54 protein-coding genes, 1 tRNA gene and 1 pseudogene (1 of these 56 cut by a window edge) are annotated in these 55,779 nt (G+C 70.7%); 15 read left to right on the top strand and 41 right to left on the bottom strand.

The features are described from left to right. From D3272_RS09705 to D3272_RS09720, 4 genes and pseudogenes are all read left to right on the top strand, one after another. A protein-coding gene (locus D3272_RS09705; protein ID WP_129218969.1) for a LysE family translocator crosses the window boundary here: on the top strand, positions 1-112 show its 3' end. 512 nt of this gene lie to the left of the window's left edge; 112 of the gene's 624 nt are visible here — the last part of the coding sequence; the start codon falls outside the window, past its left edge; the stop codon is at positions 110-112. A 389-nt stretch (positions 113-501) separates the two neighbouring features. After that, positions 502-867, top strand: a pseudogene (locus D3272_RS09710) (ATP-binding cassette domain-containing protein); the annotation flags it as partial. Positions 868-993: 126 nt separating this feature from the next. Next, on the top strand, positions 994-1,998 hold the full coding sequence (locus D3272_RS09715) for a Gfo/Idh/MocA family protein (protein WP_129218970.1): 1,005 nt from the start codon (positions 994-996) through the stop codon (positions 1,996-1,998). Positions 1,999-2,037: 39 nt separating this feature from the next. After that, on the top strand, positions 2,038-3,177 hold the full coding sequence (locus D3272_RS09720; protein WP_129218971.1) for an NAD(P)/FAD-dependent oxidoreductase: 1,140 nt from the start codon (positions 2,038-2,040) through the stop codon (positions 3,175-3,177). A 466-nt stretch (positions 3,178-3,643) separates the two neighbouring features. On the opposite strand, the gene def is transcribed toward D3272_RS09720, so the two are convergent. From def to D3272_RS09820, 20 genes are all read right to left on the bottom strand, one after another. Beyond that, the gene (gene def / locus D3272_RS09725) at positions 3,644-4,096 is read right to left on the bottom strand and encodes a peptide deformylase (protein WP_129218972.1); all 453 of its coding nucleotides are present in this window, start codon (positions 4,094-4,096) and stop codon (positions 3,644-3,646) included. A gap of 70 nt (positions 4,097-4,166) precedes the next feature. Further along, the gene (locus D3272_RS09730; RefSeq protein ID WP_129218973.1) at positions 4,167-4,964 is read right to left on the bottom strand and encodes an ATP-binding cassette domain-containing protein; all 798 of its coding nucleotides are present in this window, start codon (positions 4,962-4,964) and stop codon (positions 4,167-4,169) included. Further along, on the bottom strand, positions 4,961-6,901 hold the full coding sequence (locus D3272_RS09735) for a dipeptide/oligopeptide/nickel ABC transporter permease/ATP-binding protein (protein ID WP_129218974.1): 1,941 nt from the start codon (positions 6,899-6,901) through the stop codon (positions 4,961-4,963). Before D3272_RS09735 ends, D3272_RS09730 begins: the two co-directional genes overlap by 4 nt. Before the next feature lie 24 nt (positions 6,902-6,925). Then, positions 6,926-7,876: an ABC transporter permease gene (locus tag D3272_RS09740; RefSeq protein ID WP_129218975.1), complete on the bottom strand. Its 951-nt coding sequence runs from the start codon at positions 7,874-7,876 to the stop codon at positions 6,926-6,928. A gap of 4 nt (positions 7,877-7,880) precedes the next feature. Further along, entirely contained in the window at positions 7,881-9,464 is a 1,584-nt protein-coding gene (locus tag D3272_RS09745; protein WP_129218976.1) for an ABC transporter substrate-binding protein, read from the bottom strand. 26 nt (positions 9,465-9,490) lie between these two features. Beyond that, positions 9,491-11,146, bottom strand: a complete 1,656-nt coding sequence (locus tag D3272_RS09750; protein ID WP_129218977.1) for an amidase — start codon at positions 11,144-11,146, stop codon at positions 9,491-9,493. 172 nt (positions 11,147-11,318) lie between these two features. Next, the gene (locus D3272_RS09755) at positions 11,319-12,050 is read right to left on the bottom strand and encodes an ABC transporter ATP-binding protein (RefSeq protein ID WP_129218978.1); all 732 of its coding nucleotides are present in this window, start codon (positions 12,048-12,050) and stop codon (positions 11,319-11,321) included. Continuing rightward, positions 12,043-13,722 carry a branched-chain amino acid ABC transporter ATP-binding protein/permease gene (locus D3272_RS09760; RefSeq protein WP_129219117.1) on the bottom strand — a complete coding sequence of 560 codons (1,680 nt, stop codon included), beginning with the start codon at positions 13,720-13,722 and terminating at the stop codon, positions 12,043-12,045. Before D3272_RS09760 ends, D3272_RS09755 begins: the two co-directional genes overlap by 8 nt. A gap of 97 nt (positions 13,723-13,819) precedes the next feature. After that, the gene (locus tag D3272_RS09765; RefSeq protein WP_129218979.1) at positions 13,820-14,653 is read right to left on the bottom strand and encodes a branched-chain amino acid ABC transporter permease; all 834 of its coding nucleotides are present in this window, start codon (positions 14,651-14,653) and stop codon (positions 13,820-13,822) included. Between the two features lie 22 nt (positions 14,654-14,675). Further along, the gene (locus D3272_RS09770; RefSeq protein WP_428977978.1) at positions 14,676-15,836 is read right to left on the bottom strand and encodes a substrate-binding protein; all 1,161 of its coding nucleotides are present in this window, start codon (positions 15,834-15,836) and stop codon (positions 14,676-14,678) included. 89 nt (positions 15,837-15,925) lie between these two features. After that, positions 15,926-16,774, bottom strand: coding sequence for a nitrilase family protein (locus tag D3272_RS09775; RefSeq protein WP_207210181.1), 849 nt, complete (start codon positions 16,772-16,774; stop codon positions 15,926-15,928). A gap of 172 nt (positions 16,775-16,946) precedes the next feature. Continuing rightward, positions 16,947-17,576: an ANTAR domain-containing response regulator gene (locus tag D3272_RS09780; protein WP_129218980.1), complete on the bottom strand. Its 630-nt coding sequence runs from the start codon at positions 17,574-17,576 to the stop codon at positions 16,947-16,949. Continuing rightward, complete coding sequence (locus D3272_RS09785; protein ID WP_129218981.1) at positions 17,573-18,739, bottom strand: transporter substrate-binding domain-containing protein; 1,167 nt, start codon at positions 18,737-18,739, stop codon at positions 17,573-17,575. The genes D3272_RS09780 and D3272_RS09785 overlap by 4 nt, the downstream gene beginning before the upstream one ends. A gap of 586 nt (positions 18,740-19,325) precedes the next feature. Then, the gene (locus D3272_RS09790; protein ID WP_129218982.1) at positions 19,326-20,156 is read right to left on the bottom strand and encodes a carbohydrate ABC transporter permease; all 831 of its coding nucleotides are present in this window, start codon (positions 20,154-20,156) and stop codon (positions 19,326-19,328) included. Further along, positions 20,153-21,007: a carbohydrate ABC transporter permease gene (locus D3272_RS09795; protein ID WP_129218983.1), complete on the bottom strand. Its 855-nt coding sequence runs from the start codon at positions 21,005-21,007 to the stop codon at positions 20,153-20,155. Before D3272_RS09795 ends, D3272_RS09790 begins: the two co-directional genes overlap by 4 nt. Positions 21,008-21,078: 71 nt before the next feature. After that, positions 21,079-22,353, bottom strand: coding sequence for an ABC transporter substrate-binding protein (locus tag D3272_RS09800; RefSeq protein WP_207210182.1), 1,275 nt, complete (start codon positions 22,351-22,353; stop codon positions 21,079-21,081). Positions 22,354-22,468: 115 nt separating this feature from the next. After that, a complete protein-coding gene (locus D3272_RS09805) occupies positions 22,469-24,400 on the bottom strand; it encodes a beta-galactosidase (protein WP_129218984.1) in 1,932 nt (643 codons plus the stop codon). A gap of 28 nt (positions 24,401-24,428) precedes the next feature. Then, positions 24,429-25,490: an ABC transporter ATP-binding protein gene (locus tag D3272_RS09810; protein ID WP_129218985.1), complete on the bottom strand. Its 1,062-nt coding sequence runs from the start codon at positions 25,488-25,490 to the stop codon at positions 24,429-24,431. 87 nt (positions 25,491-25,577) lie between these two features. Continuing rightward, positions 25,578-26,591 carry a LacI family DNA-binding transcriptional regulator gene (locus D3272_RS09815; protein ID WP_129218986.1) on the bottom strand — a complete coding sequence of 338 codons (1,014 nt, stop codon included), beginning with the start codon at positions 26,589-26,591 and terminating at the stop codon, positions 25,578-25,580. A 532-nt stretch (positions 26,592-27,123) separates the two neighbouring features. Further along, the gene (locus D3272_RS09820) at positions 27,124-28,029 is read right to left on the bottom strand and encodes an NAD(P)-dependent oxidoreductase (RefSeq protein WP_129218987.1); all 906 of its coding nucleotides are present in this window, start codon (positions 28,027-28,029) and stop codon (positions 27,124-27,126) included. Positions 28,030-28,273: 244 nt separating this feature from the next. Between D3272_RS09820 and D3272_RS09825 the strand changes: the two genes are divergently transcribed. Further along, entirely contained in the window at positions 28,274-29,344 is a 1,071-nt protein-coding gene (locus tag D3272_RS09825) for a zinc-binding dehydrogenase (protein ID WP_129218988.1), read from the top strand. Between the two features lie 47 nt (positions 29,345-29,391). Continuing rightward, on the top strand, positions 29,392-29,676 hold the full coding sequence (locus D3272_RS09830) for a YciI family protein (RefSeq protein ID WP_129218989.1): 285 nt from the start codon (positions 29,392-29,394) through the stop codon (positions 29,674-29,676). A gap of 51 nt (positions 29,677-29,727) precedes the next feature. On the opposite strand, the gene D3272_RS09835 is transcribed toward D3272_RS09830, so the two are convergent. The 12 genes from D3272_RS09835 to D3272_RS09890 form a co-directional block, all read right to left on the bottom strand. Beyond that, complete coding sequence (locus D3272_RS09835) at positions 29,728-30,027, bottom strand: YciI family protein (protein ID WP_129218990.1); 300 nt, start codon at positions 30,025-30,027, stop codon at positions 29,728-29,730. A gap of 90 nt (positions 30,028-30,117) precedes the next feature. Beyond that, positions 30,118-31,191 (bottom strand): SDR family oxidoreductase, encoded by a 1,074-nt coding sequence (locus D3272_RS09840; RefSeq protein ID WP_245496471.1) that lies wholly within the window; start codon positions 31,189-31,191, stop codon positions 30,118-30,120. A 10-nt stretch (positions 31,192-31,201) separates the two neighbouring features. Then, entirely contained in the window at positions 31,202-32,095 is an 894-nt protein-coding gene (locus D3272_RS09845) for an NAD(P)-dependent oxidoreductase (RefSeq protein ID WP_165361293.1), read from the bottom strand. A 20-nt stretch (positions 32,096-32,115) separates the two neighbouring features. Continuing rightward, positions 32,116-33,099: a zinc-dependent alcohol dehydrogenase gene (locus tag D3272_RS09850; protein WP_129218993.1), complete on the bottom strand. Its 984-nt coding sequence runs from the start codon at positions 33,097-33,099 to the stop codon at positions 32,116-32,118. A 21-nt stretch (positions 33,100-33,120) separates the two neighbouring features. Then, positions 33,121-34,119: a Gfo/Idh/MocA family protein gene (locus D3272_RS09855; RefSeq protein ID WP_165361294.1), complete on the bottom strand. Its 999-nt coding sequence runs from the start codon at positions 34,117-34,119 to the stop codon at positions 33,121-33,123. A gap of 17 nt (positions 34,120-34,136) precedes the next feature. Further along, positions 34,137-34,904, bottom strand: coding sequence for an SDR family NAD(P)-dependent oxidoreductase (locus tag D3272_RS09860; RefSeq protein ID WP_129218995.1), 768 nt, complete (start codon positions 34,902-34,904; stop codon positions 34,137-34,139). 28 nt (positions 34,905-34,932) lie between these two features. Then, on the bottom strand, positions 34,933-35,712 hold the full coding sequence (locus D3272_RS09865) for a glucose 1-dehydrogenase (RefSeq protein ID WP_129218996.1): 780 nt from the start codon (positions 35,710-35,712) through the stop codon (positions 34,933-34,935). A gap of 41 nt (positions 35,713-35,753) precedes the next feature. Beyond that, positions 35,754-36,731, bottom strand: coding sequence for an ABC transporter permease (locus tag D3272_RS09870; protein WP_129218997.1), 978 nt, complete (start codon positions 36,729-36,731; stop codon positions 35,754-35,756). Further along, complete coding sequence (locus D3272_RS09875; protein WP_129218998.1) at positions 36,728-37,708, bottom strand: ABC transporter permease; 981 nt, start codon at positions 37,706-37,708, stop codon at positions 36,728-36,730. The genes D3272_RS09870 and D3272_RS09875 overlap by 4 nt, the downstream gene beginning before the upstream one ends. Before the next feature lie 13 nt (positions 37,709-37,721). Next, positions 37,722-39,212, bottom strand: coding sequence for a sugar ABC transporter ATP-binding protein (locus tag D3272_RS09880; RefSeq protein WP_129218999.1), 1,491 nt, complete (start codon positions 39,210-39,212; stop codon positions 37,722-37,724). 136 nt (positions 39,213-39,348) lie between these two features. Then, a complete protein-coding gene (locus D3272_RS09885) occupies positions 39,349-40,485 on the bottom strand; it encodes an ABC transporter substrate-binding protein (protein ID WP_129219000.1) in 1,137 nt (378 codons plus the stop codon). Positions 40,486-40,985: 500 nt separating this feature from the next. Continuing rightward, complete coding sequence (locus tag D3272_RS09890; RefSeq protein ID WP_245496472.1) at positions 40,986-41,468, bottom strand: MaoC family dehydratase; 483 nt, start codon at positions 41,466-41,468, stop codon at positions 40,986-40,988. 123 nt (positions 41,469-41,591) lie between these two features. Here D3272_RS09890 and D3272_RS09895 point away from each other — a divergent pair, with 123 nt between their 5' ends. Together D3272_RS09895 and D3272_RS09900 are read left to right on the top strand one after the other, a co-directional pair. Continuing rightward, entirely contained in the window at positions 41,592-42,188 is a 597-nt protein-coding gene (locus D3272_RS09895) for a nitroreductase family protein (RefSeq protein WP_129219001.1), read from the top strand. A gap of 189 nt (positions 42,189-42,377) precedes the next feature. Next, complete coding sequence (locus tag D3272_RS09900) at positions 42,378-42,578, top strand: hypothetical protein (protein ID WP_129219002.1); 201 nt, start codon at positions 42,378-42,380, stop codon at positions 42,576-42,578. Positions 42,579-42,613: 35 nt separating this feature from the next. Here the strand turns inward: D3272_RS09900 and dapE are convergent, their stop codons facing one another. From dapE to dapD, 3 genes are read right to left on the bottom strand one after another with little or no spacing between them, the layout of a single operon-like run. Further along, positions 42,614-43,804: a succinyl-diaminopimelate desuccinylase gene (gene dapE, locus D3272_RS09905; protein ID WP_129219003.1), complete on the bottom strand. Its 1,191-nt coding sequence runs from the start codon at positions 43,802-43,804 to the stop codon at positions 42,614-42,616. Further along, on the bottom strand, positions 43,801-44,286 hold the full coding sequence (locus D3272_RS09910) for a DUF805 domain-containing protein (protein WP_165361295.1): 486 nt from the start codon (positions 44,284-44,286) through the stop codon (positions 43,801-43,803). The genes dapE and D3272_RS09910 overlap by 4 nt, the downstream gene beginning before the upstream one ends. Positions 44,287-44,293: 7 nt before the next feature. Continuing rightward, on the bottom strand, positions 44,294-45,154 hold the full coding sequence (dapD, locus tag D3272_RS09915; protein ID WP_129219005.1) for a 2,3,4,5-tetrahydropyridine-2,6-dicarboxylate N-succinyltransferase: 861 nt from the start codon (positions 45,152-45,154) through the stop codon (positions 44,294-44,296). Positions 45,155-45,298: 144 nt separating this feature from the next. Here dapD and D3272_RS09920 point away from each other — a divergent pair, with 144 nt between their 5' ends. The 5 genes from D3272_RS09920 to D3272_RS09940 all read left to right on the top strand — a co-directional run bounded on the left by D3272_RS09920 (position 45,299) and on the right by D3272_RS09940 (position 49,537). After that, positions 45,299-46,291, top strand: a complete 993-nt coding sequence (locus D3272_RS09920; protein WP_129219006.1) for an asparaginase — start codon at positions 45,299-45,301, stop codon at positions 46,289-46,291. A 98-nt stretch (positions 46,292-46,389) separates the two neighbouring features. Continuing rightward, a complete protein-coding gene (locus D3272_RS09925; RefSeq protein ID WP_129219007.1) occupies positions 46,390-47,337 on the top strand; it encodes a choline ABC transporter substrate-binding protein in 948 nt (315 codons plus the stop codon). Between the two features lie 22 nt (positions 47,338-47,359). Further along, a complete protein-coding gene (locus D3272_RS09930; protein ID WP_129219008.1) occupies positions 47,360-48,220 on the top strand; it encodes an ABC transporter permease subunit in 861 nt (286 codons plus the stop codon). Further along, complete coding sequence (gene choV, locus D3272_RS09935; RefSeq protein ID WP_129219009.1) at positions 48,217-49,395, top strand: choline ABC transporter ATP-binding protein; 1,179 nt, start codon at positions 48,217-48,219, stop codon at positions 49,393-49,395. The genes D3272_RS09930 and choV overlap by 4 nt, the downstream gene beginning before the upstream one ends. Before the next feature lie 67 nt (positions 49,396-49,462). Beyond that, a tRNA-Val gene (locus D3272_RS09940) sits at positions 49,463-49,537 on the top strand. Positions 49,538-49,647: 110 nt separating this feature from the next. On the opposite strand, the gene D3272_RS09945 is transcribed toward D3272_RS09940, so the two are convergent. Both D3272_RS09945 and D3272_RS09950 read right to left on the bottom strand, forming a co-directional pair. Next, positions 49,648-50,520, bottom strand: coding sequence for an MBL fold metallo-hydrolase (locus D3272_RS09945; RefSeq protein ID WP_129219010.1), 873 nt, complete (start codon positions 50,518-50,520; stop codon positions 49,648-49,650). 82 nt (positions 50,521-50,602) lie between these two features. After that, positions 50,603-50,830 carry a hypothetical protein gene (locus tag D3272_RS09950; protein ID WP_129219011.1) on the bottom strand — a complete coding sequence of 76 codons (228 nt, stop codon included), beginning with the start codon at positions 50,828-50,830 and terminating at the stop codon, positions 50,603-50,605. Between the two features lie 118 nt (positions 50,831-50,948). Here D3272_RS09950 and D3272_RS09955 point away from each other — a divergent pair, with 118 nt between their 5' ends. Then, a complete protein-coding gene (locus tag D3272_RS09955; protein ID WP_129219012.1) occupies positions 50,949-51,257 on the top strand; it encodes a hypothetical protein in 309 nt (102 codons plus the stop codon). Further along, the gene (locus tag D3272_RS09960; RefSeq protein ID WP_129219013.1) at positions 51,254-51,799 is read left to right on the top strand and encodes a hypothetical protein; all 546 of its coding nucleotides are present in this window, start codon (positions 51,254-51,256) and stop codon (positions 51,797-51,799) included. The genes D3272_RS09955 and D3272_RS09960 overlap by 4 nt, the downstream gene beginning before the upstream one ends. A gap of 47 nt (positions 51,800-51,846) precedes the next feature. On the opposite strand, the gene D3272_RS09965 is transcribed toward D3272_RS09960, so the two are convergent. The 4 genes from D3272_RS09965 to D3272_RS09980 are packed head-to-tail and all read right to left on the bottom strand — an operon-like array spanning position 51,847 to position 55,730. Continuing rightward, on the bottom strand, positions 51,847-52,848 hold the full coding sequence (locus tag D3272_RS09965) for an ABC transporter ATP-binding protein (protein ID WP_129219014.1): 1,002 nt from the start codon (positions 52,846-52,848) through the stop codon (positions 51,847-51,849). Positions 52,849-52,859: 11 nt separating this feature from the next. Beyond that, positions 52,860-53,909: a Gfo/Idh/MocA family protein gene (locus tag D3272_RS09970; protein WP_129219015.1), complete on the bottom strand. Its 1,050-nt coding sequence runs from the start codon at positions 53,907-53,909 to the stop codon at positions 52,860-52,862. Next, positions 53,906-54,745: a carbohydrate ABC transporter permease gene (locus D3272_RS09975; protein WP_129219016.1), complete on the bottom strand. Its 840-nt coding sequence runs from the start codon at positions 54,743-54,745 to the stop codon at positions 53,906-53,908. Before D3272_RS09975 ends, D3272_RS09970 begins: the two co-directional genes overlap by 4 nt. A 7-nt stretch (positions 54,746-54,752) precedes the next feature. Further along, positions 54,753-55,730 (bottom strand): carbohydrate ABC transporter permease, encoded by a 978-nt coding sequence (locus D3272_RS09980; protein WP_129219017.1) that lies wholly within the window; start codon positions 55,728-55,730, stop codon positions 54,753-54,755. Positions 55,731-55,779 lie beyond the last annotated feature (49 nt).

Consider the following 55,779-nt stretch of genomic DNA (forward strand, 5'->3'; position numbering starts at 1 on the left):
ACGGTTGAGCGGCGATGTCTCAACCTTCAACAAGATAATGGCGGGGGTATTAACGTTCTCGGTTTTTATGATCCTGATCGAGGAATTCTACAAATCAAATATTAGGATATGAATTCAACGAGGGTGGGGCAAGGGTATTACCTACGCTGCGGACTCGCTCTGTGCCGATGTTTTTTGCTGCCCGAACGTTAGGATTCTAACTCAAATAAGTGATGCTTTTGCTGGTAGGATCTCGGTTGGAGAACTGCTCGTGCTGCCTTGTGGTCGACACCACAAAAAACCGCCAGAGCTGAATTAAGAGCAGTGATCGTTCGTTCGATCGTGTCGGGATACGGGCCGGTCGCGATTTTCAACGTGCATCCGATACACCGTATGCAGCGCAAGCCGGTTGAAATCCTGGGCGAACTGGGCTGGTACGGCAACTCGACCTCCTGTCCGATTCCTGCGAGCACCTGGCTGGCGGTCTCCGGGAGCGCACATTCGGCAATCTACGGTGCCGACCGCCTCGCCGAGGTCGGTCTGGGTCCCCGCATGGCCCACCGTCCCATCGACCTGTCCGGCGGGCAGCAGCAGCGCGTCGCCATCGCCCGCGCGCTCGCGCTCGATCCCGAATTGATGCTGTTCGACGAGGTGACCAGCGCACTCGATCCGGAACTGGTGAAGGGTGTGCTCAATCTCATGGCGAGCCTCGGGAGCAGCGACATGACCATGGTGGTGGTCACCCACGAGATGAACTTCGCCCGGCGGGTCGCCACTCAGGTCGTGTTCATGGACGAGGGGCGCGTGGTCGAGGTCGGTCCACCGGAGCGGATCTTCGGCGATCCGCAGAGCCCGCGACTGCAACGATTCCTCTCGGAAGTGCTTTGATGGGCCTGGGTGCCGGACGACCGAAAGCTGTCCCAGAGGGGCGCGGCGCCGAACACGCAGGTCATCGACAGGGCCGAGCGGAGTTAGGCTCTGGGAACGGCCCGATGGGATTGGAGGAGGCTTGAGATGGACAAGGTGAAGTGGGGCGTGCTCAGCACGGCCAAGATCGGCCTGAGTCAGGTCGTTCCCGCGCTGCAGGCGTCGGAGCACGCCACGGTCGCCGCGATAGCGTCGCGGGGGCAAGGCGCCGCCCAGGCCGCGGCAGTGTCGCTCGGCATCCCGAAAGCCTACGGCAGCTACGAGGAGCTGCTGGCCGATCCCGAGATCGAGGTGGTCTACAATCCCCTGCCCAACCATCTGCACCTGACTTGGAGCCTCAAGGCGCTCGAAGCCGGCAAACACGTCCTGTGCGAGAAGCCGCTCACGCTCGATGCCGGCGAAGCCGCGAAGCTGGCCGAAGCTTCGTCTCGCGCCGGCCGCCTCGTCGCCGAAGCCTTCATGGTGCGCCACCATCCCCAGTGGCGCCTGGTGAAGGAGATCGCCGGCAGCGGACGCATCGGCGAGGTGCGTGCCGTGCAGACCGTCTTCTCCTACTTCAACAGCGACCCCTCGAACATCCGCAATCGGGCCGACATGGGTGGTGGCGGCCTCTACGATATCGGCTGCTATGCCATCAATACCGCGCGCTACCTGCTCGACGGCGAGCCCGAGCGCGTGATGGGACTGTTCGACACCGATCCTGCACTGGGTGTCGATCGGCTGATAAGCGGCATCGCGGCTTTCCCGGGCCATCGTCACCTGTCCTTCACCTGTGCGACCCAGTTGAGTCCCTGCCAGCACGTCCGCGTGCTCGGCACGCGCGGCCGGATCGAAGTCGCCGTGCCGTTCAACGCTCCTTCCGGGGCCCCGACGCATATCGCGGTCGATGACGGTCGCGATCTCGTCGGCGGTGGCCGCGAGGAGATCGAGATCGCCCCCTGCGATCAGTACACGCTGCAGGGTGATGCCTTCTCCCGTGCGGTGCGCGGCGAGGAGCCACTGGAATGGGGCATCGCCGACGCCGTCCTCAACATGCGCGTGATCGACGCTTTCTTCCGCTCGGCGCGGTCCGCCGGCTGGGAACAGCCGTAAGCCCGTCCCCTTCGCTCCCCCCACACGAGGCCAGCATCCATGTCCGCTCGCTCCTTCTCGCCGCGCACTGTCGTCGTCGGTGGCGGCATCTTCGGCGTTTCGACCGCCCTCCACCTCGCCCGGTCGGGAGCCGAGGTCACGCTGGTCACCGAGGCGGAGCCCGGCAGTGGCGCTTCCGGACGCTCGCTGTCCTGGCTGAACTCCTCGCGCACACGCTCCGCCGAATATCACGCGCTCCGGATGGCCGGGATCGACCGCTACCGCACGCTCGCGGCCCGGCACCCGGACGCGGACTGGCTGCGGTTCGACGGCGGCCTGACCTGGGACGCCGACGATGCCGGCAACGGGATCGCCGAGGCCTATGCCTACGAGCGCCGCATCGCCTACGACGCTCGCCTGCTCCAGCCCGAGGCGGTCGCCGCCGTGACGCCCGGCGTCGACCGGCGGGCCATCACGTCGCCTGGAGCCATCTTCAACCCCGGCGAGGGCTGGGTCGACCTGCCGAGCCTGATCGACCTCCTGAGCCGGGAATACCTCGCCCTCGGCGGGCGCCTGGCGACCGGCGTGGGACCGTGCCGGGTGGATGTCGCGGGTGGCCGCGCGACGGGCGTCACCACGCAAGGCGGGGAGCGATTCCCCGCCGATGTCGTGCTACTGGCGACGGGGCCTGCCGTTCCGGCCATGGTTGCGGAACTCGGGACCCACATCCCCGACGCGACGCCGATCTCACTTCTGGTCCAGACCGAGCCGATCAGCCATCCGCTGCGGGCGGTGCTGAACACGCCGCGCGTTGCCATCCGCCGTACGCCGACCGGAGCCCTGGTGCTCGACTCCGCCTGGTCCGAGGAAGAGGTCTCGATGCGTCCCGACGGCAGCTACGAGGTGCGCGACTCCACCGTTGCCGGCCTGCTGCGCGAGGCCTCGGCGGTGCTGGAGGGCAGTCCTCGCCTCCTGCTGGCCTCCTGTGGCGTCGGACCCAAGCCCATCCCACGCGACGGCGAACCGGTGTTCGGGCCTCTCGACGGAGTTCCGGGATGCTACGTCGCTTTCAGCCACAGCGGGGCGACCCTGGGGCTGATCGCCGGTGAACTGCTGGCCGAAGAAATGACCTCGCGTGCGTTGCATCCGATGCTGGCGCGGTTCCGACCCGGACGTTTCGCAAGCGCCCCCCATGGGTGACGCCGCCAAGGCTTGGTGGACCGACCGCCGTGGCACCAGCGGGCGGAGGACCTGCCGGCTCACCCCCTCGCGCCGTTCCGCCGAATCGGCCAGCGTGTGCTCTACCGGGCCTACGCGCACCGCGATGCGCGCGCCTGACGCTGCTGTCGATCGAAACGCAAGCCGGGGCGAGATCGAACGGCTGCCGCCCACAGCGAGGTGCCTTCTCCGTGCTCGAAGGCGGAGGTTCGACAGCGAGGAGAGGTCATCAGGCCGTCGCGCCGGTCGGTGCCGACGAGGACAGCCTGTTTTCCCGTCCCGGGTGGGAGCGAAATCCCCTGCAGTCGGCCACACGGCCCAGGTCCCATGGGCTGGGCCGAGGCATTTACCCGGTGTGGGATGAGTGGCTCGACCCCGGCGGGTCGCGGGCAGGCGAGCCGCCGGACGAAACCAGCGGCGGCGCCTCGCAGCCCGACGGGGTGGACCGTCACGCTGCCTTGTCGAGGATCAACACGCCATCGAGGTGGTCGACCTCGTGCTGCATCACCATGGCCATGAGTCCCTCGAACTCCCGCTCCTGCCGGGCGCCCTCGCGATCGCGGTAGCGGACCCGCACGGCGGTGGAGCGCAGCACGGCCGTCGGCGTGTCGGGGATCGACAGGCAGCGCTCTTCGCCCACCGCCTTCTCGTCCGACACCCACACGATCTCGGGATCGACGAAGCACAGGGGCTCGGGCGCACCGTCCTTCCACGCGATGTCGATCACGACGACGCGCTGGAGCACGGCCACCTGCACGCCGGCGAGGCCGCGGCCCTGGGCCGCGTACATGGTGTCGAGCATGTCGTCGAGCAGGGCGCGGGTGTCGGCGGTGACGGCCCCGACGGGCTCGGACGTCCTGTGCAGGATCGGGTCGGGATGCTTCACGATGGTGCGGATCACGGGTGTCTCCGGGTTGTTCGAGGTGGTGGGATCGGTGCTTGGCCGCGCGGGCGGGGCCCGACGCCCGGCCTCACGGGACGGCCGCCCGCGGCACCGAGCCGAGCAGCAGCTTCGTGTAGTCGTGCCGCGGGTCGGCGAAGATCCGCTCGGCCGGCGCGGCCTCGACGACCTTGCCCCTCTGCATCACCACCACGTCGTGGGCGATGGCCTCGACGACCGCGAGGTCGTGCGAGATGAAGAGGTAGGTCAGGCCGAGCCGCGCCTGCAGGTCGCCGAGCAGCTGGAGCACCTGGGCCTGCACCGACACGTCGAGCGCCGACACGGGTTCGTCGAGCACCAGCACCTCGGGTTCGGCCGCCAAAGCCCGCGCGATGCCGATGCGCTGGGCCTGGCCGCCCGAGAACTCGTGCGGGTGGCGGTCGGCGAACTCGGGCCGGAGGCTGACGAGGTCCATGAGTTCGGCCACCCGCGCCCGTGCGGCCGCGCCGTCGAGCCCCCGCAGCGCGCGCAACGGCGCCGTCAGGATGTCGCGCACGGTCTTGCGCGGGTTCAACGAGCCCGACGGGTCCTGGAACACCATCTGGACGCGCCGGCAGAGCGCCCGCCGGTCGGCTCGCGCCAGCTCCGGGATGGAGCGCCCGTCGATGGTCAGGGCGCCGCCTGTGGGCGCGATCAGGCCCACCACCATGCGGGCGAGGGTGGACTTGCCGCAGCCCGACTCCCCGACGATGCCGAGCGTGCGGCCGCGCTCCACCGCGAGCGAAACGCCGTCGACGGCCCGCAGACCCGGCGGTCGGGGCCGCAACAGCCTGCGCGGTCGCCGGAACTCGCGGACGAGGTCTTCGGCCCGGAGCACGATGTCGCTCATTCGTCGTCCGCCCGGATGCAGCGCGCGTGGCGGTCCGGCCCCACCGGGCGGAGCGCGATGTCGCCCGACGTGCAGGCCGGCAGCGCCCGGTCGCAGCGGGGCGCGAAGGCGCAGCCGGTCGGCAGGGCGTCGGTCGAGGGCGGCAGGCCCGGGATCGGCGCCACGCGGCCGGTGCGGCTGCCGAGCGCCGGAACGCAGGCGAGCAGGCGTCGGGTGTAGGGGTGGCGCGGGTGGCGCAGCACCTCCGCCACCGGGCCGCTTTCGACGACGCGGCCCCCGTACATGACGTGGACGCGGTCGCAGAGCGACGCGATCACGCCGAAGTCATGGCTGATGAACAGCAGCGCCGAGCCGCGCTCGCGCCGGAGGTCGTTCAGCAGCCTCAGGACCTTGGCCTGGGTGGTGACGTCCAGCGCCGTCGTGGGTTCGTCGGCGATGATGATCTCCGGATCGTCGGCCAGCGCCATGGCGATGCCGACGCGCTGGCGCTGGCCGCCCGACATCTCGTGCGGGTAGCGCCGCGCCGTTTCGGCGGGTTCGGGGATCATCACGGCGTCGAGCAGCGACACCGCCCGGGCCATCGCGGCACGCCGGCCGAGGCCGGCATGGCGGCGCACGACCTCGGCCACCTGCTCGCCGACGGGGATCAGGGGGTTCAGGCTCGTCCCCGGGTCCTGGAACACGCAGGCGATGCGGCCGCCGCGCACGTCCTGCAGGCGGCGCAGCGGCACCTCGGCCAGGTCCTCTCCGTGGTGCAGGATCTCGCCGCCGACGATGCGGCCCGGCGGCGACGCCACGAGGCCGAGGACGGACAGCGCCGTCACGGTCTTGCCCGAGCCGGACTCGCCGACGATGCCGACGGCCTCGCCGCGCGCCACCGCGATGTCGACGCCGCCCACCGCCGCATAGACGGAGCGACCGACGCGGAACTCCGTGCGCAGGCCCCGGAGGGCGAGCGGCAGGCGGGCGAGGGCGAGCGGCGCCGGCAAGCCGCGGCGCCGCTCCTCGCCGGAGGCGGCATCGGTGCGGGCCCGGCTGCGGGCCGTCCCGCCCGCCTTCAGCTTGGGGTCGAGCGCGTCGCGCAGCCCGTCGCCCAGCAGGTTGATGGCGATGGCGAGGAGCAGGATCACCAGGCCCGGGATCGTGGCGACGTGGGGCGCCACCTGCAGCAGGTTGCGGCCCTCGCCCAGCATGCCGCCGAGGTCGGCCTGGGGCGGCTGGGCGCCGAGGCCGAGGAAGCTCAGGCCCGCGGTTTCGAGGATCATCCAGCCGACCGTGGTCGACACGCCGATGACGATGCCCGGCATGACGTTGGGCAGGAGTTCGCCGAAGACGATGCGCAGGTCGGACAAGCCGCAGAGCCGCGCCGCCGCCATGAAGTCGGCCCGCACCACGGACAGCGCGGCACCGCGCACGCCGCGGGCGAAGAACGGCACGTTGACCACGATGATGGCCATCATGGCATTGAACAGGCCTGGGCCGAGAGCCGCCACGATGGCGAGGGCGAGCAGCAGGTAGGGGAAGGCCATCAGCGTGTCGATGCCGCGCATCAACGCCGCGTCGACGAGCCCGCCGCGGTAGGCCGCCGCGAGGCCGATCGTCGACCCGAGCAGGCTCGACATCAACGCCGCGAACACCCCGACGGCGAGGCTGAGCCGCGTGCCCCACAGGAGACGGGACAGGATGTCCCGCCCGAGCTGGTCGGTGCCGAGGAGGTGCCCCGGCGTCAGCACGGGCTTCAGCCGCAGCGCCAGGTGGGAAGCGTCCGGCGGCTGCAGCGGCAGCACCGGGGCCAGCAGGGCGACCAGCGCGACCGCGGCGAGGAGGAGCGCGCCCGCCGTGGCGGTGCGGTTGTGGAGCAGCCGCGTCAGGGCGGGGGGAAGCGCGAAGCGCCGGGCGGAGCGCGTCACGGTCAGCGAGGCGGCGGGGGCGCTCATGGCACACGTCTCACGATGGGGGCCTCACGAGGCGACGATCCGGGGATCCAGCACGGCCTGGACGAGATCGGTCAGGAGGTTGATGAGCACGTAGGCGCAGGCGACGACGAGGACGCCGCCCTGCACCAGCAGGATGTCGCGGGTGCCGATGGCGCTGACCAGCATGCGGCCGATGCCGGGCCACTGGAACACCGTTTCGACGTAGACGGCGCCGCCGAGCACGAAACCCGCCTGGAGGCCGATCACCGGCACGATGCCGACGACCGCGTTGCGGAAGGCGTGGCGCACCACGACGCGTCGCTCCGACAATCCCTTGGCCCGGGCGGTGCGGACGTAGTCCTGGCGCAGCACCTCCAGCATGGCGCCGCGCGTCAGCCGCACCAGCACGGCCCCCGCCACGGCGGCGAGCGTCGCGGCGGGCAGGACGAGGTGACGGGCGATGTCGAGCGGACCGCCGCCGCCGAACATCTCCGTCATGCCGCCGACCGGCAGCCAGGCCAGCCTCACCCCGAACCAGAGGATGAGCAGCATGCCGAGCCAGAACGACGGCGTCGAGATGCCCACCAGCACCGCCAGCGTGACGATCCGGTCGGCGGCGGCATCCTGACGGACGGCCGCCAGGATGCCGAGGGGCACGCCGACGACGCTGGCCAGCACCAGCGCGGTGCCGGCGAGCAGCAGCGTCGGGAAGAGCCGCGCCCCGATCTCGTCGATGACGGGCTTGTGCAGGATGTAGGAGCGGCCGAAATCGCCGTGGAGCAGGTTGTCGACCCAGACGAGGTACTGGACCGGGAGAGGGCGGTCGAGGCCGAGCTGGTGGGTGACGTCGGCGATCGTGGCGGGCGTCGCGAAGGTTCCCAGGATGGCGCGGGCCGGGTCCCCGGGGATCAGGTTGATCACCAGGAACACCACCACGCTCACGCCGAACAGCACCGGCACCACCTGGGCCAGGCGACGGAGGATGAGGCCGCCCACCCCGTCAGGCCTTGCTGGTGCCGTAGAACGGCGTGGTGAAGGAGGGGTGGAGTTCGAACCCCTTCACCCGCGCCGACGACACGGCGTTCTGCTTCCAGTTGGCCACATACACCCAGGGCGCGTCGTCGTAGACGACCTGTTGGAGCTGTTTGTAGATGGCGGCCCGCTTGTCGCGGTCCGTTTCGGTGCGGCCGGCGTCGATCAGGGCATCGACCTTGGGGTTGGAATATCCGCCCGAGTTGACGGCGGCCCCCGTGCGCAGCGCCAGGGCCGGGTGCATGTCGGGGTCCTGCGTCATGAAGGACAGCTCCGCCATGGCCACCTCCGGCGGCATCGCCGGGATGATCTTCCCCAGAAACGTGTTCCACTCGTAGGTTTCGATCTTGGCCCGGATGCCCACGGCGGCGAGGTCGGCCTGGATGGCGGTGCCCATCAGCACGGGCGACAGCATGCCGGACCCCGATTCCGTCACGTAGAAGGTGACGTCGAGCCCGTTCGGGTAGCCGGCCTCGGCGAGGAGCTGCTTCGCCTTGGCGGGATCGTAGGGGTAGGGCTTCAGGGCCGCGTCATAGGCCCAGGCGAAGGCCGGCGGCGTGACGCTGCTCGCCACCGTGGCGGTGTCCTTCAGGATGTCGGTCACCATGGCGGGCTTGTTGACCGCGTAGTTGACGGCCTGGCGCACGCGCTTGTCGTCGAAGGGCTTCGTCTTCGTGTTGAGCACCATGTACCAGAGGTGCGGCCCCGGCTGCTGGTAGAAGGTGAAGTCGGGCGAAGCCGTGAAGGTGGCGATGTTGTCGGGCGGCACCTCGATGGTGATGTCGGTGCCGCCCGACTGCATCTCGCTGACCCGGGCGTTCTCGTCGACGATGGGCCGGAACACGAGGCCGTCGAGCGCCGGGGCGCCGCGGTGATAGTCCTTGTTGGCCGCCAGCACGACGCGCTGGCCCGTCACCCATTCCTGAAGTTTGAAGGGGCCGGTGCCGCCGCCGTTGCGGCTGAAGTCCTTGCCGAATGTCTTCACCGCCTGGGGGGAGATGCCGGCGAGCCCGCCGATGGCGCCGGCCAGCATGGTGAGCGTCGGGGCGTAGGGCTCCTTCATGACGATCGACACGGTGTGGGGGTCGGCCACCGACACGTGGTCGATCGGCCCCAGCGTGAAGACGAAGGGGAACGGGCCCGTGTCGTGGAAGGGGTGGTGCGGATCGAGCACCCGGTCGAAGTTGAACTTCACCGCGTCGGCGTCGAACGCGCTGCCGTCGTGGAACTTGATGCCCTTGCGCAGCGCGAACGTGTAGGTCTTGCCGTCCGGCGACACGGTCCACGATTCGGCAAGGCCCGGCTCGACGTCGAGGCTGGCCGGCTTGTAGCGCAGCAGGCCGTCGTAGATGTTGCACAGGATGCGGAAGTCGCTGATCGTCACGGCCTGCGCCGGGTCGAGGGTCTGCAGCTCCGCCACGTGGCCCACCACCAGCGCCTTGTCGGGCGTCTGCGCGAAGGCGCGGCGCGTGAACCCCAGGGTTCCCCCCATCGCCCCCACGGCGGCTGTGCCGGCGAGGAGCGTGCGGCGCGTCAGTCTGGCCTGTGTCATGGACGTTCTCCAGGTGGGACGATGGCTCAAGCGTCGACGGGCGGGCGCTCCGCGGCGACGCCGAAGCTGGTTTCGAGGGCGGCGCCGATGCGCAGCACCGTGCCCTCGTCGAAGAGGCGGCCGTAGAGGCTGACGGCATGGGGCACGCGGAACAGCGCGCCGGTGCCGTCCTCGCCCTGGTCGAGCCGCGCTTCGGCGAGCGACAAGCGTTTGCGCGTCGGCGATTGGCGGAAGCCGGCGCGCAGCGCCAGGCAGGGATGGCCGGTGAAATTGGTGATCGTCAGCATCGGTCCGGCGAAACACGGCCCGATCATGGCGTCCACCCGCCCGAACAGCGCGTCCATGTCGCGCATCACGAGGGAGCGCAGCCGGTCCGCCCCCACGAGGTCCACGGCGGACAGGAAGCGCGCCTTGCGGAAGCTGTTGGGCCAGGCGCCGGCCTCCTGCCACGTCAGGCTGTCGTCGGAACCGTCGAGCGTCAGCCGTTCGAAGGAGGCCGCCGCCTCGGCGTAGAGCACCGCCATCAGGGCGTCGTAGGGCAGATCGGGCCGCACCAGCTCCACCAGCTCAAGCCCGAGCGCGCGGGCGTGGTCGAGCGCGGCGCGGTCGAGGTCGTGCACGCCCTCGGCCGCGAAGTCGGCCGGGAACCAGCCGAGGCGCAAGCCGGCGACGGGCTCGGCGACGTCGTAGCCGAAGGGCGCCGCGATCGACGACGGGTCGCCGGGGTGGGCGCCTGCGATCGCGGCGAGCACCAGCGCGGTGTCGGCGACGGAGCGGCACATGGGACCGATCTTGTCGAGGCTCGGGCACAACGGCATGGCACCGGTGCGGGCCACGCGGCCGAAGGTCGGACGCAGCCCCGTGGTGCCGCAACGCACCGACGGCGCCACGATGGAGCCCAGCGTTTCGGTGCCGATGGCGAAGCCGACGAGCCCGGCCGCGGTGGCCGAGCCCGAGCCGGCCGACGATCCGCTCGAGCCTTCGCGCGGGTTCCACGGGTTGCGGGTGACGCCGCCCGACCAGATGTCGCCGTAGGCCAGCGCGCCGAGCGTGGTCTTGCAGACCAGGACCGCGCCGGCCTCGGCGAGCCGCCGCACCACCGCGGCGTCGGCGTCCGGCACGCGGCCGCGGAAGGGCTCGGCCCCCCATTCGGTGGCGATGCCCGCCGTGTCGAGCAGGTCCTTGGCGCCGTAGGGGATGCCGTGCAGCGGCCCGAGGTGGCGCCCCGCCGCCAGGGCGGCGTCGGCGGCCTTCGCCTGCTGCATCGCCAGCTCGGGCGTTGCGAGGGCGATGCATTCGAGCTTCGGGCCGATCCGGGTGATGCGGTCGAGATAGAGGCCGGTCAAGCGTTCGGAGGTGAGGGCGCGGGACGCGATCCAGCCGGCCAGATGCGCGACCGGCGCGAAGGCGATGTCCTCCTCGCGCTCGGGTAGCGGGCCGGGGTCGGCCGCGACGGGCCGGAAGGGTTCGGCGGCCGGCATCGCGAAGCCCGGCGGGCGGGGGTCGAAGCGCAGGGCGGGCGGCAGGTCGTGGGGCAGCGGCACGGCGCGGCGGCGGCGGGCCATGTCGACCTGGGCCTGCAGGTTGTCGGCCATCAGGGCGCGCTCCGTCTCCGTATAGCGCACCCCCATGACGGTTTCGGCGCCCGCGATCATCCCCGTATCGAACGGCGTTTCGCTCATTGTCGACCTCGTTGCCTCGATTTCCGTCATGTCGGCGGCATCCGCGCAGCCCTGAAGCTTCGCTGTTGCTGCAAGTCTCGTGCCGGAGGCGCGGATCTATTGCTCGGCTCACGCTGGCATTTGGCCGTCGTGCCACGATCCCGCGACGATGCTCCCGCTGTTCTCCGGTCCATCAGATGCTCAGATGCTCCAGGATGCGGCCGCGCATTGCGGGGCCGGAAGGGCCGGCGTCGTCGATCTCGCCGCGCTTCAGCACCGCCCAGCGGTCGGCGACGCCGAGCGCGAAATCGAGGTTCTGCTCCACGACCAGCATGGCGGTCCCGCGCTCGGCGCGTTCGGCCCGCAGGATCGCGGCGATGCGGGCGACCACGGAGGGCTGGAGGCCCTCGCTGATCTCGTCGACCAGCAGCAGCCGCGGCCGCATCATCAGGGCGCGCGCCAGGATGAGCATCTTCTGCTCACCGCCCGACAGCGTCCCGGCGCGCTGCCGCAGCCGGTCGCGCAGAAACGGAAAGCTCGACGCCGCATGATCCAGGCCGGCCGCGAGGTCCCGATCCGAGCGCAGGGCGAGCCGAAGGTTGTCCCGCACCGTGAGATCCGGGAAGAGCGGTTGCTCCTGCGGGGCATAGCCGACCCCGAGCGCCACGAGGCGTGCCGGCGAGAGGCCGGCTGAGGCGGTGCCGCCGACCAGCACCGTGCCGCCCTTGAGCGGCAGGATGCCGAGCGCGGTCTTCAACAGCGTGGTCTTGCCCATGCCGTTCTTGCCGAGCAGCGCCACGATCTCGCCCGGCGCGACCGACAGCGAGACGCCGTGCAGCACCGGGGCGGCGCCGTAGCCGCTCGTGACGTCTCGGAGCTGCAGCGGCGGCGGGGTCCCCGCGTGCGGTGCCGTCTCGTCAAGCATGGGCCGCCCCGGCGTAGACGGCGCGGACGAGGTCGGAATCGACCACCTCGGCGACCGTGCCGTCGAGTACGAGCCGCCCTCCGTGCAGCACCACGACCCGGGTGGAGATCTCGCGGACGAAGTCGAGGTCGTGCTCGACCAGCACGGCGGCGCAGCCGAGGTCCGCGGTGAGGCGGCGCAGGATCGTGCCGATCGTGGTGCGCTCGGCCTTGGTGAGGCCCGCCGTGGGTTCGTCGAGCAGGATCAGCTTCGGTTCGAGCGCCACCACCATGGCGAGTTCGAGGGCCTGACGCTGGCCATGCGACAACAGCCGCACCGGGGTCACGAGAGCGGTGTCGAGCCCCGTCAGCCGGAGGATGTCGAGGGATGCGGCCGGAAGTCGGAGTGTCGCGGCCGCCCCGAGCGGGCTCGGACGGTCCCGCGCGGCACGGGCCAGCCGGAGGCAGTCGGCGACCGACAGGCTGTCGAACACGCTGGCGACCTGGAACTTGCGCCCCAGCCCGAGCGCCACGATGCGCTCCGGCGTCATCCCCCGCGTGTTCCGCCCCGCCACCTGCACGGAGCCCTGGTAGGGCTCGGTCCCGTCGCTGAGGCAGCGCATCAGCGTGGTCTTGCCGGCCCCGTTCGGGCCGACGAGGCTGACCAACTCGCCCGGCCGCACCGCGAGGTCGATGCCGTCGAGGACGGACAGGCTGCCGTAGCGCTTGCCGAGGCCCGTGACGACCAGCAGGGGCTCGGCGCCGCCCGCCGCAGCCCCCGCGGCCGGCAGGGCGACGACCGCCGGCGCCGCGGCATCGCGGCGGGCGTTCACCCTCGTCCACCCGCGCCGGATCGCGCCGGCGAGCCCGTCGGGCAGCAGGATGATGACGACCACGAAGGCGGATCCGAGGATCAACTGCCACAGGAACGGCAGGTCTCCCGACAGCGTCGCGCCGGCATAGTCGATCGCGACCGCGCCCAGCACCGGCCCCAGCACGGTGCCGCGCCCGCCGAGCGCCACCCAGATGACGAGTTCGGTGCCGAACAGGAAGCCGGTGTTTTCCGGCGCCACGACGCCGGAGGCCTGCGCGAAGAGGAAGCCCGTGAGGCCCGCCACGCCCGCCAGCGCGACCGTGAGCAGGGCCGACACGCGCGTCGGGCTGATGCCGAGGTAGCTGCAGCGCGCGTCGTTGTCGCGCACGGCGACGAGCAGCTTGCCGGCGTCCGACCGCACGAACACCCAGGCGCCGAGCGCCACGAGGACGGCGAAGATCCCGGCGAGCCGGAAGAAGCCCGGCAGGTCCAGCGGCAGCGTGTCGTAACCGACGAGGCCGCTGCTCGATCCGGTCCATTCCCCGCCCGAGTAGACCAGTTGCGTGACCACGATGGGAAACACCAGCGAGATCACCGAGGCGTAGAGCGGGGTCGATCCGTGGTGGAAGGACAGCCAGCCGACCAGCGCGCCGAGCGCCATCGGCACCAGCACGGACAGCGCCAGCGCCGCCAGGACCCAGGCGGGCGATGAGCCGAGGTGGGTCAGCACGATGGCGGTGGCGTAGGCACCGGCGCCGAAGAAGGCGGCCTGCCCGAAGGTGAGGATGCCGGTGAAGCCCCACAGCAGGTCCACCGTCACGGCCAGCGCCGCGTAGAGCAGCGATCGGGTCAGGACGTTGACCGAGAAGGTGTCGAGCATCTCCGGCGCCACCCAGACGAGGGCGGCGGCGGCCAGGGCCAGCGCGACGGGAGCCAGGACGGCGGGGGCGAGGCCGGGCCGGGTGGCCGTCGAACGATCAGGCACGCGCGAACCCCCTCGGGCTGATGCGCAGCACGACCGCGGCCAGCACCGCGACGGATATGCTGCCGAGGATCGGGCTGACGAAGGTCGACACCAGCACCTGCACGGCGCCGAAGACCAGGCAGGCGACGGCGAGCGCCGCGAAGGACCCGCCCGCCACCATCACCAGCATGAAGGCGCCGATGAGCCAGGCGACGCCCATGTTGGGGTCGACGGAGGTGAGGGGTGTCAGCAGCACGCCGGCCAGCGCCGAGAGGCCGGCGCCGATCGCGAAGGTGGCGAGCCGCACCCGCGCCGTGTCGATGCCGAGCGCGCGGGCCAACGCCTCGTTCATGATGACGGCGCGGGCCTTGAGGCCGAGCCGCGTGCCCTCGAGCAGCGCCGCGCAGGACCCGCCGATGAGCACCGCCGCCAGCACGGCGAAGAGCCGGTAGAGCGAGTAGTCGAGGCCGAAGAGCGCCACCGTCCCGCCGAGCAGGTTCGGCGTGATCTGGACGTCGCGGCCGAAGGCGAGGGTGATCAGCTGGCCGATGACGATGCCGAGCCCCCAGGTCGCCAGGATGGCGTCGAGCGGCCGGCGGTACAGCGGGCGGATGATCAGCCATTCCGCCACGGTGCCGAGGGCCGCCCCGACCGCGAAGGCCAGCGGCAGCGCCGCCCAGGGGTTCAGCCCCAGGCGTGCCGCCACCACGGCGCAATAGGCGCCGACGGTGAGCCAGGCGCCGTGGGCGAAGTTGATGATCTTCAGCACGCCGAAGATCGCCAGCAGCCCCGCCGACACGATGAACAGGATGGCAGCCGTGGTGACGACGTCGAGCAGGATCAGCATGGCCCTTCGGCCTGATCGCCGGTCACTTCAGGTTCGGGCACTGGGCGCCGGGGTCGACGTCCTTGAAGGTGCTGGCGACCTTCACGGAGCCGTCGCCCTGCACCTGGCCGAGGTACATGGTGAGCGGCGCGTGGTGCTGCTTGTCCATCCTGATGGTGCCGCGCGGGCCGTCGAACGACACGGTCGGCAGGGCTTCGAGCACCTTGGCGCTGTCGGTGCTCCCCGCCTTCTCGACCGCCGCCTTGTACAGGTAGACGGCCTCGTATTCGGGGACCGACAGGTCGTTCGGCGTCTTCTCGTCCGCGCCGAACTTCTTCGCCATGGCGGCGAGGAAGGCCTTGTTGGCGGCCGTATCGATGCCGGTGACGTAGGATGCCGACAGGAAGATGCCGGTGGCGTCGGCGCCCATGCTCTTGGCGGTGCCCTCGTCCACGGCGAGGTTGGCGTAGGGCAGCGCGACGCCGGCGGCGCGCATCTGCTTGGTCAGGGTCACGTTGGGGGCGCCGCCCGCCGTCGAGGTGATCACGGCGTCGGGATGGGCGGTCTTCAGCTTGGAGATCACGCTGGTCCAATCGCTGCCGTCCATCGGCAGGTATTCCTCGCCGACCACCTTGCCGCCGGACTTTTCGATGTAGCTCTTGGCGAAGGACAACATGCCGCGACCGAAGGCGTAATCGCTTCCGATGAGGAAGAAGGTCTTCGCACCCTTGTCCTTGATGAAGTCGTCGACGATCGGCGGCACCTGCTGCTCCGGCACCCAGGCATCGACGAAGAGATTGCGGTTGCAGGAATGCCCCTCGTAGAAGGAGGTGTAGATGTACGGCACCTTGCCCTTGGACACGATCGGCAGGGCGGCGTTGCGGGCCGCGCTGGTTTCCATGGAGATCAGCACGTCGACCTTCTTGCCGTAGACGAGCGAGTCGAAGGCCTTCTGGGCCCCGGCGGCGCCCGAAGCGTCGTCGGCGACGTCGAGGGCGAGCATCCGGCCGAGCACGCCGCCGTGAGCGTTGATCTCGTCGACGGCCAGTTCCGCCGCCTGGACGACCGACGGCGCCACGACGCTGTTGGCGCCCGACAGGCCGACCGGCACGCCGATGGTGATCGGGCCGGCGCCGGCGGCATGCGCGGATGGTGCCGCGAGAGCGATCAGCAGCGCGGAGGAGAGCAGCATCGACTTCGACATGGTGGACCTCGTGGGGAAGGGCGTGGGTGGAAGCGGCATGGGTGGAAGCGGCCCGGGTGGAAGCGGCATGGGTGGAAGCGGCATGGGCTTCAGCCGTAGACGTCGGCGCGGCGGTCGCGCAGCACCGAGTTGAAGGCGTTCAGATCCTTGGCGCGGGCGGCCTCGTCGAGGTCGACCACGGCGCTGAGGGTTTCGGGCCGGTCGCGGCTCGCCGGGCCGGCGATCGTCCAGCCGCGCGGTCCGACGATGAGGCTCTGGCCCTCGAAGGGCTGGCCGCGTTCGACGCCGATGCGGTCCGCGCAGGCGATGAAGATCCCGTTCGAATGGGCGGCGGCGCGGTGCAACAGGTTGGCCATGGCGGCCTCGCCGGCCGGTTGGTCCGGCATCGGCACCCAGTTGGTCGGCACGCAGACAATCTCGGCGCCGGCGAGCGCCAGTTGCCGGAAGGTTTCGGGGAACCATCCGTCGTAGCAGATGGCGACGCCGACGCGGCCGAGCGCGGTGTCGAAGACCGGAAACCCGAGGTTTCCCTTGGCGAAGACCAGGTTCTCGCGGTCCCACAGGTGGGCCTTGCGGTAGGTTCCGACATAGCCCTGCGGCCCCGTGACCAGCGCGGAATTGAAGAGCGTGTCGCCGTCCCGCTCCGTGATGCCCGCCACGATGTGGATGCCGAGCTCCCGCGCCAGCGACACCCAGGCGCGCGACGAGGCGCCATCGGGCACCGGCTCGCCCAAAGCCAGCGCTTCCTCCGCGGTTTCGAAGACGTAGCCGGTGTTGGCGAGTTCTGGCAGCACCACGAGGGCGCTGCCGTCCGTAGCGGCAGCCCGGATCAGGTCGCAGGCGCGCGCCACGTTCTGCGCCACGGCACCGAAGACGGGCTCGAACTGGATGCAGGACACCCGGATGGGCGCGCGGCGGATGTCGGCAGGTGGCGACAAGGGGGCTCCAAAAACGCAAAAAGCCTCCGGTCGCGGATCGAGATCCACAGTCCGGAGGCTCCATAGCCTGATGTCTGTGCGGCGACGCTGCCGCCGGGCAACCCTGCCCGATGCCCGCAGACTAGAGCGACGCCGATCGCATGCAAGACGATACTTCGTGCACCGCCTGCCTTTATTCGTCCTTCGCTGCCAGAGAGATGTGCAGGCCGAGGCCGCTCATCGCGTCGTGGGCGGCGACGAGGCTTTCCGCGACCGCCGCCATGGTCATGCGCTTCGCGGTGGCGCGGTCGCGGATCATGCGATAGGCGGCCTCCTCGTCGAGCCCGTTCGACCCCATCAGCATCCGGGTGGCCTTTTCGACGACGCGCCGGCCCTTCATGGTGTCCTCGAGCTTGCGGATCTTCGCGTCGAGGCGCCCCTCGTAGCCGTGCCGGTAGCGCGCCAGGGCGAACTGGGTCAGGACGCCGGCGAGGCGCAGCGGCTTCGTGATGACGCCGTGGGCGTTGACGTCCACGATGCTCTTCAGCGCCGTGGGGCTCTCGTAGGTCACGATGGCGACGACGGCCGGCGCGGCGGCTTCGAGGGCGGGCAGCATGCGATCGGCCGCGCCGTCGTCGAGCAGCGCGAAGACCGTGTCGACCCCGGGCGGCAGCGTCGTGGGTGACGGCCACGCCGCCTCGACCCCGCAGCCGAGGCGGCGGAGATGGTCGAGGAGCAGGGTGCCGTCTTCGTCCCGGGGGTGGACCACCAGGACCCGGGCGCGACGGAGGTCGTCGAGGATACGGCGGGCGCCGGCGCTCAAGGGACCACCGGCACGACGTCGGAGGCTCGGGCCCAGGAAGCCTCGAAACGGGTCGAGGCCAGCCAGGGGTCGGGGCGCACGGGCGCATCGGCCCGCCACAGGATGTCGAACTGGCCGTCCGGCCGCGCCACCCCGATGCCCGGCGTCAGCCAAAGGTGCCGGTTCTCCGCGTCGAAGGCGAGGTCGCCTTCCGGCGCCGCGAACCGCGTCCGCAGCGCCGCCTCGCCCAGGCGGCGCGCGTCGAGGCTCCCCGCTTCGGCGAGCGCCCGGGCGAACAGGTGCACCTGGGCATAAGCGGTCTGCGACCACATGCTCGGCGGCGGGCCATCGCCGAAGCGCTCCCGGAAGCTGCGGTCGAAGCGCCGATTGGCGGGCGAGTCGAGCGCTCCGAAATAGGTGGCGGCGAGGAGGTGGCCGTCGCAGAGGTGGGGGCCGATGGCGGCGATCTCGCCTTCCGCGAGGGTGAGGCTGGCGATGGGGCGCCGGGCCCGGTCGATGCCGGCCTCGGCGTAGAGCCGATACAGTCGCCGCGCTCCCTGTCCCACCATGGTCGAGAAGACGGCGTCGGGTTCCAGGCGGACGATCTCGTCCATGAGGGGACGGATCGCGCCGTCGTCGACGTCGAGCGGAAGGTAGCGCTCGCCCACGACGGTGCCGCCACGGCTTTCGACGATGTCGCGCATCACACGGTTCGACTCCCGCGGGTAGATGTAATCCGATCCGACGATGAGGATGCGCGGTCCGTGCCGGTGCAGGAGGTAGTCGGCCAGGGGGAAGACGGTCTGGTTCAGCGTGGCGCCCGTGTAGAGGACGCTCTCGGAATATTCGAAGCCTTCGTAGATCGACGGGTACCAGAGAAGCCCGTCATGCCGCTCCAGCAGGGGGAGGACGGCCTTGCGGCTCGCCGACAGCGAGCAGCCGAAGATCACGCCCACGCCCTCGTCGGCGAGCATGCGTCGGGCCAGGGCACGATAGGCGACAGGGTCGCCGGCCGGATCGAGGCACAGCGGCGCGATCGGCCGTCCGCGCACGCCGCCCGCGGTATTGATCTCCTCGACGGCCAGCGCCGTGCCGAGCACGTGCTCCGTCTCCGTCAGGCCGGTGACGCCGCTGCGGGAGAACAGCACGCCGACCTTCCAGGCCGGGGGGTCGTCGTCGGGCATCCGTTGCGGCTCCGGGTTTCGAACGCTGCGGGACGACCGCGGCTCTCTGCGTCGAGTTGAAACTAGAGCCGTCGCCGCTCGCCTTGGCTCGCGACTTCAGCTCTAGTGCCATGTTTTTGCGAGCATCTTCACGCGATCAGGTGACTCGACCTGATCGCGATCTGCTCTAGCCCGCTTCAGCGCGCACCATGGCCCATGAAGACATCCCCAGGTTTCACGATCGGGGGTCGTAGACTGCGGTGAACAACCATGCGACAGGCGATCGATTGCTGCGCGATGCGGAAGGAAGCTTCTTTCGGACGCCGCGCGGGGTGGCAAGCCGCGATCCGGCTCGTTCGGCCGAAATTCGTATCACTCGCATCGACCCTGGGGTCAATGGTGGCGAGCAGGCCGGCACGGGACGTCCTTTCGTCCTGCCGAGACGCCGCCACCCTCCCGGACGCTCCCCCGGGCTCCTGGCCGGACCGCCGCGAGACCATCGAGGCGCCGGCCTTCGAGATGGGCCATGGCGGCGAGGGGCCGACCCGGCGACGGCGGCCGCGAAGATCTGCCCTGCTGCGGGAGGAGCCCCGCTACGCGGCGCGGCTCACTTCACCGCGCCGGCCGTGATGCCGGCGATGAAGTAGCGCTGCAGGAAGACGAAGACGGCGAGCACCGGCATCGTCATCACCACGGCTCCGACCATGAGGGCGCCCCAGTGGACGCGGTCGAGACCGACAAGCGCGCCGAGCGCCACAGGCGCCGTCTGAGCGTCGGCGCGGCTCAGCACCAGCAGTGGCCAGAGATAGTTGTTCCAGGACTGCAGGAACAGGATGATGCCGAGTGCCGCCGTCGAAGGCAGGACCAGGGGTAGCGCGATTTGGAAGAAGATCCGCAGCTCGCCCACGCCCTCGACCCGCGCGGCGTCCAGCATGTCCTTGGGCAGCGCCATGAAGTTCTGCCGCATGAAGAACACACCCAATGAATTGAAGAGCGGCGGCACGACCACCGCCGCCCACGTGTTCGAGAGGTGGAAGTCTCGCGCGACCAGGACGAACTGCGGGATCACCACCACCACGTAGGGGACCGTGAGGGTCGCCACCACGAGGGCGAAGAGCACCCCGCGACCGAAGAAGCGGAACTGCGCGAATGCGTAGCCGGCGAGGCTCGTGAGCACGATCGAGCACGCGGTGTAGATGAGGGAGGTCGCGACGCTGTTGGCGATGGCGCGGGGGAACGGCGTCTGCGCGAGCAGGATCGCCCAGTTGTCCGCAAGGGCCCCGCCGAGGCCGAGCGGCACGCCGGGTTGCAGGAAATCCGCCTCGGGCGTCGTGGCGTAGGTCACCATCAGCCAGAGCGGCATCAACCACAGCAGCGCGAGCGGCGCCAGGGTGAGGTGGAGGCCGAGGGCGCCCCGGCCCGGTCTGCGGCTCGTCATGTCCGGCTCCGGAAGAGGCTCACCTGGGCGAGCGAGACGACGAGGGCCAACATGGCGGCGGCGTAGCCGATCGCGGCCGCGTAGCCGAAGTTGAAGGCCCGGAATCCCTGCTGGTAGAGGTACGTGCCCAGCGTTTCCGTCGCGCCGCCCGGGCCGGAGCGCGTGATCAGCTGCGGCTCGACGAAGAGCTGCAGGCTCCCGATGATCGACAGCACGGCCGCCACGGCGACCACGGGGAGGAGCAGCGGCAGGGTGATGCGCCAGAACTGCAGCCAGCGCGGCACGCCGTCGACCTCGGCCGCCTCGTAAAGCTCGCGTGGGATGCCTTGCAGGCCCGCCAGGACGATGATGGCATTGTAGCCGGTCCAGCGCCAGGTCACGGCGATGACCAGGACGGCGAACGCCGAGACGGGCTCGTTGAGCCAGTCCGGCCCCGCGATCCCCAGCGCGGCCAGCGCTTTGTTCACGGCGCCGTACTGGCCGTTGAACAGGAGGCGGAACACGGTCGAATAGGCGACCTCGCCCACGACGATCGGGGCGAAGAACGCGAAGCGGAACAGGGCGCGCGCCCGAAGTGCCGGGGCGTTTAGCGCCACGGCGAGGCCGATCGCCAGGGCCAGCATGGCGGGAACCTGCAGCACCAGGAAGGCCAGCGTGTGTCCGAGCGCACGCAGGAACACCGGGTCGCCGGCGAGGCGGCCCCAATTGGCCGACGGGCTGAACACCGGCACGGCGCCCCGCGTGTTCTGCAGCGAATAGACGATCGACTGCACGATGGGCCAAGCCCAGAATGCAGCGAACACCGCGAGATAGGGGAACAGGAACCCGTAGGCGACGGCGCTTCTGCGCATCGGGAGACTCGCTGGGGGGAGGCTGGGACCGGAGCCCGCGGCGGGAGGCGCGCGCGGGCTCCGGCGAGGTTTCAGGGCGCGACCGGCAGGCCGCTGGCCCCGGCGATCTGGTCGGCGGCGACACGGAGCGCCTCGTCGGCCGTCTTGTAGCGGCCGTCGAGATAGTCGTTCACCACCACCTTCATCACGCCGCGCGCGTCGGTGAAGTAGGGCGTCGCGTTGTAGGGCACGATGCGGGGCAGGGTCTCCAGCATGTCTGCCCACACCTTCTGGCCGCCCCAGAACGGCTGGTCCTGCTTGACGTAGGGATCGTCGACCGCGCTCAGCAGCGCCGGCACGAGGCCGCGATACTTCATCATGCTGATCTGCCCGGCGTCGGTCCCGAGCGCGTAGCTGACGAAGGCCCAGGCTGCCGGCTTGTTGGCCGTGGCGGCGATCGCCAGCGAGGACCCGCCGATGTTGGATGCGCGTCTGCCACCGGCTTCGAAGGCCGGCATCGGGTAGACGCCCCACCGCCCGCTCTGGTCGGCGTCGTTAGAGCGGATCGTGCCCTCGTACCAGCCGCCGTAGAGCTGCGACGCCGCCGCTCCCGTCTTGTCGAACTGGATCTGCTCGTCCCAGCCGCCGACGTTCAGGATGCCGGCGTCCCACACGTCCTTCACCTTCGCCAGGGCTTTGGCGCAGCCGGGCCGGGCCACCGTGATGCTGCGCCCGTCGTCGCTGAAGTAATAGCAGCCGTTCTGCACGGCGAGCATCCGGAACCACTCGTCGTCCGTACCCTTGTAGATCGTCGCCATCTTGACCTTGCCGCCCGTCGCGGCCGACAGCTTCTTGCCGGCCGCGATGAAGTCGTCCCAGGTCGCGATGGCTTGAGGGTCGATCCCGGCCTGCTTGTAGAGGTCGCGTCGATAGAAGACCGTGACGGGCCCGCTGTCCCACGGCATCGCGAAGACCTTGCCGTCGGCCTGGAGGTCGAGCTGCTTGAAAGCCGGGAACTTGTTCGCGTAGGCATCGTAGCCGAGCGGCTTCATGTCGGCGAAGCACGCGGGGAAGCGGTTCCAAAGGAGGCCCGCCTCCTGGTTCTCGACGATGGTCACGTCTGGCATGTCGGTGCCGCCCGCCGCACAATCGGCGGCGACGCGGTCGTGCAGGTCGCTGTGGCCCATGTTGACGACCTTGACGGTCACGCCGGGGTGCTCGGCGTTGAACGCCGGGACGATGTGTTCGAGCGCTTCGGCGGCGATGTTCCATCCCCACACCGTGATGGTCCCGCTCGGCTTGTCGGCCGCCAACGCCGGGGCGGTCATGCCCGCCAGCAGGGCGGCGGTCAGTCGCAGGCTACGCATGAGTATTCCTCCGATGTCGTGACCCCTGCGGGCATCGCGGGGCCGTTTTTGCCTTGGGCCGAAGCCGGGTTCCGGGCGGGGCGCGAGCCCCAGACCGAAGGGGGTGAGGCGGCGCTCAGCACCGCCAGGCGGCGACGTCCTGCGGAGCGACCCGCCGGCCGCCGAGCACGAAGGCGGCACCCGCCGGCGCCGGCGCCTCCACGGCGTCCGGCCCGAAGTTCAGCGCGAAGGTCAGCGAGCCGCGCCGCTGCAGCCGCAGCCCGCGTGGCAACCGCGCCGACTCCAGCCCCGCCTCGCCCACCACGTAGGCCATCACAGCGGCGAGCAGGGTCGGATCCGGGCAGGCTGCGAGGTAATGGTGGCGGCCCGCCGCGTAGAACGCTCCCTCGCCATCGTCGAAACGAGCCAGAGGCTCGAGGTCGGATTCGATGAACTCGCGCCACAGCCCCCCCGCGCCCGCCACCGTGCCCGCGACTGCCACGGGCATCTCGGGCCGGAGGGTTTCGACGCGGGCGACCTTGAGGGGGATGAGGTCCTGCAGCCGGCCTGGCGGAAGGTTCGGCGGGATCGCGAAGTCGGCCGTCTTGGCGCCGGTCCGGGGCCCGTAGAGGACGACGCCCCCCGCGTCGCGGAAGCTCGCGAGCGCCGCCTCGGACACGGTGCCGAGCGTCGGCACGACCGTGAGGGCGTAGCCGGACAGGTCGTCGCCGGGGCGCAGGACGTCCACGTCGAGGCCCAGCCCGCGCAACTCCGTGTACCAGGAGAGCAGGATCGACTTGTAGGTGAACTCACGGCTTTGCGGCAGGAAGCGGGTGATCCACTCGGTTTCGAGGTCGACGACGAGCGCCACGGGCGCCCGCGCCGGCGGGTCGAGCGGCAGCGCCGCCAGTTCGCGCGCGACCTGCGCGGCCTCGTGCCCGCCGCGGTCGAGCCGGTCGTCCGGTCGGTTCAGGGCCGCATGCATCTGTTCCTGCGCGTAGGGCACCTGGCGCCAGCGGAAGTAGGACACGACCTCGGCACCCTGGGCGAGGGCCTGCCACGTCCAGAGCCGCACCATGCCGGGCAAGGGCGCCGGATTGTGCTCCGCCCAGTTCACCGGACCCGGCTGCTGCTCCATGATCCAGAAGCGGCCGCGGCCGGCCGCGCGGTAGAAGTCGTTGCTGAAGCCGGGCACGTCCGGGTGGCCGGTGCGGGCGAACACCTGGTTTTCGTCGCCCGGCAGCGTCAGACGGTCGGTGTGCCCGAGCGGGTAGCTGTCCCAGGAGGCGAAGTCGTAGGCCCGCATGGCGTCGAACGGGTCGAGCTCGAAGAACATGCCCATGAAGTTCGTGGTGACGAACTGATCGCGCGACGCGGCACGGATCGTGTCGGCCTGCATCTGGCCGTAGGCGGCGATCCGGTCGCTGGAATAGCGCTGGAAGTCGAGCAGGTGGGCTGGCGCCGCGTCCGCGACCACGAGGTGCGGTGCGTCGACCTCGGCGAAGCTGCCGTATTCCATGCTCCAGAAGACGGTGCCCCAGGCCGCGTTGAGCGCCTCGACCGTGCCGTAGCGCCGCTCCAGCCAGAGCCGAAAGCCGGCCTCCGCGGCGGGGCTGTAGCAGACGGCGCTGTCGTGGCAGCCGAACTCGTTGTCGACCTGCCAGCCCGCCACGTGCGGATCGCGGCCGTACCGCTCCGCCATGAGGGCAACGATGCGCCGGCTCTCCTCCCAGAACACCGGGCTCGACAGGTCGGTGTGGCGGCGCCCGCCGTGGCGCCGACGGCGGCCCTGGGCGTCCACCATCAGCACCTCGGGCGAGCGGTCGGCGAGCCATTTCGGGGGTGTCGCCGTGGGGGTGCCGAGCACCACTCTCAGGCCGGCGGCGCCGAGGATCGCGATCACCTCGTCGAGCCATTCGAAGCGCAGCTCGCCGGGCCGTGGCTCCAGGCGCGACCAGGCGAACTCGGCCACGCGCACGAAGGAGATGCCGACCTCCCGCATGCGGCGCGCGTCCTCGGCCCACATCGCCGCCGGCCATTGTTCGGGGTAGTAGCAGACACCCAGCATCGTCCGTCCTTTCAGTGATCCCGCGCCGTCAGCGCAGGCGTCGCCCTTCGCCGTCGAAGACGCGCAGGTCGCGCGGCTCGAGACCCACCGTCACGGTTTCGCCGGCCCGCGCGGCCGCGAGCCCGCGCCGCTCGACGACGAGCCGCTCCGCTCCCGGTGTGGTGCCGTAGAGGTACGACACGCCGCCAAGCTGCTCGGCGACCTCGACCGTCACGGCCAGCCGCACCGGGCCGTCGTCCCGGAGGTGCTCGGGGCGGATGCCGACCTGGACGGGCGTGCCCGGCGCCGGCGGCCCGCTGCGCCACGGCACGGTCGCGCGCGTGCCCGCGAAGGCGACGCCGCCGCCGGGCTCCGCCGTGCCGCGCAGGAAGTTCATCCGGGGCGAGCCGATGAAGCCGGCCACGAAAGCGGTGGCGGGGTCGTCGTAAAGCTCGAGGGGCGCCCCGGTCTGCTCGACGCGCCCGCCGCGCAGCACGACGATCCGGTCGGCCAGCGTCATGGCCTCCGTCTGGTCGTGCGTGACGTAGATCATCGTGTTGCCGAGCCGGCGGTGCAGCCCGGCGATCTCCACCCGCATCTGCACCCTGAGTTCGGCGTCGAGGTTCGACAGCGGCTCGTCGAACAGGAAGACCTCCGGCTCGCGCATGATGGCGCGCCCGATCGCCACCCGCTGGCGCTGGCCACCCGACAGCTGGGCGGGCTTGCGGTCGAGCAGGCTATCGAGCTGGAGGATGCCGGCCGCCCTCTGCAGCCGCCGCTCCGTCTCCGCCCGCGACGTGCCGGTCGCGCGCAGCCCGAAGCCCATGTTGCCGCGCACCGTCATGTGGGGATAGAGCGCGTAGGACTGGAACACCATGCCGATCCCGCGGGCCGCGGGCTCGACGTCGTTCACCGGCCGCGAGCCGATGCGGATCGTGCCGCCCGAAACGCTTTCGAGGCCGGCGATCATGCGCAGGAGCGTGGACTTGCCGCAGCCCGAAGGCCCGACGAAGACGCAGAACGAGCCGTCCTCGATCGCGAGGTCGACGCCGTGGATCACATCCAAGGCGCCGAAGCGCTTGCGCACGGCTTCGAGGTCGACGCGGCTCATGGCGTCCGCGGCCCCTGGCGTCCCTTCCCGTGCATCTCTTCCTCCCTCAAGGCCGGCTTTTCGACGCCGCCCGTCTCGTTGCTCGTTTCAGGGCGCCTGCGCGGTGCTGGCGCGCCTGACGAGGCTCGGCCGGCCCACGATGCGCAGCGCGTCGCGCGCCAGCGCGTCCGGCTCGGCGATCAGATCCAGAAGCGCGTTCACCGACGCATCGGCGATGCGCCGCGTGTCGATGTCGACGGTGGTCAGCGCTGGGCGCATCTCGGCCGCCAGCCAGATGTCGGTGATGCCGACGACGGAAAGCTCACGCGGCACGGCCAGCCCCCGCTCTCCCGCGGCCTGGATGGCGCCGATGCCGAGCAGGTCGTTCGTCGCCAGGATGGCGGTCGGCCGGGGCTCGGCCTCGAGCAGGCGCATCGCGGCCCGGTGGCCGCCCCCGATGCTGTCCTCCTCCAAGGTGGCTCCGCCCAGGACGCCGGCCTCGCGCAGCCTGGCGGTGGCCCCCTCCAGGCGCGCGCCATGCGAGACGCGGTCCCCCCGGGCGCCGGCCAGGACCGCGATGCGCCGGTGTCCCAGCGCGAGCAGGTGGTCGGCGGCGAGCCGGCCGGCCTCGCGGAAGTCGAGCGTCACGCAGGGCAGCGAGGGATGGTCCGCCGCGTCCTCCCACATGGCCAGCACGGTCGGGACACCGTTCGGGACGGCCGACAGCAGGTCGGCGCGACCAAGGTCGCTCCCGAGGATCAGCACGCCTCCCGACAAGCGCCCGGCCACCGCGCCGAGGTAGGCCGTATCGAGCGTGCCGTCGGGCTTCGCGGCGTGGCAGACCAGCAGGAAGTGGTCGCGCCGGCGCGCGGCGCGCTCCGCCTCGAGAGCGAACATCGAGTAGAACGGGTTGGCGAGGTCGGAGAACACCATGGCGATCGTCGGCGCGCGGCCATTGGCGAGCGCCTGCGCCATCGGGTTGGGCCGATAGCCGAGGCGCTGGGCCACCTCGCGGACGCGGGCGGACGTTTCCGCGCCGACGAAGCCGCGATTGCGCAGGACGTTGGAGACCGTCGCCCCCGACACGCCGGCGATCAGCGCGATGTCCCTCAGCGTCGTCACGTTCCCTCTCCGTTAAGCGCTTAACGCAAGGTGGCCGACTTGCAGGCGTCGGTCAACGGGGGATCGGCACGCGCGCTCACGTTTCAACCTCACCGGTTCGAACCGAGGCGCCGCATGGGGCATCCGACACACGGCCGCGCGCCGAACAGCGCGGGGCCGAAGGGTTCGGGGGACGGACGGCTGTCGGCCGCTCGACCCTGCGGCGTCGCCGCCCCGAGCCGCCCGGCAGGGGAGAACCGTGACCTCAACGATGAGCGCCCGCCGTCACCGACGGGCCGCCCCCGCAAACGGCGCAGCGGATCAGGCCGGCGGGAGGGTCCCTCAGTCGCCGCTTGCACCCGAACGTCGCGCCATGCGCGGCCGGCCGGGCCAGGGCGTCGAGGGCGGTCCGTCGCGCCTTCGCTCGTCCCAGAGCCTCTGGTCGACGACGCGCGACTGGGGCACTTCACCACCCAGCCCTCGCCCGGCACCCGTCACGGGCGGATCACCGACGCTCCGCCTCGGAGCACGACAGGCGACCCGCCGGCGAAGCTCAGCCGACATCCGGGGTCGCCGGCGCATCCGGGGCGACCGCCTGGGCGAGAGGGAAGCTCTGCGCCAGGACGAAATAGTCCATCTCGCCCAGCCCTTGGCGCCGTGCAGCCTCGAAACGTCGGCGAACGACGTCGCTCAACACCGTCGAAACGCCGGCCGCGGCCGCGACGTCGCCGATCAGTTCGAGATCCTTGATCATCTGTTCGATCGAAAATGACGGCTCGAAATCCTGCCTCACCACGGCTTCCTGCTTGTAGGCGAGCAGGGGTGAGCCGACGGCACTCTGGCAGATCACGTCCATGAGCACCGAAACGGGGAGCCCGCCGCAGCGGCCGATGGCGAGCGCCTCCGCGAGCAGGGCCGAGGTGCCGCCGAGGATCACGTTGACGGCGAGCTTCAGGTAGCGGGCCTCGTCGCCCTCGCCCACCCAGAACTGGCGGGCCGAGAAACAGGCCAGCACGGGCTCGACCCTGAGCCAAGCTTCTCTGGGGCCCGACACCATGGCGGAGAGTTGCGCGGATCCGGCCGTGACGGTGCTGCCCGACACCGGCGCCCTGAGGTAGGGCACGGAGCGGGCGTCGAGCGCCGCCGCGATCTCGGCCGAGAGCCGGGGCGAGACCGTGCTGACGTCGACGAAGATCTGCGGGGCGCGCAGATGCCGGGCGAAGCCGTCCTCGCCGAGCACGAGGTCGTGCAGCACCTCGTCGCGCGCCACCGTCGTGATGACGATATCGGTCTCTGCCGCGAGCTGCTCGATGGATTGCGCCACCCGGGCCCCGGCCGCCACGGCGCTGGCGCGGTTCTCGGGCAAGGGTTCGAGCACGACCACCTCGTGGCCTCCGGACAGCACCGCCCGGACCATCGGACTGCCCATCTTGCCGATGCCGGCCCAGCCGATCAGCATGCTCGCCCCCCTGACCGCCCGTGGCGCGACCGCGGATGTCCCGCCCAGGCCGCCCGTGCCTGTCGCGACCCTTTCGGGTCCTGGCGCGGATCCTCGCCGAGGGGGCGGCAGCCGTCCCGGTGCAAGATATCCATCCTGGATATCTTGAGGCTAGGTTCTGTTGTGCGGACGAATAGGTTCGGTGCAGTGCCAAAGGGGAGCATCGCGCGAGCGAAAGCCTCCGGACCGACTTGGGGGAGGATCCATGCGCGCCGTTCGCTTTCACGACAAACGCGACATTCGCGTCGACGACGTCCCGGCGCCGCAAGGCCGCCTGAAGGAGACCGACGTGCTGATCCGGCCGATCCTGTGCGGCATCTGCGGGACGGATCTGCACGAATATGTCGCCGGTCCGATCGTGACGGCGACCGAACCGCATCTCTACACGGGCGCCAAGCTTCCGCAGATCCTCGGCCATGAATTCTCCGCCGAGGTGCTGGACATCGGGTCGGCCGTGTCCAACGTGAAGGCGGGCGATCGGGTCTCCATTCAGCCGCTCGTCTCGCCCCGCGACGATTACTACGGCCGCCGCGGTCTCTACCATCTCAGCGAGAAGATGGGGTGTATCGGCCTGTCCTGGGACTGGGGCGGCATGGCCGAGCGGGCCGTCGTCAACAGCTACAATGTCTTCAAGGTGTCGGACGGCGTCAGCGACGTCCAGGCTGCCATGATCGAGCCGGCGGCCGTGGCGCTCTACGGCGTCGACCGCGGTGGCGTGCAGGCGGGATCCACGGTCCTGGTGTCGGGCGTCGGCCCGATCGGGGCACTGACGCTGCTGGCGGCGCGCGCCGCCGGGGCCAGCGTGATCATCGTGTCGGAGCCGAACCCGCATCGCCGCGATCTCGCCCAGCGCCTCGTCCCCGACGCGCTGGTGGTGGATCCCAGGGCCGTGGACGTGGCCGAGTTCGTCAAGGACCACACCGAGGAGGGGGTCGGCGTCGACGTCGCGCTCGAATGCGTCGGGCTCGAGGCGTCGCTGAACGCCTGTGCCAAGGCGGTGCGGCGCCGGGGGTCGGTGGTCCAGGTGGGGCTGCACATGCGGCCGGCGTCGGTCGACGCCATGCTGTGGGCCCTGAAGGACATCACCGTGGAAGCGACGTGGTGCTACCCCACCACGGTCTGGCCGCGGATCGCCGGCATGATCGCGGCGGGCCTCTATCCCGTCGAGAAGATCGTGACGGCGACCATCGATCCCGACGACGTGGTGGCCAAGGGCTTCGAAACCCTGCTCGACCCCTCGGGCGCCAACATGAAGATCCTGGTCCGCGCCAGCTGAGGCCGCGATAGCGCTCGACCCGATCCGCTTGAGAGCAAGGACAGAAGATGCATTTCGTCATTCACGCCCTGGACAAGGCCGGCGCCCTCCCGACCCGTCTCGCCAATTACGAGGCCCACAAGGCCTATCTGGCACAGGCCAAGGTCAAGACCGTCATGTCGGGCCCGCTCGTGGCGGACGACGGCGAGACCATGATCGGCAGCTGCTTCGTCATCGAGGCGGACACCAAGGACGAGGTTCTGGCCTTCCACGACAACGATCCCTTCAAGGCCGCCGGCGTGTGGGAACACGTCCACATCAACCCGTTCCTGAAGCGCGTCGACAACCGCTGAGACGCGAGGCGACGGCCGGCCGACGGGCTCGCGGCGGCCGGGCGCCGGCCCTCACGCAGCCAGGTAGGGATTGCCGCGCCGCCACAGCCAGGGCCGGACCTCCGTCGCGGCGAAGAGCCCCGCCTCGACATAGGGATCGCGGCTCACGAAGGCCTCGATGGCCGCCTGGGTGTCGGCCTCGAGGATCAGCAGCGAACCGCATTCGCCGCCCTCCGGGTCGAGGAGCGGGCCCGACTGCAGGACGCGGAGACCGGGCGCGGCGGCGTCGAGATGCGCCATGTGCCGGACCTTGGTGTCGGCGCGCAGCGCGGACGAGTCCGGGCGATCTTTGGCGATCACGGCGAAGAACATGCGTCGGGCTCCGGGTTCGCGGCACCCGCCGCCCCGGCCGGGAGCCGAGGTGGCGGGAAGGCATCGGGACGGGTCGGCCACGCTGGCCGCTCACGCCCGCGGCGGGATGATCTTCTCGGCGCGGAGCCGCGCGAACAGGTCGGTGAACGACCGCTCCGTCACCTGGAGGGCGTCGAAGCCGAAGAGGCGGCTCTTCGTCATGTCGGTGAAGGTTTCGAGTTCGCGGCCGAGGTCGGCATCGGTGTGCCACCAGGATGCCAGCGTGTCGAGCTTGTAGGGCTGGAGGCCGTAGCGCGCCACGATGCGGTCCCAGGTGGCCTCCTGGCCCGCCATCTGCTCGGCCAGCGGTGTCGGATGGCCGGGGTAGGGCGCGACCTCGACGCCGAGGTCGGCGGCCAGCGCGGCCCATAGGCGCCGCCAGCGGAACACGTCGCCGTTGGTGATGTTGAAGGCTTGATCGAAGGCGGCCGGGGTCGTCGAAGCCCAGACCAGCTGCTTGGCCAGGATGCGGGCGTCGGTGACGTCCGTGACGGCCTCGTATTGCTGCGGCGTCCCGGGGAACAGGAAGGGACGCGCGAGTTCCTTGCACAGCGCCGCGTAGACCGCCAGCGTCACCCCCATGTTCATGGCGTTGCCGAGCGCCCAGCCGATGAGGGTGTGCGGCCGGTGCACCGACCAGGCGAAGCCGTGGCGGGCCGCCTCGGCGTAGAGGATGTCCTCCTGGTCGTAGTAGAAGTTCTCGTAGGGCAGGCGGGGCTGGTCTTCCCGGAACGGCGTATCGGGCTTCACCTTGCCATAGGACTCGAAGGGGCCGAGGTAGTGCTTCAAGCCCGTCACCAGCGCGACGTGCCCGACCTTCGACGCGACCGTGACGCCGTCGAGCAGGTTCTGCAGCATGGCCCCGTTGACGCGGCGGTTCTCGGCCTCCGTGTCCTGTCGCGCCCACGTGCAGAAGTAGACGTTGCTGACCGCGATGTCGGAAAGCGCCGCCCTGGTCTGCCTGGGGTCGAGCAGGTCGGCCGTTACGGGCCTGACGCCCGGCCTGTCCCGGGGTGGCCGGCGGGCGAGGCCGTAGACGGTCCAGTTGTCGGCGACCAGCAGGTCGGCGACATTGCTGCCCGAGATGCCGGTGATGCCGACGACGAGTGCGCTCTTGGCTGTCACGATCGTGTCCTCATTCGGCCGCTTGCGCGACCGGGCGCGTGGCATCGGTCTCGCACAGCACGAAGAAGTCGCGCTGGCCGTTCCCGTCGACGAAGGCCTGCTCGTAGCGCTGGCGCACCAGGGCGGCGAGGCTCATGGGCACGTGATCGGCCCTCGCCGTGTCCATGATCAGGTCGAAGTCCTTGATCATCTGTTCCACCGTGAAGGCCGGCGCGTAGTCGCCCTTCACCACCATGTCCTTCTTGTAGCCGAGCAGCGGCGACGCGACGGCACTCTGGCCGATGACGTCGAGCATGTCGCTGAGCGACAGGTCGCCCTTCAGCCCGAGCGCCAAGGCTTCGGCGAGCAGCGACGACGTCGCCCCCACGAGGGAGTTGACGACGAGCTTGAGGTAGCGGGCCTGCTCGGCCTCGCCCAAGTAGAAGCGCTTCGCCGCCATGGTCGCCAGCAGGGGCTCGACCCTGTCGTAGGCGTCGCGCGGTCCCGACGCCATCACCGACAGCGTGCCGTTCGCCGCCAGCGCGGTGCTGCCCGACACGGGCGCGCGGAGGTAGGCGATGTCATGCGCGGCGAGCGCTGCGGCGGCCCGCTTCGAGGCCGCGGGCGAGACGGTGCTCATCTCCACCAGCACCGCCCCCGGCGCCATGAGCCCCGCGAGCCCGCCGTCGCCCTCGACGATGCTGCCGAGCACCCGGTCGTTGGGGATCATGGAGAAGACCACGGTCGCCTGCCGGGCGAGGTCGGCCAGGTCCGACGCGAGCGTGGCTCCCGACCGTTCGGCGAGCTGTCGGTTGTCCGCGTCGGGTTCGAGCACGATCACGCGATGACCGGCGTCCACGAGCCTCTTGCTCATCGGGCCGCCCATCTTGCCGGCACCGATCCAGCCGATGATGTCGTTTGCCATGGTGGGTCCTTGCGGAAGCGTCACGCGTTCAACAACGTGACTTTGATGCATTTGTCGGATTGCTTGCCGAGGTCGAAGGCCTTCATGGCGTCGGCGAGCGGGAAGTCGTGGGTCTGGATCGGCGACAGGTCGAGGCCGGTGCGCTCGAGGAAGCGGATGGCCGATGGCCAGACGCCGGGCGAGCCGATGCAGCCCTTCACGGTGAGGTTGCGCATCTGGATGTTGCCGAGGTGGGACCCGATGCTGCGGCCGATGTTGATGCCCACCATGGCGACCCGGCCCTCCTCGCGGGCGAGGTCGAAGACACTGGCCAGAGAAGCGTCGTGGCCCGCGGCCTCGATCACGAGATCGGCCCCGGCGCCTCCGGTCAGCTCGCGGACGCGCTCCACGGCATCCTCGGCGAGGGGGTCGATGACGGCGTCGGCGCCGAGCTTCAGCGCGGTCTCGCGACGATGCTGCAGCGGATCGATCACGATGGTGCGGGCCCGCATGCCGATGGCGGTGGCGGCCGAGACGAGGCCGATGGTCCCGCCGCCCGACACCACCACGGTCTCGCTGGCATCGGTGCCGCCCATGCGGCTGACCGCGTAATAGCCGCAGGTGAAGGGCTCGATCAGCGCCGCCTGCTTGTCGGCGATCCCGTCGGGCAGCTTGTGCAGCCATTCGGGCCGAGCGGTCAGGAACTCGCGGTCGGCGCCGTCGAGGGAAAAGCCGAAGTGGTGGGTCCGGTCGGGCAGCTTGACCACGCATTCGCCGACGACGCGGTCGCCGCGCCTGAAGTTCTTGACGTTGCGGCCGGTCTCGACGACCTCGCCGACCCATTCGTGACCGGGGGTCACCGGATAGGAGATCGGGATGATGTAGCGGCCGGCGAGCAGCTCGTAGTCGGAGTGGCAGATGCCGACCGCCTTCATCTTGAGGAGAACGCCGTTCTCGTCGATCTCGGGCATGGGCACGTCGACGACGACGGGGCGGTCGGGCCGTTCGAAGATCAGGGCTTGCATGATGCGGCTTCCTCTTCGGGATCAGGCGACGGGTTCGGTGTGCCGGGACGTCGACGAGCGGACGATCGCTTCGAGCAGCGCGATGTTGGCGACGAGCTGGTCGCCGGTGATGGGGTAGGGCGCCTTCCTGGCCACGGCCCGGCCGAACGCCTCGAGGTTCCACAAGACGGGCTCGGCCTTGCCGACCTCCTCGACCGTGATGGGACGCCCCTTCAGGCCCTTGGTCACCACCCAGCCGTCGGGCGCCTCGACATGCGCCTTGTCGCGGATCTCGACCCAGCCGTCGGCGCCGTAGACGGCGAAGCGGGAGATGAAAGGGTAGCTCAGCGAGGCCGACACATAGGCGGTGCCGCCGCCGCGGAACTGCACGAAGGCGCTCATCGTGTCGCCGGACGGGAGCTTGGACACGAGCTGCCCGCAATCCACCGTCACGGCCCGGGCTGGCCCGAGGATGCGGGTGGCGAGGTCGGTCAGGTGGATGCCCGTCGCCGTCATGCCGCCGGCCGGCGCATGGGCCGGATCGAGGCGCCAGTTGGTGGGGTCGAGCGACAGGAACTTGTCGTGGCTGAAATTGGCCTCGATCTGCAGGATCCGACCGAGTCGGCCGGCATCGACCTCGGCGAGGAGCTCGGCCACCGGCGGCTCGAAGCGGCGCTCGTGGCCCATGCCGAGCACGAGCCCCGCGTCCCGGCACAGGCCGACCAGGCGCTCGGCATCGGCTTTCGTCAGGGCCAGCGGCTTCTCGCAGAACACGTGTTTGCCGGCGGCCGCGCAGAGGCGGATCTGTTCGTCGTGGAGGGCATGAGGCGTCGCCAGGACGACGGCGTCGACGGCGGGGTCGCCGAGGACCTCGGCGAGATCGGCCGACAGGGGCAGGCCGCGCTCCGCCGCGAAGGGTCGTGCGGCGCCTGCGTCGGGATCGACCGCACGGGCGATCCGCACCACGTCGCTGCGGCCCTGGACCACATCGACCATCTTGCGGCCCCACCACCCGAGGCCGACCATGGCGAGATTGATCATGGTGTTCGCTCCTGCCGTCACTGGGCCGTGTAGCCGCCGTCGCAGACGAGGCTGGCGCCGGTGACGAACCGGGCCTCGTCGGAGGCGAGGAAGAGGACGCAGTTGGCCACGTCGACGGGTTCGCCCAGCGTCAACGGGTGCTTCTGCTTCATCATGTCGAGGTAGACGTCGAGGCCGCCCGGGTAGGTTTCGCCGGCCTTCATGAACAGGGGCGTCTTGGTGGAGCCCGGATGCACGGCGTTCACCCGGATGCCGTGGGGCGCGTAGCACACGGCATCGGTCTTGGTCATCATCAGCACGGCGCCCTTGGCGGCGTGGTAGGGCGGCAGGTCGTCGTTGCCGATCAGCCCGTAGATCGACGAGAAGTTGACGATGGACCCGCGCCCGGCCTTCATCATGGTCGGCACGACGTGCTTGGTGCACAGGAACGGTCCTCGCACGTTGACGGCGAAGACGAGGTCCCACTCCTCGACGGCGACCTCGTGGGCGAACTTGTTCACGCCCGGGATCGCGGCGTTGTTGACCAGGATATCGATCGTTCCCCAGCGCTCCAGCACGGTGGCGACCGCGGCGGCGACGTCCGCCTCCCTGGACACGTCGGTCCTGACGAAGACGGCCTCGGCTCCCTTGGCGGTGAGGGCCGCTGCCGTCGACGCGCCCTCTTGGGCATCGCGGTCGAAGATCGCGACCCTGGCGCCTTCCTCGGCGAAGCGCAGGCAGGTCGCCTCGCCGATGCCGGTGCCGCCGCCCGTCACGATGGCGACCTTGTCGTTCAACCTCGCCATATCGTCCTCCCCTTCGGACCTGTCATGGTCAGGTCAGCACCATGCCGCCGTCGATCATCACCGTCTGGCCGGTCATGTAGTCGGAGGCCGCCGAGGCCAGGAACGTCGTCGTGCCGACGATGTCGGCCGGCAGCGAGGCCCGTCCGGCGAGGATCGAGCTCGAGAACTCGTCGATCGCCTGGCCGGCCTGCTGCGTCAGTCCGAGGCCCATGAACTCGCCGTCGAGCTGCTTCCACAACTCGGTCCTGACCACGCCGGGCGCGAAGGCATTGACGGTGATGCCGTGCTCGGCCAGGGCCCGGGCGGCCGCCTGGGTGAGGGCCACGACGGCGAACTTGCTGGCGCAATAGGCGGCGAAGAGCGGATAGCCCTGCTTGCCGGCGATCGACGCCGTGTTGACGATCTTCCCGCCACCGCCCTGGGCGATCATCTGGCGCGCCGCCTCCTGGGTGCCGATGAGAACCCCGAGGCCGTTGACCCGCATGATGTGCTCGAAGTCGGCCTCGCCGGTCTCCATGAAGGGCAGCGTCTTGCTGATCCCGGCGTTGTTGAACATGACGTCGAGCCGTCCGAAGGCGCCCACCACATCCGCCACCAGGGCTCGGACGCTGGTCCGCTCGCCGACATCCACGGCGAAGCCCCGGGCCCGACCGCCGATCGCGCTCGCGACGGTCTCGGCCGCGCCGCGGTCGATGTCGGCGACCGCGACCCGTGCGCCCTTGGCGGCGAGATCGGCCGCGATGGCGGCGCCGATGCCGCGCCCCGCGCCGGTCACAATGATCGATCGGCCGTCGAGATCGCCGTTCATGCGTCTGCTCCCTTTCGTCGATGGCTGGGGGCCGGCGCGCCTCAGGCGCTCTGCCGGGCGTAGAAGGCCGTGGCCACGATGATCACCAGGCCCTGGATGATGATCTGGAACTGCACCGGCAGGCCGAAGAGCAGCACGGCGTTGAACACCGTGACCAGGATGGCGGCTCCGGCGAGGGCGCCCGGCAAGGTGCCGCGTCCGCCCGACAGGGCCACGCCGCCGATCACCGCCGCCACGATGGAATTGAGCTCGAAGCCCTTGCCGACCCAGTTGTCGACGACGCCGACGAAGCCGGAAAGGATCAGCCCCGCGAAGGCCGCCAGGACGCCCGAGATGACGTAGCAGATGATGGTGACGCGATCCGACGGGATGCCGACGAGCCGTGCCGTCAGCGGGTTGCCGCCCGTGATGTAGACCTGCCGGCCGAAGGTCGCCTTGTGGAGCAGGACGATGGCCACGGCCGCGACCGCCAGCAGGGCGAAGATGTTGTAGGGGATGCCGTCGACGGATCCGGCGCCCAGCGTGCGGAAGATCGGCGGCACCGATCCCGAGGGTGCGCCATGGGTCCAGGCGAAGCGGACGCCCTGCAGCACGATCATGGTGGCGAGCGTCGCCAGGAAGGGCGAGACCTGCCGCTTGGTGACGAGGAAGCCGTTCAGCAGCCCGGTGGCGGCGCCGATGACGAGGCCCAGCGCCAGGACCGGAACGGCATCCTGGTCGCGGCCGGAGAAGCTCGTGGCGGCGACCGCGGCCGTCGCCATGACGGACGCCACCGACAGATCGAGGCCCCGCACCAGGATGACGAAGCTTTGGCCGATGACGACGATCGCCAGGGGGGCGAACTGCGACAGCAGGTTGCCGAGGTTGTCCAGCCTGAGGAAGGCCGGCGAGATCGCGCCGCAGACCGCGAACAGCGCGACCAGGAAGAGGTAGATGCCGTTGCGGGACGCGAAACGGACGAGACTGTCGCGGTCCCGCGTCTTGCCGGATGCTCCTTGGGTCGGGATCGCGCTGGTCATGCGATGCTCTTCCGCTTTTCGACATAGAGCGAGACGGCGAGGATGATGATCAGCCCCTGGAACATCAGCTGCACGTAGGTGCTGACGTCGAGGAAGTTCAGCAGGTTGTTGAGGAGCGACACCAGGTAGGCGCCGAACAGCGTCCCCATGACGCCGCCGCGACCGCCGCTGAGCATGGTGCCTCCGACGACGACCGGGGTGATGGAGGCGAGCGTGTAGTTGGCGCCCGCGTAGGGCTGTCCCGACCCGAACCGCGCCACGAGGTAGATGGCCGTGACGGCGGCGAAGAAGCCCGAGAAGGCGTAGACGAAGAGGATGACCTGGGTGCGCGGCAGGCCGATCAGCTTGGCGGCGTTGCCGTCGTCGCCGACCGCGTAGATGTAGCGGCCGAAGCGCGACGAGCGCAGGAGCAAGGCCGTTGCCACGTAGAGCAGGACCGTGACGACGGCCGCGGCCGGCAGGGGGCCGAAGGTGCCGTAGGCGAGGGCGTCGAACCCGTCCGGAACCGACCCGACGGGCCCGAGCGCGTAGAGCAGCGTCACGCCCTGCAGCACGGCGCCCATCCCGAGCGTCACGATCAGAGGGTGGATCCGCAGGTAGACGACGCCGAGGCCGTTGACGAGCCCGATGGCGGCGCCCAGCGCCAGCATGCCGGCGAGGACCGGGATCATGTAGGTGCCGTCGCCGTCGAGGAGCCCCGCCGTCAGGCAGATGATGAGGCTGATGAGGGAGCCGACCGCGAGGTCGATGCCGCCGGTCAGCACGGCGAGCGTCTGGCCGAGGCTGACGAGGGCGAGGCCCGTCGACTGTTCGAAGACGTTGGCGACGTTGCCGAAGGTGCGGAACCGGTCGCTCACCACGGCGCCGATCAACAGCATCAGCACCAGGAGGGAGAGGACGACGAGGAGCCCCGCGTTGCTGGCCGCCATGCGGCGCAGTCGGGCACGGTCGCGGGAGGGAAGCGCCATGTCGGTCATGCGTTGCTCCGGTTCACGCTGCGTCGCGGTGCGTGGCGAGGGTGACGATGGCGGCCTCGTCGATCTCGTCTCGCTCGAGCACGCCGCTGATCGCGCCCTCGCGCATCACCACCACGCGGTCCGACATGCCGACGATCTCGGGCAGTTCGGACGAGATCATCAGGATGGCGAGACCCTCGTCGGCGAGGGTCTGCATGATGCGATAGATCTCCATCTTGGCCCCGACATCGACGCCGCGCGTCGGCTCGTCGAGGATCAGCACCCGGCGGGAGGTCCGTGCCCAGCGCGCCACGACGACCTTCTGCTGGTTCCCGCCCGACATGAGCGCCACCGGTTGCGACGGCCCCCGGCAGGCGACGCGGTAGGACTGGATCGCCGCCTCGGCGATGGCGGTCTCGCGGCGGCGGTCGAGAAAGCCGCGGCGCGATACCTGGTCGAGGGTCGATGCCGTGACGTTGGCCGCCACGTCGAGCAGCATGGCGAGCCCCTGGGCCTTGCGGTCCTCCGTCACGAGCCCGATCCCGAGCGCGATGGCGCGGGCGGGCGTCATGCTGGTGAAGGACGTGCCGTCGACCACCACCGACCCCCCGCCCATCGGGAGGACCCCGAAGATGGCGAGCGCCAGTTCGGTGCGGCCGGATCCCACCATGCCGGACAGGCCCGTGATGGTGCCGGCCCTGAGGTCGAGCCCGGCGCCGCGCACGCGGCCGGGGACGGTGATGCCCTTGGCTTCGAGCACGACGGGGGCGGCGGCGCGCGCCGGGCGCCGCGGCGGGAAGAGTTCGTGCATGTCGCGGCCGACCATGAGCGACACCAGCGTGTCGCGGTCGATGTCGGCGACGTTCCGCGTCGCGACATGCCGGCCGTCCTTGAGGACGGAGACGCGATCGCAATGGGCGAAGATCTCCTCAAGGCGATGCGAGATGTAGACGATGGCGACGCCGTCCCGCTTCAGCGCGTGCAGCCTTTCGAAGAGGAGGTCCACCTCGCGGCCCGAGATCACGGCGGTCGGCTCGTCGAGGATCAGCAGCTTGACGTCGTGGACCAGGGCGCGGGCGATCTCGACCATCTGCTGGTCGGCGACCGACAGCTCGTTGACGAGCGCGTCGGGGTCGATGGCGACGCCGAGGCGCTTCAGGATCTCGGCGGCGTCGCGACGCGTCCGGCGATGGTCGACGAAGCCCAGGGCGTTGCGGCGCTCGTGCCCGATGTAGATGTTCTCGGCCGCCGAGAGGTGTGGGAAGAGGTTGAACTCCTGGTAGATCACGTGGATGCCGGCCGCGGTCGCGTCGCGCGGCGACGTCCAGGCCACGGGCTGGCCCGCGAAGCTCATCGTTCCCTCGGTCGGCGCATGGACACCGGCGATCACCCGGGTCAGCGTCGACTTGCCGGCTCCGTTCTCCCCCGCCAGGGCGTGGATCTCGCCCGACTGGACGTCGAGGCTGACGCCCTGCAGCGCCTTGACGCCGGGAAAGGTCTTGCTGATGTCGGTCAGGGACAGCATGCCGGAAGCCTCCGTGAGGTGAGCGCGTGGGGGCGAGACCGAACCCGCCTCGAGCGGAGCGGTCCCGGCCGGCCTGGCGGCGGGCCGGCGGAGACGCAGGCGGAATGCGGCAGCGTCCACCGCCGGCCGCGTCACATCACTGGTTGTAGTCGGCCTTGTAGGACTTCGGATCGTAGCCGGGGCCCATGCCGCCGGTGACCAGCATGTCGGGCGGCCCGTCCATCGACACCATCTGGTCGATGTAGAGGTCGGGATGCGGCACCGAGGCGGTCTCGTCGCCGTGGGTCAGGCCGATCTGCGCGTTGATCTGCGTCGTGCAGGCGACCTTGGCGCCGGACAAGACCTTCAGCGCCGTCTCGATGGCGAGCCCATACATGGCCGGCGGGTAGCCGACCTCGAGATCCGCCACCTTGTGCTTCAAGGCCATCTGCAGGGCGCCGTTCACGTCGGCGCTGGTGTGGGGCGGGATTTCCCCGTCCTTGTAGCCGGCCTCGACGAAGGCTTCGATGGACCCTGGGGTCTGGAGGCCGTGGGTCGACAGGACGGCGTCGATCTTCTTGCCGTACTTGGCGATGACGGCCTGCATCACCTGCTTGCCCTTGACGGGGCTCCAGTCCGAATAGACCGTGTCGAGGATCTTGATGTCCGGATACTGGTCGAAGACCTGCATGGCGGCGCGCACCCGGGCCTCGTTGGGGCTCGAACCGGCCTGACCGCCCAGGATGATGACGTTGCCCTTGCCGTTGAGCTTCTCCACCAGCCACTGAGCCCACAGACGCCCCTCGAGCTGGTCGCTCGCCGTCACGAAGGTGACGAAGTTGTCCGAGGACGTGCGGCGGTCGACCATGATGACGGGGATGCCCTGCTTCATCACGCGGGACACCGCCGGGTCGAGCGCCTTCTCGGTGTTGGCCGAGACGATGAGGAGATCGACGCCGCGCGACACGAGATCCTGGATGTCGGCGATCTGCTTGGCGTCGTCGTGTCCGGCATCGGTGATCAGCAGATGCTTGATCTGGTCCTTGTGGTCGCCGGCGGCCTTCTTCATCGAGTCGAGCGCCACCACGCGCCAGCTGTCGCCGAGCCCTGCGTTGGCGAAGCCGATGGTGTAAGGCCCTGCCTTCTTGTACTTCGCCGCGTCCTTGAAGCACACGTCCGGAGAGGGATTGAAGAGGAAAGTGCGCGGCGCCCCCTTGTACTCATCGGCGCGCGACGGCGTGCACAGCCCAGACAGGATAGTGGCGCCGATGAGCGCGCCGACGAGCCTCTTCATGATGGTTCCTCCGACCTAAAGGGTTGAGGAGCCGTGCCTGTGGATGTCACATCCGCCGCCAGCGTCTCCTCGGATCGGCTTCTGTTGAGCCGTGGTGAGCAGAACCTACGTCAGGTGCCGGTGCCGACAACGTGCATTTTATCCGAATTGAACATCGAGACGGGACCGAAACGGCCGAGCACCCCGGAGTCCCACCCCCGGGCCTCACCCTGCCGTCCAGGTCCGATCGAGCGGGCTCGCCATCACCGGAACGGCGACGGGAGCGCCGACGTCGGCCCGATCCTCGGGCAGGCGAAGCTTGCCGGGGACGCGAGCGGAGGGTTCGGGCCCCCTGTCCCGTGCTGCAATCTTCGGGGCTCGGCGTCCGGAGCCGGACCGCGGCCGGGCTCGAAGCGCTGTCCGCCGACGGACCCCGAAGCTGTCGGTGGCGATGCAAGGGGACGTCAAACCTTCACCGACGTCGCCGCATCCTGGCCGACGGCGCGGGCCGGTCCGCCCGTTCAGGCCCCGGCGGTCCGGCGCGGCACGATCAGCCGGGTGACCAGCGTCTGCACCACCTCGCCCCGCTGGTTGCGCGTCTCGCTGCGCAGCGTGACGCTGCCCCGGTGGGGCTTGGAGCGGGACGGGGTCACCGCCATCACCTCGCTGAACACCTGGAGGACGTCGCCCGGGCGCGTCGGCCGCGGCCAGGCGATCTCGCCGCCGGCGCCGATGAGGCCGCCGGCGAAGGGCGCGCCCCCACCCACCAGCAGCCGCATGGTGATGGCGGCCGTGTGCCAGCCGCTGGCGGCGAGGCCGCCGAAGAGCGTGTCCCGCGCCGCGGCGTCGTCGAGGTGGAAGCGCTGCGGGTCGAACTGCGACGCGAAGGCCACGATCTGGTCCGCGTCGAGCGCGTGGGTGCCGCTTTCGAAGCGCCGCCCGACCGCGAGGTCGTCGAGCGTCAGCCCGCCCTGCATCCCCGACGCTCCGCCATCCTGCGCCATCGCCCGTCTCCCGCCGCGCCGTCCCGCGACCTTGCCGCGACCTCGCCGGGAGCTTGCGGGACGCCGCGATTGGCGGCAAGTGCCCGGGGGCCGGCGCCGCGCCGGCGACAGCGAGACCACGCCATGACGATCCCTTCCCCCCGCCGGGCCGAGCACCCCGTCGACCCGGTCTTCCTCGCCCGCTGGTCGCCGCGCGCCTTCGCGCCCGACACGATCGCCGAAGACGAGCTCCTCGGCCTCCTCGAAGCCGCGCGCTGGGCGCCGTCCTCCTACAATTCGCAGCCCGCGCGCTTCATCTACGGGCGACGGGGCACGCCGGCCTTCGACGCGCTGCTCGGGCTCCTGAACCCCTTCAACCAGTCCTGGGCCCGCACGGCTGCCGCCCTCGTCGTGGTGGTGTCGAACTCGCTGATGCGCCCGCCCGGACAGGAGAAGGACGTGCCGTCGCATTCCCACTCCTTCGATGCCGGTGCGGCCTGGATGAGCTTCGCGCTGCAGGCCCAGATGCGCGACTGGTACACGCACGGCATGGTGGGGTTCGACCTCGAGCGGGCCTTCGCCGAGCTCGACGTGCCGCAGGGCTACCGCGTGGAATGCGCCATCGCGCTCGGCCGCATCGGCGACAAGGCGAGCCTGCCGGAGGGCCTGCAGGCCCGCGAGCAGCCGAACGACCGCCACCCGCTCGCCGCCCTGGCCATGGAAGGGCGCTTCAAGGCGTGAGCCTCGCGTCCCGGCCCTCGGGCCGGACGCGACCGCGTGCTGCGGAAGCGCCACGATATCGTGGCGCTTCTGTGATGGGCCCGGCGGAGGCGCCGCGCATCCCGCCCCATAAACTTTATTTTAGACCTTCACCGACGCGGCAGTTGCGATCAATATCTGAGTCGTTCCTCATTCTATAGGGCTATGACCATGACGACGATCGTGACGCGCACGGCTGTACTGGCGGCGACGGTGCTGATGATGAGCGGCGTCGCGGTCTCGTCCGCCTCGGCGTCGGTCGGGCAGCACCGCATCATCCCCGGCCAGACCGCCAGCGCCCGACATCCGCAACATGCGGAGCGCAACGCGCCGGACCTCTATTGCGACAAGCAGGAAAGCAAGTGCCAGTGAGGCCGGGCCACCCCTGACGCCGGCCCCGGCCGCGTTCACGCGGCCGCGGTCGGCAGGCCGCCGGAGGCGCCGGGGCCCATGGCGGCCGCGAGAACGCCGGCATAGATGCGTTGCAGGGTTTCGAGGTCGGCGAGGTCGACGCTTTCGTCGACGGCATGCATGGTCCGGCCCACGAGGCCGAATTCCACCACCGGGCAGTCCCGCGTGATGAAGCGGGCGTCCGACGTCCCGCCCGTCGTCGACAGGGCCGGCACCACGCCGGTCTCGGCCTCCACGGCCTCCGCCACGATGCGGGTGAAGGGGCCGGGCGCCGTCACGAAGGCGAGGGCGTTGCACGGCGCGAAGGTGAGGCGGTGGGCGCCGATGCCGGCGGCGGCGAGGCGGCGGCGGATCTCCGCCGACAGCGTGTCGGGCCGCCAGGTGTCGTTGAAGCGCACGTTGAACCGCGCGCGGCACGCCGCCGGGATGACGTTGGCCGACGGATTTCCGGTGTCGACCGTCACGACCTCGAAGTTCGAGGGGTCGAAATGCGCCGTGCCGGCGTCGAGCGGCTCGGCCGCCAGCGCCCCGAGCGCCCGCATCATCCGGGGGATCGGGTTGTCGGCGAGGCCGGGATAGGCGACGTGCCCCTGCCGGCCTTCGATCACGAGGTCGCCGGTGAGCGAGCCCCGGCGCCCGATCTTGATGGTCTCGCCCATCCGCGTCGGGTTGGTGGGTTCCCCGAGAATGCAGCCGTCGAAGCGCTCGCCCCGCGCCCGCGCCCAGTCGAGCAGCTTGGCGGTGCCGTTGACGGCGGGCCCTTCCTCGTCGCCCGTGACGAGGAAGGAGATCGAGCCGCGTTGGATCCCGTGCCGCGCCACATGGGCCAGCGCCGCCGCCACCGCCGCCGCGATGCCGCCTTTCATGTCGCAGGCGCCGCGGCCCCACACCATGCCGTCCGCCACCGCCCCGGAGAAGGGCGGGAAGCGCCAGGCGGCCTCGTCGCCCGGCGGCACCACGTCGGTGTGGCCGGCGAAGACGATGTGGGGCGCCCCGGTGCCGATGCGGGCGTAGAAGTTCTCGACGTCGGGCGTGCCGGGCTCGGAAAAGGTCGGCCGGTGCACGGCGAAGCCGGCGGGCTCCAAGAGCCCCTGCAGCACGGCGAGCGCCCCGCCCTCCGCGGGCGTGACCGAGCGGCACCGCAGCAGGGCCAGGAGCACGTCGAGGGCGGAGGGCGTGTCGGTCACGGCAGGATCCTCCGGTTCTTCACGTCCGTCGGTCGAAAGCCGAGTTCGACGACGTTCCAAACCACGACGAGCAGCAGGACGGTCTCGGCGGCCTGGCCGGCCCAGCCCGGCACGGTCCCGAAGCTCTGCGGGATGAACCAGACGAGCGCCCCCGTCAGGAAGGCCGCCAGGGGCAGGACCGCGGCCCAGCGCCCGGGGCGGCCGCGGTCGCGGAAGCGCTTGGCCGAGACGTTGTAGGAACACACGGCCGCCAGGATCAGCCCGAACGCGTATGCGGCGAGGTACAGGTAGGCCCCCACGGTGGCGCCGTCGATGAAGGGCTGGCTGCGGAGGTCGTGCACCGCGTAGGGCCGCACCGCGATCCAGCCCGCCGTCGCCAGCCCCACCAGCACCGCCAGCGGCAGCGTGCCCCGCCACCAGGCGGCGCGGGAGATGCGGCCGCGGTCCTCGCGGTAGAGGAAGCGGAAGCCCGCGTCGGCCAAGGCGGGGTCAGTCCCGCAGGAGGTCGTTGATGGCCGTCTTCGACCGTGTCTGGGCATCCACGGTCTTGACGATCACGGCGCAGTAGAGCGAGGGGCCGGGCGTGCCGTCGGGCAGGGGCCGGCCGGGCAGGTTGCCCGACACCACCACCGAATAGGGCGGCACGTAGCCGACATGCACCTCGCCGGTGGCGCGGTCGACGATCTTGGTCGAGGCCGAGATGAAGACGCCCATGGACAGGACCGAGCCCTGGCCCACGATCACGCCCTCGACGACTTCCGAGCGCGCCCCGATGAAGCAGTCGTCCTCGATGATGGTGGGGTTGGCCTGCAGCGGCTCGAGCACGCCGCCGATGCCGACGCCGCCCGACAGGTGCACGTTGCTGCCGATCTGCGCGCAGGAGCCCACCGTGACCCAGGTGTCCACCATGGTGCCGGCCCCGACGGAGGCGCCGAGGTTGACGAAGGACGGCATCAGGATGGCGCCGGGCGCCACATAGGCGGAGCGGCGCACCACGCAGTTCGGCACGGCGCGGAAGCCGGCCGCGGCCCACTGGTTCTCGCCCCAGCCCTCGAACTTCGACGGGACCTTGTCGTACCAGGAGGAGCCGCCCGGCCCGCCCGGCACCATGACCATGTCGTTCAGCCGGAAGGACAGGAGCACGGCCTTCTTCAGCCACTGGTGCACGGTCCAACTGGTCGGGCCGGTCGCGCCCGCCACCTTGGTGGCGACGCGCAACTCGCCCGAGTCGAGCAGCGACAGGGCGCGGTCGACGGCGTCGCGCACCTCGCCCGAGGTCCCCGGCGTGATGGCGGCCCGGTCCTCGAAGGCCCGCTCGATGATGGCCTGAAGTGCGCCGTGATCCGCCATGCTGCCCGAACTCCTCTGCGCTGCGATGCGGCGCGAGGTTTCGGGCGGCGGCCCTGCGATGTCAACCGCGGGCGGGCCTCCGGGCTTGCCGCCCGCGCCCCGTCCTGCCAAGGACGGGCCGGTCGCGCCACGGAGGAGTTCGGCATGCGGAAGATCGCCTTCATCGGCACGGGCGGCACCATGTCGTCGCTCGGCGCCGACAGCCTCGACATCCTGGACTACGGCCGGCACGAGCGCCGCCTCGACGCCCCGGACATCGCCGCGGCCGTGCCCGAACTCGGGCAGGTGGCCGAGGTCGTGCCGGTGGCGTTCCGCGCCGTCGAAAGCTCGGCGATGGACTTTGGCGTGTGGCATGAACTCGCTACCCTCTGCACCGGGCTCGCCGCCCGCGACCCGGACCTCGCCGGCATCGTCATCGGCCACGGCACGGCGACGCTGGAGGAGACCGCCTATGCGCTGAACCTCACCCTCAAGCTCGCCATCCCGGTGGTGCTGGTGGGCTCGCAGCGCCCGCTGAGCGGCCTGTCCTCCGACGCCCACGCGAACCTCCTCGGCGCCGTGCGGGTCGCGGCGGACCCGGCCTCGCGCGGGCGCGGCGTGCTGGTGGTGCTGAACGACGAGATCCAGGCGGCCCGCGAGGTCGCCAAGACGTCGACGACCCGCCTGCAAACCTTCCGGACGCCGGACTTCGGCATCCTCGGGCAGGTCGACGGGCCCCACGTGCGCTACTACCGGCGGGCCGAGCGGCGCCACGTGCCCGACACGGAATTCGACGTCGCCGACCTCGCCCGCATGCCGCGCGTCGACATCGTGACGTCCTACGCGGGGGCGGACGGCACGGCGGTGCGGGCCTTCGTGGCGGCCGGCGCGCGGGGGCTCGTCCAGGCCGCCTTCGCGCCGGGCATGTCGACGGGGGCCGAGTTCGCCGCGCTCGCCGAGGCCGTCGCGGCCGGGGTCGCGGTGGTGCTGGCGACGCGGGTCGGCAGCGGCGTCGCGGTCGACGGCGAGCGGGTGCGCCGGGGCGGCGTCATCGGCGCCGACAACCTGTCGCCCTGGAAGGCCCGCATCCTGCTCGCCCTGGCGCTGACCCGCGGCCGCGACCCCGACGAGATCCGCCGCGTCTTCGCCACCTATTGACCGGCGTCCTCAGGCGGCGCGTGTTTTCCCCTCGCGGCCGTCCCGGCTCTGGTCTAGCTTTTGCTATCGTCGGAGAACGAGCCCATCGGGAGGTCTGCATGCGAAGCATGATGTTCGGCGCCGCGCTGGCGGTCCTGTCGACCCTGGCGGGCGGGGCGGCCCAGGCGGCCGGCGACCCGCCCGCCTGCAGGACCGTGAAGTTCTCCGACGTCGGCTGGACCGACATCACCGCCACCACGGCGACGGTTTCGGCGGTGCTGAAGGGCCTCGGCTATGCCCCCCACACCGACGTGCTTTCCGTCCCCGTCACCTACCAGTCGCTGCATGCGAGGCAGGTCGACGTCTTCCTCGGCAACTGGATGCCCACGATGGAGGCCGACCGGAAGCCCTATGTCGACGACCACACGGTCGAGGTGGTGGGCACCAACCTCACCGGCGCCAAATACACGCTCGCCGTGCCGGACTACACCTACGCGGCCGGCCTGAAGAGCTTCGCCGACATCGCCAAGTTCAAGGACAAGCTCGACGGCAAGATCTATGGCATCGAGCCGGGCAACGACGGCAACCGCCTGATCCTCGGCATGATCAAGGACGACAAGTTCGGCCTCAAGGGCTTCGACGTGGTCGAGTCGAGCGAGCAGGGCATGCTGTCCCAGGTGGAACGCGCGGTGAAGCGGCACGAGCCCATCGTGTTCCTGGGCTGGGAGCCGCATCCCATGAACACCAAGTTCAAGTTGGACTACCTGTCGGGCGGCGACGACGTCTTCGGGCCGAACTACGGCGGCGCCACGGTGCTGACCAACGTGCGGGCCGGCCTGCGCCAGGACTGCCCGAACCTCGGTCGCCTGCTCGACCAGCTGAAGTTCACCCTGCCCATGGAGAACACCATCATGGGCTCCATCCTGTTCGACGGGCAGGAGGCCGACAAGGCCGCCACCGACTGGCTGAAGGCCGATCCGGCGGCGCTCGACGCCTGGCTGGCCGGCGTCACGATGCTGGACGGGCAGCCCGGCCTGCCGGCCGTGAAGGCGAGCCTGGGGCTCTAGGGGCCGCGGCGGGACCCTCGCCATGGACCCCGTGACGGGCCTCGTCACCGCCCACAAAATCCCCGTCGGCCCCTGGCTCAACGCCGGCATGAACGCCCTGAAGGACGGTTCCGGCCTGTTCTTCGACGACGTGTCGGACGGCTTGAGCTTCCTCATCGACCACAGCGTGGCGGGGCTCGGCGCCCTGCCGCCGCCCGTCTTCTGCCTCCTCGTGGCGGGTTTGGCCTTCGCGCTGCGCCGCTCCTGGCCGCTGGCGCTCTTCGCCCTGGCGGCGCTGCTCTTCATCCTGAACCAGGGCTACTGGCGCGAAACCGTGACGACGCTGGTCATCACCTTCTACGCCACCGCCGCCTCCATGCTGGTCGGCGTGCCGGTCGGCATCCTGGCCGGGCATTCCCGCGCCCTCGCCCGCGCCCTCCGGCCGGTGCTGGACCTGATGCAGACGCTGCCGACCTTCGTCTACCTCATCCCCATGCTGTCGCTCTTCGGCCTCGGCGTGGTGCCGGGCATCATCGCCACCGTGATCTTCGCCGTGCCGGCCCCCATCCGCATGACGCAGCTCGGCATCGCCTCGGTGCCGCTGCCCCTGCGCGAGGCCGGGGAAGCCTTCGGCGCCACGCCCTGGCAGCTCCTGCGCAAGGTGGAACTGCCCCACGCGCTGCCGGCCATCATGGAAGGGCTCACCCAGGCCATCATGCTGGCCCTGTCCATGTCGGTGATCGCCACCATGGTGGGGTCGGGCGGGCTCGGCGTGCCGGTGCTGCGCTCGCTGAACCAGGTACGCCCCGCCATGGGCTTCGAGGCCGGCATCGCCATCGTGCTCGTCGCCGTGCTGCTCGACCGGCTGTTCCGCCGCCCCGCCGCCGGACCCGTGGCGCCATGACGGCGGAGGCGCCCCCCGCCATCGCCTTCCGGGCCGTCGACATCGTCTTCGGCCCGAAGCCCGCCCGCGCCCTCGCCATGCTCGATGCGGGCCGGGGCCGCGACGACATCCTCGCCGCCACCGGTCACGTGGTGGGCGTGGCGGGGGCCGACCTCGCCGTCGCGGCGGGCGAGATCTGCGTGCTGATGGGCCTGTCGGGCTCCGGCAAATCGACCCTGCTGCGCGCCGTGAACCGCCTCGTCCGCCCGGCCCGGGGCAGCGTCACGGTGCGCCACGCGGGCCGGGACGTCGACGTCTGCGCCTGCGATGCCGCGACCCTGCGGGGCCTGCGCTCGGGCGTCGTCGCCATGGTGTTCCAGCAGTTCGCCCTGCTGCCCTGGCGCAGCGTGCGCGACAACGTCGGCATGGGGCTCGAGCTGCGCGGCCTCGGCCGGCGCGAGCGCGAGCGCATCGTCGACGAGAAGCTCGCCATGGTCGGGCTGGAGCGCTGGGCCGACAAACACGCCCACGAGCTTTCGGGCGGCATGCAGCAGCGCGTCGGCCTCGCCCGCGCCTTCGCCACCGACGCCGACATCCTGCTGATGGACGAGCCCTTCTCGGCCCTCGACCCGCTGATCCGCGCCCGCCTGCAGGACGAACTCCTGGAACTGCAGGCGCGGCTGAAGAAGACCATCCTGTTCGTGTCGCACGACCTCGACGAGGCCGCCAAGCTCGGCAACCGCATCGTCATCATGGAGGGCGGCCGCATCGTCCAGGCCGGCACCGTGGCCGACATCGTGCTCCGCCCCGCCGACCCCTACGTCACGGCCTTCGTCCGCCACATGAACCCGCTCGACGCGCTGAAGGCCGACACCTTCATGGTGCCGCTGGCGGCCCTGCCGCGCCGGGGTGACGGCCTGCTGCTGGCCCCCGGCGTCACCGTGGCGGCGGGCCCGGGCGGGGCGCCGGCCGACGCCATGGCGGCGGGGGCGCCGCTGCGCATCGTGCCGCTCGCCGCGGCGGGTGCCGAGAACCTCGCCGGCACCTTGGTGACGGCGCCCAGGAGCCTGTCGCTCAAGGACGCGGTCGCGCTGCGCCGCCGCGGCGCGGCCGGCCTCGCCGTGGTCGATGCCGACGGCCGCCTCATCGGCGGGGCCGGCGACGACGACCTTTTCCGCGCCCTGCTGGGCCGGTGAACGGGGCGCCCTGCGGGGGATTTTCCGCTTGCGTCGCGCCGGCGCCGCCGCTACACACGCCTTTACCGGGCGGTTAGCTCAGCGGTAGAGCACTGTGTTGACATCGCAGGGGTCACAGGTTCAAACCCTGTACCGCCCACCAGTTCATACCGGTCGAAAAAGCCTTCGGATCACTCCGGAGGCTTTTTGCTGTCGTGGTGCCCGATAGGCCGGTGCGCCCCGCCCGTGGCGGCGGGGCGCACCGGTGTCGCGTCAGAGCAGGGACGGCGTCCAGGGCAGGTCGACCTTGGCGTAGCCGGCGCCGTGGCGCTCCACGGTGAGGAAGCCCGGCATGTTGAGATGCATGCCCGCCACCGCCAGCCGGTCGCTGGCCACCTGGTCGAGCACCTTCATCCGCGTCGCCCGCGCCTGGTCGGGATCGACGTCGAAGCCGATCGTGACCTCGGGCTTGCGGATCTGGATGTCGGCCATGTGGGTGATGTCGGCCCAGATCAGCAGCTGATCGGCGCCCGACTGGATGTGATAGCCCGAATGGCCGGGCGTGTGGCCGGGCAGCGGCACGAGCGCGATGCCGGGCAGCACCTCGCCGGCCCCGACGCGCTTGAGCCGCGGCGCATAGGCGTCGAGGGCGAGCCGGGCCGCGTCGAAGAAGGGTCTGGCGTCCCCGCCCGCCGAAGCCATGATGGCGTCGTCCTGCCAGAACGCCGCCTCGGCCTCGCTGATGATCACCTCGGCCTTGGGGAAGATCGGCTTGCCGTGCAGGGTCAGGCCGCCAACGTGGTCGACGTGGGCGTGGGTCAGCAGCACCGCGTCGACGTCGGCGGGCTCGACGCCGGCCGCCGCCAGGGCCACGGGGAAGCGCCCGCCCCAGCCGTTGAAGCCGCCCGTCCCGGCATCGACCAGGACGGTGCGGCCGCCGCCCTGGATCACGTAGGAGGCGATGGCGATATGGGCCAGCGGTGGGCGATGCGCCGCCGTCAACAGGCTCTCGGCCTCGGCGGCCTCGATCCCCTGCAGGTAGGAGAAGGATCCGTCGAGGAAGCCGTCGCTGAGGTAGGTGACGACGTAGTCGCCGACCTTGCGGCGGTTGAGGGCCGGCGCCTGCACGTCGGGCTGGATGGTCATGGGTCGCGCTCCGATGCCCCGGGGATGTCCAGGGCGGTGCCCCGTTTATCGAGCGCCGCGACGCGCCGGCAAGGCTCGGGCCTCAGTTGCCGGAGGCGGCCGCGTCCTTGAAATGGGACGGGTCCACCGCTTCGTCGACCTTGAAGAAGTGGAAGCCGCGGTGTTCCACCTCGTGGGCGGTGTCGGGGGCGGCGTCCCAGGGCCCGAGCAGCGTCCAGTCCTTGTGGCCGAGTTCGGTCGGCAGCATGGCCCCCGCCTTCACCACCAGCCGCACATGCGGCTCGTCCTTGTAGACCCAGCATTCGAACATCGTGGCGCTCTCCGGTGTCGTCCCGGAGATGCCGCGGCCGGCCGCGACGTCAAGGCCGGCACCTTTCCGCGGCGTCGCGGCGTTGCACGGGCCAGAGCCGACATCACGGAGACACACCATGGAAGACGCGCATCGCCCGGCCCGCGGGGACACCGTCCTCCAGCTCAAGGACGACATCGATTCCGGCCGCACCGGGGACAAGAACGTCACGGCGGATCCCGGCATGGCGTCGCTCGGCACCTGCGACGAGGCCGGCGGCACGCCGGCGAGCCCCGAGCGCGTCGCCCTGGCGCGCGAGCAGGAACAGAAGATCGGCCGCATCGCCACCGCTAACGACAAGCCGAAGACCAACGGCCCGATCCTGGCGATGGTCGGGCTGGTAGCCGTGGTGGCGATCGTCGTCGTCGTGTTCTTCCTCGCCCGATGAGGCCCGCCCGCCCGCCGAGCCTCGCGGCCGCGACCCTGGCCACGGGCTCGGTGGCGAGCCTCGCCACCTTCGTCGGCCTCGCCATGGCGGCCGAAGCCGAAGATCTGGCGCCGTTGCGTCCCATCAACGCCACCAGCCATTGGCTGAACGGCGACTTCGCCGGACTCCACAGCGGCGCGGACCGCCGCCGCACCGGCGTCGGCATCGCCACGAACCACGCCGCCTGCCTGTTCTGGGCGCTGCCCTTCATGGCCTGGCAGCGCCGCCGGCCGGCCGCGACCCCGGCCGCCCTGATGCGCGACGCCCTGGTCATGTCGGCGGTCGCGGCGGCGGTGGATTACGGCGCGACCCCCAAGCGCTTCACGCCGGGCTGGGAACTGGTGCTGTCGAAGGGCGGCATGGTCGGCGCCTATGCCGCCCTCGCCGTCGGGCTCGCCGCGGGGGCGTCGCTGGCAGCCCGGAAGGGCCGCAGGGGCGGCGCCGGTCCGCGGCATGTCCGCACGGCCCCGGCTCCCGCCCTCCCGCCTCGCCACGCGCGCTGAACCCGGGACGAAGGCGGGACAACCCTTGTCCGGTCGTCCGATGCCCGCTACCCCCCGATCGTCCGCCCCTCGGCGTCGAACCGGTGGATGCGGCCGTCGCGGGGCGTGAGGCCGACGCGGGAGCCGATCGCATGGTCGTCCTCGCCGCCGACCCGAGCCGTCATCAGGCCCATGCCGGGCACGTCGACGTAGAGCATCGTGTCGGAGCCGAGATGCTCGGCATGCGACAGGGTGCCGGTCCAGGCGCCGTCCTCCGACACCGCGAGATGCTCGGGCCGCACGCCGATGGCCGCCGCGCCCACCCGCGCTGCCGCCTCGCCCTCGGCGAAGTTCATGGCGGGGGAACCGATGAAGCCCGCCACGAAGCGGTTGGCGGGGCGGCGGTAGAGGTCGAGCGGCGAGCCGACCTGCTCGACGACGCCGGCGCGCAGCACCACGATCTTGTCGGCCAGCGTCATGGCCTCGACCTGGTCGTGCGTGACGTAGACCATGGTGGCGCCGAGCTGCCGGTGCAGCTTGGCGATCTCGAGCCGCGTGCCGACGCGCAGCGCGGCGTCGAGGTTCGACAGGGGCTCGTCGAACAGGAACAGCTTGGGCTCGCGCACGATGGCGCGGCCGATGGCGACGCGCTGGCGCTGCCCGCCCGACAGTTCGGCGGGGCGGCGCGACAGCAGCGGGTCGAGCTGCAGCAGCCCGGAGGCGCGGGCGATGCGGGCCGCGATGGCCGAGCGCTCGACGCCCTCCTGCTTCAGCGCCAGGCCCATGTTGCCCTCCACGGTGAGGTGGGGGTAGAGCGCGTAGCTCTGGAACACCATGGCGATGCCGCGTTTCGCGGGCGGCACGCCGTTCATGAGCCGGCCCGCGATGGACAGGTCGCCCGAGGTCTGGTCCTCCAGCCCCGCGATGATGCGCAGCAGCGTCGACTTCCCGCAGCCCGACGGCCCGACGAAGACCGTGAACTCGCCGGTGGCGACCTCGAGGTCGACGCCCCGGATGACGTCGATCGCGCCGAAGCTCTTGCGGATCGCCCTGAGGTCCAGCGCACCCATTCCGTCGGTCCTCACAGGTCGATCGCTCGGTTTTCGCGCATGGAGCGGTCGGCGGCCAGCACCACGGCCAGCGAGCGCACGGCGTCGTCCATGTGGCGGCCGAGGTCGCGGTCCTCGAGGATGGCATCGCGCACGAAGCGCTGTTCGCGCGCGCAGAGCGCGTCGTGGCCGGGCTCGTCCGCCATGGAGAGCAGCGTGTCGGGCGCCAGGAAACCGCCGTCGGGTCCCGTCTCGGCCCGATGGACGCGGATGCGCGCCGTCTTGGTGTGGGTCTCGACGTCGGCCGAGGCCGCGCCCTCGTCCATGACGATCGACACGGCGCCGCGCGGGCCCATGACGTCCTTCACGAAGAAGGCCGTCTCGGAGATCATCGGCCCCCAGCCGGCCTCGTACCAGCCGACCGAGCCGTCGGCGAAGAGCACCTGCAGGTGGCCGTAGTTCACCTGGCCGGGCGCGATCTCGTCCGACAGCCGCACCCCCATGCCGCGCACCTGCACGGGAGGGCTGTCGGTGATCTGCAGCATGACGTCGAGGTAGTGCACGCCGCAATCCACCACGGGGCTGGTGCTGTCCATGAGGCGCCGGTGGATCGCCCAGGCGGGGCCGGAGGATTGCTGGTTGAGGTTCATCCGCATGACGAAGGGCGGCCCGATCTCGCGCGCCTCGGCGATGAAGCGGATCCAGCTCGGGTGGTGGCGCAGGATGTAGCCGACGACGAGCTTGCGCCCGGTGCGCCGCGCCGTGGCCACCACCCGTTCGGCGTCCTCCACCGTCGCGGCGAGCGGCTTCTCGACGAAGACGTGGGCGCCGGCTTCCAGGGCGGCGACCGCGTAGTCGGCGTGGCTGTCCGTGTAGGAGGCGATGCAGACGAGGTCGGGCTTCAGCGCCAGCCCCTCGGCGAAGCTCGCCATGCGCCGGCAGCCCGCGAGCGCCTCCGGCAGGTCGACCGGCGAGCGGTTGACGAGGCCCACGATGGCGAAGGCCGGGTCGGCCGCATAGGCGAGCGCGTGGGCGCGTCCCATCTGGCCGAGGCCGACGACGAGGGTGCGGATCGGGGTCATTTGACGGCTCCGGCCGTGATGCCGCGGATGAGCTGGCGCGAGAAGGCGAGGTAGAGCGCCAGCACGGGCAGGATCGCCAGCGTGAGGGCGGCCAGCACGGCGTTCCAGTTGGTGACGAACTGGCCGATGAAGCTTTGCGCGCCCAGCGTCACCGTGCGGGTCGCCTCGCCGGGCGCCACGATCAGCGGGAACCACAGGTCGTTCCAGATCGGCACCATGGTGAAGACCGCGACGGTGGCGAGGGCCGGCCGCACCAGCGGCAGCACCAGGCGGAAGAAGATCGTGTATTCGCCGAGCCCGTCGATCCGCCCGGCGTCCTTCAGGTCCTTGGACACGCCCTGCATGAACTCCGACAGGATGAACACCGCCACCGGCAGGCCCTGCGCCGTGTAGATGAGGATCAGGCCGAGATGCGTGTCGACGAGGCGCGCCGCCACCATCATCTGCAGGATCGACACCGTCCCGAGGCGGATCGGCACCATGATGCCGAGGGCGAGGAAGAGGCCCAGCGCCGTGTTGAGCCTGAAGCGGTATTCGCTGAGCGCGAAGGCCGCCATGGCGCCGAACAGCAGCACGGCCGCGATGGAGCCCACCGTGACGATCATGCTGTTGATGAAGTAGTTGAGGAACACGCCCTGGCCCAGCACCGTCCGGTAGCCGACGAGGTCGAAGCTCGACGCGTCGGGCCAGGTCAGCGGCGCCGCGAAGATGGCGCGGCGGCTCTTGAAGGAATTGACCACGACGAGCAGCACGGGCGCGAGGCACAGCGCCGTATAGGCGAGCAGCGCCACGTGGACGAGGCCGCGGCCGAGGGGGGACGAGCGGGACCGGTCCATGCCGCCCTCAGAACTGGTAGCGGCGCATGCGCCGCTGGATGCCGAACAGGTAGACCGAGACGCCGACAAGGATGATGGCGAACATCACGGTGGCGATGGCGGCGCCCATGTTGGGGTCGCCGAGCTGCAGCTGGTTGCCGAAGAAGGTTCGGAACAGGAAGGTGCCGAGGATGTCGGTCGAGAAGTTCGGGCCGGCCAGCGCCCCCTGCACCGTGTAGATGAGGTCGAAGGCGTTGAAGTTGCCCACGAAGGTCAGGATCGAGCAGATGCCGATGGTGGGCCAGATCAACGGCAGCTTGATCTTGAGGAACTGGCTGAAGCCCGTGATGCCGTCGAGCTCGGCCGCCTCCACCACCTCGTCGGGGATGCCCAGCAGGGCCGCGTAGATCAGCATCATGGGGATGCCGACGTATTGCCAGACGGAGATCAGCGCGAGCGTGATCAGCGCGGAGGATTCCTGGCCGAGCCAGGGGTGGAACCAGCCCTTCAGCCCTACGGCGCCGAGCAGCATGGGCGTGACGCCCCAGATGGGGGACAGGATCAGCTTCCAGGTGAAGCCCACGATGACGAAGGACAGCATGGTGGGGAGGAAGAAGGCCGTCCGGTAGAAGGCGCCCCCCCGCAGCCGCGGCAGCGACAGCATCGCGGCGAGCGCCACGCCGATTGGGTTCTGCAGCAGCATGTGGATGAGGAAGAAGACGAGGTTGTTGCCGAGCGCCGACCACAGGTGCTCGGACCAGCGCGGCTCGCCGAAGAGCGCGCGGAAGTTGGCGAGGCCGACGAAGGCCGACACGCCGTCGACCCGCGTGTAGAGGGCGAGCCGCAGCGTGTCGAACAGCGGCACGATCATCACGGCCGTGTAGACCAGCAGCGCCGGCGCCAGGAAGACCGCGATGTGCAGGCGGTGGCGCCGTGCCGGCGCGGCGCCGGGGGCGGCCAGCGCCGGCAGGGGGGCGTCCAGGGCGAGGTGGTCGACGTCGGTCATGGGGGATTCCACGGGATCTGCGGCCGGTTCGGCTCCGCCCTTCTCCCCT

Source organism: Lichenibacterium ramalinae, assembly GCF_004137085.1.
Classification (GTDB): domain Bacteria; phylum Pseudomonadota; class Alphaproteobacteria; order Rhizobiales; family Beijerinckiaceae; genus Lichenihabitans; species Lichenihabitans ramalinae.

Excerpts from the sequence above, each read along its gene's own strand:
- D3272_RS09715 (WP_129218970.1), top strand. The coding sequence starts at position 994 with ATGGACAAGGTGAAGTGGGGCGTGCTCAGCACGGCCAAGATCGGCCTG.
- D3272_RS09720 (WP_129218971.1), top strand. The coding sequence starts at position 2,038 with ATGTCCGCTCGCTCCTTCTCGCCGCGCACTGTCGTCGTCGGTGGCGGC.
- D3272_RS09730 (WP_129218973.1), bottom strand. The coding sequence starts at position 4,964 with ATGAGCGACATCGTGCTCCGGGCCGAAGACCTCGTCCGCGAGTTCCGG.
- D3272_RS09735 (WP_129218974.1), bottom strand. The coding sequence starts at position 6,901 with ATGAGCGCCCCCGCCGCCTCGCTGACCGTGACGCGCTCCGCCCGGCGC.
- D3272_RS09745 (WP_129218976.1), bottom strand. The coding sequence starts at position 9,464 with ATGACACAGGCCAGACTGACGCGCCGCACGCTCCTCGCCGGCACAGCC.
- D3272_RS09750 (WP_129218977.1), bottom strand. The coding sequence starts at position 11,146 with ATGAGCGAAACGCCGTTCGATACGGGGATGATCGCGGGCGCCGAAACC.
- D3272_RS09755 (WP_129218978.1), bottom strand. The coding sequence starts at position 12,050 with ATGCTTGACGAGACGGCACCGCACGCGGGGACCCCGCCGCCGCTGCAG.
- D3272_RS09760 (WP_129219117.1), bottom strand. The coding sequence starts at position 13,722 with ATGCTCGACACCTTCTCGGTCAACGTCCTGACCCGATCGCTGCTCTAC.
- D3272_RS09765 (WP_129218979.1), bottom strand. The coding sequence starts at position 14,653 with ATGCTGATCCTGCTCGACGTCGTCACCACGGCTGCCATCCTGTTCATC.
- D3272_RS09770 (WP_428977978.1), bottom strand. The coding sequence starts at position 15,836 with ATGTCGAAGTCGATGCTGCTCTCCTCCGCGCTGCTGATCGCTCTCGCG.
- D3272_RS09785 (WP_129218981.1), bottom strand. The coding sequence starts at position 18,739 with ATGCCCGACGACGACCCCCCGGCCTGGAAGGTCGGCGTGCTGTTCTCC.
- D3272_RS09790 (WP_129218982.1), bottom strand. The coding sequence starts at position 20,156 with ATGACGAGCCGCAGACCGGGCCGGGGCGCCCTCGGCCTCCACCTCACC.
- D3272_RS09795 (WP_129218983.1), bottom strand. The coding sequence starts at position 21,007 with ATGCGCAGAAGCGCCGTCGCCTACGGGTTCCTGTTCCCCTATCTCGCG.
- D3272_RS09800 (WP_207210182.1), bottom strand. The coding sequence starts at position 22,353 with ATGCGTAGCCTGCGACTGACCGCCGCCCTGCTGGCGGGCATGACCGCC.
- D3272_RS09805 (WP_129218984.1), bottom strand. The coding sequence starts at position 24,400 with ATGCTGGGTGTCTGCTACTACCCCGAACAATGGCCGGCGGCGATGTGG.
- D3272_RS09810 (WP_129218985.1), bottom strand. The coding sequence starts at position 25,490 with ATGAGCCGCGTCGACCTCGAAGCCGTGCGCAAGCGCTTCGGCGCCTTG.
- D3272_RS09820 (WP_129218987.1), bottom strand. The coding sequence starts at position 28,029 with ATGCTGATCGGCTGGGCCGGCATCGGCAAGATGGGCAGTCCGATGGTC.
- D3272_RS09825 (WP_129218988.1), top strand. The coding sequence starts at position 28,274 with ATGCGCGCCGTTCGCTTTCACGACAAACGCGACATTCGCGTCGACGAC.
- D3272_RS09830 (WP_129218989.1), top strand. The coding sequence starts at position 29,392 with ATGCATTTCGTCATTCACGCCCTGGACAAGGCCGGCGCCCTCCCGACC.
- D3272_RS09835 (WP_129218990.1), bottom strand. The coding sequence starts at position 30,027 with ATGTTCTTCGCCGTGATCGCCAAAGATCGCCCGGACTCGTCCGCGCTG.
- D3272_RS09845 (WP_165361293.1), bottom strand. The coding sequence starts at position 32,095 with ATGGCAAACGACATCATCGGCTGGATCGGTGCCGGCAAGATGGGCGGC.
- D3272_RS09850 (WP_129218993.1), bottom strand. The coding sequence starts at position 33,099 with ATGCAAGCCCTGATCTTCGAACGGCCCGACCGCCCCGTCGTCGTCGAC.
- D3272_RS09855 (WP_165361294.1), bottom strand. The coding sequence starts at position 34,119 with ATGATCAATCTCGCCATGGTCGGCCTCGGGTGGTGGGGCCGCAAGATG.
- D3272_RS09860 (WP_129218995.1), bottom strand. The coding sequence starts at position 34,904 with ATGGCGAGGTTGAACGACAAGGTCGCCATCGTGACGGGCGGCGGCACC.
- D3272_RS09865 (WP_129218996.1), bottom strand. The coding sequence starts at position 35,712 with ATGAACGGCGATCTCGACGGCCGATCGATCATTGTGACCGGCGCGGGG.
- D3272_RS09870 (WP_129218997.1), bottom strand. The coding sequence starts at position 36,731 with ATGACCAGCGCGATCCCGACCCAAGGAGCATCCGGCAAGACGCGGGAC.
- D3272_RS09875 (WP_129218998.1), bottom strand. The coding sequence starts at position 37,708 with ATGACCGACATGGCGCTTCCCTCCCGCGACCGTGCCCGACTGCGCCGC.
- D3272_RS09880 (WP_129218999.1), bottom strand. The coding sequence starts at position 39,212 with ATGCTGTCCCTGACCGACATCAGCAAGACCTTTCCCGGCGTCAAGGCG.
- D3272_RS09885 (WP_129219000.1), bottom strand. The coding sequence starts at position 40,485 with ATGAAGAGGCTCGTCGGCGCGCTCATCGGCGCCACTATCCTGTCTGGG.
- D3272_RS09890 (WP_245496472.1), bottom strand. The coding sequence starts at position 41,468 with ATGGCGCAGGATGGCGGAGCGTCGGGGATGCAGGGCGGGCTGACGCTC.
- D3272_RS09895 (WP_129219001.1), top strand. The coding sequence starts at position 41,592 with ATGACGATCCCTTCCCCCCGCCGGGCCGAGCACCCCGTCGACCCGGTC.
- D3272_RS09900 (WP_129219002.1), top strand. The coding sequence starts at position 42,378 with ATGACGACGATCGTGACGCGCACGGCTGTACTGGCGGCGACGGTGCTG.
- dapD (WP_129219005.1), bottom strand. The coding sequence starts at position 45,154 with ATGGCGGATCACGGCGCACTTCAGGCCATCATCGAGCGGGCCTTCGAG.
- D3272_RS09920 (WP_129219006.1), top strand. The coding sequence starts at position 45,299 with ATGCGGAAGATCGCCTTCATCGGCACGGGCGGCACCATGTCGTCGCTC.
- D3272_RS09925 (WP_129219007.1), top strand. The coding sequence starts at position 46,390 with ATGCGAAGCATGATGTTCGGCGCCGCGCTGGCGGTCCTGTCGACCCTG.
- D3272_RS09930 (WP_129219008.1), top strand. The coding sequence starts at position 47,360 with ATGGACCCCGTGACGGGCCTCGTCACCGCCCACAAAATCCCCGTCGGC.
- choV (WP_129219009.1), top strand. The coding sequence starts at position 48,217 with ATGACGGCGGAGGCGCCCCCCGCCATCGCCTTCCGGGCCGTCGACATC.
- D3272_RS09945 (WP_129219010.1), bottom strand. The coding sequence starts at position 50,520 with ATGACCATCCAGCCCGACGTGCAGGCGCCGGCCCTCAACCGCCGCAAG.
- D3272_RS09950 (WP_129219011.1), bottom strand. The coding sequence starts at position 50,830 with ATGTTCGAATGCTGGGTCTACAAGGACGAGCCGCATGTGCGGCTGGTG.
- D3272_RS09955 (WP_129219012.1), top strand. The coding sequence starts at position 50,949 with ATGGAAGACGCGCATCGCCCGGCCCGCGGGGACACCGTCCTCCAGCTC.
- D3272_RS09960 (WP_129219013.1), top strand. The coding sequence starts at position 51,254 with ATGAGGCCCGCCCGCCCGCCGAGCCTCGCGGCCGCGACCCTGGCCACG.
- D3272_RS09965 (WP_129219014.1), bottom strand. The coding sequence starts at position 52,848 with ATGGGTGCGCTGGACCTCAGGGCGATCCGCAAGAGCTTCGGCGCGATC.
- D3272_RS09970 (WP_129219015.1), bottom strand. The coding sequence starts at position 53,909 with ATGACCCCGATCCGCACCCTCGTCGTCGGCCTCGGCCAGATGGGACGC.
- D3272_RS09975 (WP_129219016.1), bottom strand. The coding sequence starts at position 54,745 with ATGGACCGGTCCCGCTCGTCCCCCCTCGGCCGCGGCCTCGTCCACGTG.
- D3272_RS09980 (WP_129219017.1), bottom strand. The coding sequence starts at position 55,730 with ATGACCGACGTCGACCACCTCGCCCTGGACGCCCCCCTGCCGGCGCTG.